Origin of the sequence: Duganella sp. Dugasp56 (assembly GCF_047304105.1) — a bacterium.
GTDB classification, from domain to species: domain Bacteria; phylum Pseudomonadota; class Gammaproteobacteria; order Burkholderiales; family Burkholderiaceae_D; genus Rugamonas; species Rugamonas hordei.
Genome location: NZ_JBGLYQ010000039.1, coordinates 1 through 56,555 on the forward strand (window position 1 = coordinate 1; position 56,555 = coordinate 56,555).

Annotated in this window: 51 protein-coding genes (1 of these 51 running past the window's edge); 20 read left to right on the forward strand and 31 right to left on the reverse strand. The window is 66.5% G+C overall.

The window, feature by feature from the left end:
• Positions 1-107: 107 nt before the first annotated feature.
• Complete coding sequence (locus ACCD07_RS24025; RefSeq protein ID WP_413448779.1) at positions 108-1,004, reverse strand: SDR family NAD(P)-dependent oxidoreductase; 897 nt, start codon at positions 1,002-1,004, stop codon at positions 108-110.
• A 170-nt stretch (positions 1,005-1,174) separates the two neighbouring features.
• Between ACCD07_RS24025 and ACCD07_RS24030 the strand changes: the two genes are divergently transcribed.
• The 3 genes from ACCD07_RS24030 to ACCD07_RS24040 all read left to right on the forward strand — a co-directional run bounded on the left by ACCD07_RS24030 (position 1,175) and on the right by ACCD07_RS24040 (position 4,861).
• The gene (locus ACCD07_RS24030) at positions 1,175-1,918 is read left to right on the forward strand and encodes a TetR/AcrR family transcriptional regulator (RefSeq protein ID WP_413448780.1); all 744 of its coding nucleotides are present in this window, start codon (positions 1,175-1,177) and stop codon (positions 1,916-1,918) included.
• A gap of 158 nt (positions 1,919-2,076) precedes the next feature.
• A complete protein-coding gene (locus tag ACCD07_RS24035) occupies positions 2,077-4,017 on the forward strand; it encodes an FAD-dependent oxidoreductase (protein ID WP_413448781.1) in 1,941 nt (646 codons plus the stop codon).
• 64 nt (positions 4,018-4,081) lie between these two features.
• Positions 4,082-4,861, forward strand: coding sequence for a glucose 1-dehydrogenase (locus tag ACCD07_RS24040; RefSeq protein WP_413448782.1), 780 nt, complete (start codon positions 4,082-4,084; stop codon positions 4,859-4,861).
• Between the two features lie 39 nt (positions 4,862-4,900).
• Here ACCD07_RS24040 and ACCD07_RS24045 read toward each other — a convergent pair whose 3' ends face one another.
• The 10 genes from ACCD07_RS24045 to ACCD07_RS24090 form a co-directional block, all read right to left on the reverse strand.
• Positions 4,901-5,716 carry an enoyl-CoA hydratase/isomerase family protein gene (locus ACCD07_RS24045; protein WP_413448783.1) on the reverse strand — a complete coding sequence of 272 codons (816 nt, stop codon included), beginning with the start codon at positions 5,714-5,716 and terminating at the stop codon, positions 4,901-4,903.
• Between the two features lie 14 nt (positions 5,717-5,730).
• Positions 5,731-6,915, reverse strand: coding sequence for an acetyl-CoA C-acyltransferase family protein (locus ACCD07_RS24050; protein WP_413448784.1), 1,185 nt, complete (start codon positions 6,913-6,915; stop codon positions 5,731-5,733).
• 11 nt (positions 6,916-6,926) lie between these two features.
• Positions 6,927-7,544: a TetR/AcrR family transcriptional regulator gene (locus ACCD07_RS24055; RefSeq protein ID WP_353403149.1), complete on the reverse strand. Its 618-nt coding sequence runs from the start codon at positions 7,542-7,544 to the stop codon at positions 6,927-6,929.
• Complete coding sequence (locus tag ACCD07_RS24060) at positions 7,541-9,076, reverse strand: class I adenylate-forming enzyme family protein (RefSeq protein ID WP_413448785.1); 1,536 nt, start codon at positions 9,074-9,076, stop codon at positions 7,541-7,543. Before ACCD07_RS24060 ends, ACCD07_RS24055 begins: the two co-directional genes overlap by 4 nt.
• Complete coding sequence (locus tag ACCD07_RS24065; protein ID WP_413448786.1) at positions 9,069-9,866, reverse strand: SDR family NAD(P)-dependent oxidoreductase; 798 nt, start codon at positions 9,864-9,866, stop codon at positions 9,069-9,071. The genes ACCD07_RS24060 and ACCD07_RS24065 overlap by 8 nt, the downstream gene beginning before the upstream one ends.
• A 25-nt stretch (positions 9,867-9,891) precedes the next feature.
• Positions 9,892-10,212, reverse strand: coding sequence for an EthD domain-containing protein (locus ACCD07_RS24070; protein WP_413448787.1), 321 nt, complete (start codon positions 10,210-10,212; stop codon positions 9,892-9,894).
• A gap of 38 nt (positions 10,213-10,250) precedes the next feature.
• On the reverse strand, positions 10,251-11,045 hold the full coding sequence (locus ACCD07_RS24075) for an enoyl-CoA hydratase/isomerase family protein (protein ID WP_353403153.1): 795 nt from the start codon (positions 11,043-11,045) through the stop codon (positions 10,251-10,253).
• 104 nt (positions 11,046-11,149) lie between these two features.
• Entirely contained in the window at positions 11,150-12,811 is a 1,662-nt protein-coding gene (locus ACCD07_RS24080) for an enoyl-CoA hydratase-related protein (RefSeq protein WP_413448788.1), read from the reverse strand.
• An 11-nt stretch (positions 12,812-12,822) separates the two neighbouring features.
• Entirely contained in the window at positions 12,823-13,857 is a 1,035-nt protein-coding gene (locus ACCD07_RS24085) for an NADP-dependent oxidoreductase (RefSeq protein WP_413448789.1), read from the reverse strand.
• Complete coding sequence (locus tag ACCD07_RS24090) at positions 13,858-14,547, reverse strand: carboxymuconolactone decarboxylase family protein (RefSeq protein ID WP_353403156.1); 690 nt, start codon at positions 14,545-14,547, stop codon at positions 13,858-13,860. It abuts the gene before it with no gap.
• A 188-nt stretch (positions 14,548-14,735) separates the two neighbouring features.
• Between ACCD07_RS24090 and ACCD07_RS24095 the strand changes: the two genes are divergently transcribed.
• Genes ACCD07_RS24095 through ACCD07_RS24110 form a run of 4 tightly spaced genes read left to right on the forward strand, consistent with a single transcriptional unit; the run spans position 14,736 to position 18,931 of the window.
• Positions 14,736-15,845, forward strand: a complete 1,110-nt coding sequence (locus ACCD07_RS24095; RefSeq protein ID WP_353403157.1) for a phosphotransferase family protein — start codon at positions 14,736-14,738, stop codon at positions 15,843-15,845.
• A 28-nt stretch (positions 15,846-15,873) separates the two neighbouring features.
• Positions 15,874-17,049 (forward strand): acyl-CoA dehydrogenase family protein, encoded by a 1,176-nt coding sequence (locus ACCD07_RS24100; RefSeq protein WP_413448790.1) that lies wholly within the window; start codon positions 15,874-15,876, stop codon positions 17,047-17,049.
• Positions 17,046-18,116 (forward strand): acyl-CoA dehydrogenase family protein, encoded by a 1,071-nt coding sequence (locus ACCD07_RS24105; protein ID WP_413448791.1) that lies wholly within the window; start codon positions 17,046-17,048, stop codon positions 18,114-18,116. The genes ACCD07_RS24100 and ACCD07_RS24105 overlap by 4 nt, the downstream gene beginning before the upstream one ends.
• A 23-nt stretch (positions 18,117-18,139) precedes the next feature.
• Entirely contained in the window at positions 18,140-18,931 is a 792-nt protein-coding gene (locus tag ACCD07_RS24110; RefSeq protein ID WP_413448792.1) for an SDR family NAD(P)-dependent oxidoreductase, read from the forward strand.
• Positions 18,932-18,938: 7 nt separating this feature from the next.
• Here ACCD07_RS24110 and ACCD07_RS24115 read toward each other — a convergent pair whose 3' ends face one another.
• Genes ACCD07_RS24115 through ACCD07_RS24150 form a run of 8 tightly spaced genes read right to left on the reverse strand, consistent with a single transcriptional unit; the run spans position 18,939 to position 26,012 of the window.
• A complete protein-coding gene (locus ACCD07_RS24115; protein ID WP_413448793.1) occupies positions 18,939-19,721 on the reverse strand; it encodes a DUF2889 domain-containing protein in 783 nt (260 codons plus the stop codon).
• Positions 19,722-19,723: 2 nt separating this feature from the next.
• Positions 19,724-20,878, reverse strand: a complete 1,155-nt coding sequence (locus ACCD07_RS24120; protein ID WP_413448794.1) for a thiolase family protein — start codon at positions 20,876-20,878, stop codon at positions 19,724-19,726.
• Positions 20,871-21,326, reverse strand: a complete 456-nt coding sequence (locus tag ACCD07_RS24125) for a Zn-ribbon domain-containing OB-fold protein (RefSeq protein WP_413448795.1) — start codon at positions 21,324-21,326, stop codon at positions 20,871-20,873. The genes ACCD07_RS24120 and ACCD07_RS24125 overlap by 8 nt, the downstream gene beginning before the upstream one ends.
• Positions 21,327-21,386: 60 nt before the next feature.
• Positions 21,387-21,779, reverse strand: a complete 393-nt coding sequence (locus tag ACCD07_RS24130; RefSeq protein WP_353403164.1) for a DUF6285 domain-containing protein — start codon at positions 21,777-21,779, stop codon at positions 21,387-21,389.
• Entirely contained in the window at positions 21,776-22,792 is a 1,017-nt protein-coding gene (locus ACCD07_RS24135) for a phosphotransferase family protein (protein WP_413448796.1), read from the reverse strand. The genes ACCD07_RS24130 and ACCD07_RS24135 overlap by 4 nt, the downstream gene beginning before the upstream one ends.
• 8 nt (positions 22,793-22,800) lie before the next feature.
• Positions 22,801-23,973, reverse strand: a complete 1,173-nt coding sequence (locus ACCD07_RS24140) for an acyl-CoA dehydrogenase family protein (protein ID WP_413448797.1) — start codon at positions 23,971-23,973, stop codon at positions 22,801-22,803.
• A 43-nt stretch (positions 23,974-24,016) separates the two neighbouring features.
• Positions 24,017-24,703 (reverse strand): carboxymuconolactone decarboxylase family protein, encoded by a 687-nt coding sequence (locus tag ACCD07_RS24145; RefSeq protein ID WP_353403167.1) that lies wholly within the window; start codon positions 24,701-24,703, stop codon positions 24,017-24,019.
• A gap of 46 nt (positions 24,704-24,749) precedes the next feature.
• Complete coding sequence (locus tag ACCD07_RS24150; protein ID WP_413448798.1) at positions 24,750-26,012, reverse strand: acyl-CoA dehydrogenase family protein; 1,263 nt, start codon at positions 26,010-26,012, stop codon at positions 24,750-24,752.
• Between the two features lie 173 nt (positions 26,013-26,185).
• Between ACCD07_RS24150 and ACCD07_RS24155 the strand changes: the two genes are divergently transcribed.
• The 4 genes from ACCD07_RS24155 to panD all read left to right on the forward strand — a co-directional run bounded on the left by ACCD07_RS24155 (position 26,186) and on the right by panD (position 29,992).
• Positions 26,186-26,944, forward strand: coding sequence for an SDR family NAD(P)-dependent oxidoreductase (locus tag ACCD07_RS24155; protein WP_413448799.1), 759 nt, complete (start codon positions 26,186-26,188; stop codon positions 26,942-26,944).
• A 52-nt stretch (positions 26,945-26,996) separates the two neighbouring features.
• On the forward strand, positions 26,997-28,175 hold the full coding sequence (locus ACCD07_RS24160; RefSeq protein ID WP_413448800.1) for an acetyl-CoA C-acyltransferase: 1,179 nt from the start codon (positions 26,997-26,999) through the stop codon (positions 28,173-28,175).
• A 114-nt stretch (positions 28,176-28,289) separates the two neighbouring features.
• Complete coding sequence (locus ACCD07_RS24165) at positions 28,290-29,627, forward strand: spinster family MFS transporter (RefSeq protein WP_413448801.1); 1,338 nt, start codon at positions 28,290-28,292, stop codon at positions 29,625-29,627.
• Positions 29,628-29,632: 5 nt separating this feature from the next.
• On the forward strand, positions 29,633-29,992 hold the full coding sequence (gene panD, locus ACCD07_RS24170; protein WP_353403212.1) for an aspartate 1-decarboxylase: 360 nt from the start codon (positions 29,633-29,635) through the stop codon (positions 29,990-29,992).
• A gap of 19 nt (positions 29,993-30,011) precedes the next feature.
• Here the strand turns inward: panD and ACCD07_RS24175 are convergent, their stop codons facing one another.
• The 4 genes from ACCD07_RS24175 to ACCD07_RS24190 form a co-directional block, all read right to left on the reverse strand.
• Positions 30,012-31,592: a DUF3300 domain-containing protein gene (locus tag ACCD07_RS24175; RefSeq protein WP_413448802.1), complete on the reverse strand. Its 1,581-nt coding sequence runs from the start codon at positions 31,590-31,592 to the stop codon at positions 30,012-30,014.
• Between the two features lie 165 nt (positions 31,593-31,757).
• Positions 31,758-35,222 carry an indolepyruvate ferredoxin oxidoreductase family protein gene (locus tag ACCD07_RS24180; RefSeq protein ID WP_413448803.1) on the reverse strand — a complete coding sequence of 1,155 codons (3,465 nt, stop codon included), beginning with the start codon at positions 35,220-35,222 and terminating at the stop codon, positions 31,758-31,760.
• 32 nt (positions 35,223-35,254) lie between these two features.
• On the reverse strand, positions 35,255-37,726 hold the full coding sequence (locus tag ACCD07_RS24185) for a TonB-dependent receptor plug domain-containing protein (RefSeq protein WP_413448804.1): 2,472 nt from the start codon (positions 37,724-37,726) through the stop codon (positions 35,255-35,257).
• Between the two features lie 209 nt (positions 37,727-37,935).
• Complete coding sequence (locus tag ACCD07_RS24190; protein ID WP_353403175.1) at positions 37,936-38,454, reverse strand: Lrp/AsnC family transcriptional regulator; 519 nt, start codon at positions 38,452-38,454, stop codon at positions 37,936-37,938.
• Positions 38,455-38,579: 125 nt separating this feature from the next.
• On the opposite strand from ACCD07_RS24190, the gene ACCD07_RS24195 reads away from it, so the two are divergent.
• Both ACCD07_RS24195 and ACCD07_RS24200 read left to right on the forward strand, forming a co-directional pair.
• Positions 38,580-39,800 (forward strand): aromatic amino acid transaminase, encoded by a 1,221-nt coding sequence (locus ACCD07_RS24195; protein ID WP_413448805.1) that lies wholly within the window; start codon positions 38,580-38,582, stop codon positions 39,798-39,800.
• Complete coding sequence (locus ACCD07_RS24200; RefSeq protein WP_413448806.1) at positions 39,794-40,351, forward strand: Rrf2 family transcriptional regulator; 558 nt, start codon at positions 39,794-39,796, stop codon at positions 40,349-40,351. Before ACCD07_RS24195 ends, ACCD07_RS24200 begins: the two co-directional genes overlap by 7 nt.
• Here ACCD07_RS24200 and ACCD07_RS24205 read toward each other — a convergent pair.
• Positions 40,335-41,774: an amino acid permease gene (locus ACCD07_RS24205; protein ID WP_413448807.1), complete on the reverse strand. Its 1,440-nt coding sequence runs from the start codon at positions 41,772-41,774 to the stop codon at positions 40,335-40,337. The genes ACCD07_RS24200 and ACCD07_RS24205 overlap by 17 nt on opposite strands.
• Positions 41,775-41,887: 113 nt before the next feature.
• The gene (locus ACCD07_RS24210; RefSeq protein WP_413448822.1) at positions 41,888-42,307 is read right to left on the reverse strand and encodes an SgcJ/EcaC family oxidoreductase; all 420 of its coding nucleotides are present in this window, start codon (positions 42,305-42,307) and stop codon (positions 41,888-41,890) included.
• A 183-nt stretch (positions 42,308-42,490) separates the two neighbouring features.
• On the opposite strand from ACCD07_RS24210, the gene ACCD07_RS24215 reads away from it, so the two are divergent.
• Genes ACCD07_RS24215 through ACCD07_RS24225 form a run of 3 tightly spaced genes read left to right on the forward strand, consistent with a single transcriptional unit; the run spans position 42,491 to position 45,602 of the window.
• Positions 42,491-43,267, forward strand: a complete 777-nt coding sequence (locus tag ACCD07_RS24215) for a response regulator transcription factor (protein WP_413448808.1) — start codon at positions 42,491-42,493, stop codon at positions 43,265-43,267.
• Positions 43,264-45,135: an ATP-binding protein gene (locus tag ACCD07_RS24220; RefSeq protein ID WP_413448809.1), complete on the forward strand. Its 1,872-nt coding sequence runs from the start codon at positions 43,264-43,266 to the stop codon at positions 45,133-45,135. The genes ACCD07_RS24215 and ACCD07_RS24220 overlap by 4 nt, the downstream gene beginning before the upstream one ends.
• Complete coding sequence (locus tag ACCD07_RS24225; RefSeq protein WP_176651562.1) at positions 45,132-45,602, forward strand: response regulator; 471 nt, start codon at positions 45,132-45,134, stop codon at positions 45,600-45,602. Before ACCD07_RS24220 ends, ACCD07_RS24225 begins: the two co-directional genes overlap by 4 nt.
• A gap of 20 nt (positions 45,603-45,622) precedes the next feature.
• Here ACCD07_RS24225 and ACCD07_RS24230 read toward each other — a convergent pair whose 3' ends face one another.
• From ACCD07_RS24230 to ACCD07_RS24245, 4 genes are read right to left on the reverse strand one after another with little or no spacing between them, the layout of a single operon-like run.
• Positions 45,623-47,053: an efflux transporter outer membrane subunit gene (locus ACCD07_RS24230; RefSeq protein WP_413448810.1), complete on the reverse strand. Its 1,431-nt coding sequence runs from the start codon at positions 47,051-47,053 to the stop codon at positions 45,623-45,625.
• Positions 47,050-50,157 (reverse strand): efflux RND transporter permease subunit, encoded by a 3,108-nt coding sequence (locus ACCD07_RS24235; protein ID WP_413448811.1) that lies wholly within the window; start codon positions 50,155-50,157, stop codon positions 47,050-47,052. The genes ACCD07_RS24230 and ACCD07_RS24235 overlap by 4 nt, the downstream gene beginning before the upstream one ends.
• Entirely contained in the window at positions 50,154-51,239 is a 1,086-nt protein-coding gene (locus ACCD07_RS24240; protein WP_218087775.1) for an efflux RND transporter periplasmic adaptor subunit, read from the reverse strand. Before ACCD07_RS24240 ends, ACCD07_RS24235 begins: the two co-directional genes overlap by 4 nt.
• Positions 51,236-52,117 carry an NAD(P)H-binding protein gene (locus ACCD07_RS24245; RefSeq protein ID WP_176651559.1) on the reverse strand — a complete coding sequence of 294 codons (882 nt, stop codon included), beginning with the start codon at positions 52,115-52,117 and terminating at the stop codon, positions 51,236-51,238. The genes ACCD07_RS24240 and ACCD07_RS24245 overlap by 4 nt, the downstream gene beginning before the upstream one ends.
• 165 nt (positions 52,118-52,282) lie before the next feature.
• Here ACCD07_RS24245 and ACCD07_RS24250 point away from each other — a divergent pair, with 165 nt between their 5' ends.
• The 3 genes from ACCD07_RS24250 (at position 52,283) to ACCD07_RS24260 (ending at position 54,400) form a co-directional block, all read left to right on the forward strand.
• Positions 52,283-52,897, forward strand: coding sequence for a TetR/AcrR family transcriptional regulator (locus ACCD07_RS24250; RefSeq protein ID WP_413448812.1), 615 nt, complete (start codon positions 52,283-52,285; stop codon positions 52,895-52,897).
• 62 nt (positions 52,898-52,959) lie between these two features.
• On the forward strand, positions 52,960-53,916 hold the full coding sequence (locus tag ACCD07_RS24255) for a GGDEF domain-containing protein (RefSeq protein WP_353403181.1): 957 nt from the start codon (positions 52,960-52,962) through the stop codon (positions 53,914-53,916).
• 37 nt (positions 53,917-53,953) lie between these two features.
• Positions 53,954-54,400 (forward strand): FKBP-type peptidyl-prolyl cis-trans isomerase, encoded by a 447-nt coding sequence (locus ACCD07_RS24260; protein WP_413448813.1) that lies wholly within the window; start codon positions 53,954-53,956, stop codon positions 54,398-54,400.
• A 5-nt stretch (positions 54,401-54,405) separates the two neighbouring features.
• Here the strand turns inward: ACCD07_RS24260 and ACCD07_RS24265 are convergent, their stop codons facing one another.
• Together ACCD07_RS24265 and ACCD07_RS24270 are read right to left on the reverse strand one after the other, a co-directional pair.
• Complete coding sequence (locus ACCD07_RS24265) at positions 54,406-55,575, reverse strand: ABC transporter substrate-binding protein (RefSeq protein WP_413448814.1); 1,170 nt, start codon at positions 55,573-55,575, stop codon at positions 54,406-54,408.
• Between the two features lie 205 nt (positions 55,576-55,780).
• Positions 55,781-55,936, reverse strand: coding sequence for a hypothetical protein (locus tag ACCD07_RS24270; RefSeq protein WP_413448815.1), 156 nt, complete (start codon positions 55,934-55,936; stop codon positions 55,781-55,783).
• A 547-nt stretch (positions 55,937-56,483) separates the two neighbouring features.
• On the opposite strand from ACCD07_RS24270, the gene ACCD07_RS24275 reads away from it, so the two are divergent.
• On the forward strand, positions 56,484-56,555 hold the 5' portion of the coding sequence (locus tag ACCD07_RS24275; RefSeq protein WP_413448816.1) for a GH39 family glycosyl hydrolase. The gene runs 1,515 nt beyond the window's last position; the window shows 72 of its 1,587 coding nt (coding positions 1-72); the start codon lies at positions 56,484-56,486; its stop codon lies off the right edge, out of view.

A 56,555-nucleotide genomic window follows, 5' to 3' on the forward strand; every position in this document is an offset into this window, starting at 1 on the left:
GGGCGGGCTAACGGGGCTTGGGGGTGGTGCTGGTCTAAGGCATGTTCTTGGCCTTGGGGTGACCAGGGGGCCCGACCGGGGCACGCGGGGCGGGACCCGCCGTCACGTCATCGCGGCGCGGAAGGCGTTTGCGCATCAGGCTTCCTGCTGAGATCCAGCAGCCTGGCGAAGACGGGATTGCGGCGCTCAAGGATCGCTTCGGTACGCTCGCGGATCGCGTCGTCGAAGTTGGCGCTGGTCAGCGCGTAGAGTTGCTTGTTCCTGACGGCGTCGAATACCTGTTCGGCCACCTGGTCCGGGGTGAGGGCGCCGGCGTACATGGCCGGCGCCATCGCGTGCAGCTCCGGGGTTTCCGCTGCCGCTCCGCCGCGCGGCTGCAATTGCTCAGGGCGATTGCGTTCCGAATGGTAGATCCGGGTGTTCACCAATCCCGGGCACAGCAAGGTCACGCCGATGGGCGCGTCGCGTTCGCGCAAGGCCGCGTACAGCGCCTCGGTGGCCAGCACGGCGCCATGCTTGGCCGCGGCATAGGGCACCGACGCCGAGCCGCTGATGAGCCCGGCGACGGAGGCGGTGGTGACGACGTGGCCCTCCGTACCCTGGGCCAGCATGCGCGGCACGAAGCTGCGTATGCCGTGCACCACGCCCATCAGATTGACATCGATCGACCATTGCCAATCCTCGGGCGGATATTCCCACACCGGGCGCAGGCGGCCTGCCGGCACGATGCCGGCATTGTTGAACAGCATATCCACGGCGCCGAACGCCTGGTAGGCCAGGGCGGCGAGCGCCTCCACCTGCAGCGCATCGGCGACGTCCGTGCGTGTCGCCAGCGCTGTATGGCCCGCCTCGGCCAGCGCCGCCGCTGTTGCGTTCGCGGCGGCTTCGTCGACGTCGCTGACGACGATCCTCATTCCCTCCCGGGCGAAACGCCAGGCCAGCGCGGCGCCGATGCCGCTCCCCGCGCCGGTGATCACGGCGACCTTGTTCTCGAAATTGCGCATCTGTTCTCCTGGTGGGCCGCGCTGTTTGCAGGCGTTTTTTCGATGATACCTACCGACCGGTCGGGTGTCAATTTGCGCGCCGCCGTGTGCCGGCCGGTGCTCCTACCGCTTAGACGGTCGGTGCAATTTAGGTTATGCTGTCGACGATTGATCTTCAGACAAGGATGGACATGAAACCGGCAACACTACCAGAGGCGGGCGTTGCGCTCGAGCGCGGCCCAACGCTTGCCGCTGAACAGAAAATTCGCCAGATCGTCAACGAGGCGGCGAAATTGTTCGACAAGGTCGGCTACCATACGGCGAATATGGACATGGTGGCCAAGGCCTGCGACTTGCGCAAGCCGACCCTTTACCACTACATCAAGAGCAAGGAGGAAATCCTCCTGCGCATCCACCAGACCCTCATTGACGATCTCGGCGCCAAGCACCAGGCGCGCACCGAGCTGGGACTGGGGCGGGAAGAGCTCTTGCTGGGCATGATCACGGACATCCTGCACGCCATCGCGGATCACCGCGGCTACGTGCGCGCCTTCCTCGAGCATTACCGGGAACTCGAACCGACCGTACGGCAGCAGATCAGCGAAAAGCGGCAGGATTATTTCCGTTGCATTACGGACTTGATCGCGGAAGGGGTAGCCGAGGGGGTGTATCACACGGACGACGTGACCTTGTCGGGACTGTTCCTGGTCGGCCAGGTGAACTGGGCTTACCAATGGTACGTGGCCGGTGTCAGCCCCGCGCCGGAACAGATCGCGCGCAAGCTGCTCGACACCTTCCTCTACGGTTTGACCGGGACGCCGCCGGCGGCGCAGACCGCCGTGAAAGCCGGCCCGCGCAAGACCCCGAGCGCCGCCAAAGCCACGGCGAAGACGGCTGCGCCATCGCCTGCCCGCAAGACCGCGTCGAAGAAATAGCGCGCGGTGTCGCCGGCGCCTTGCCGGCGGCGCTGCGGTATTCCACCATGGATTCCGACCGTCTGGTCGGTTGACAATCTCCGGCCCCACTGTTATGGTTTAGATCCCCGCGCGTCGGCCCGCTTGCGTCGGATGGCGCGATCTTTCCCGGAAAAACCATGGCCTATGAAAAGCTTTTTTCACCCTATCAACTCGGTACGCAAGTTCTGAAAAACCGGATCGTGGTGCTGCCTTACGGGACCAGCATGGTCCACGACGGCGCCGTCACGGACGAGGACATCGCGCACTTCGATACCATTGCGGCGTCGGGCGCCGGGCTCATCATTACTGGCGCCACCGTGGTGCACCCCGGCTCGGCGATGCGCTTGCGCAAGCTGGTGGAGGTCTATGACGAGCGCGTGCTCGACGGACTGAGGCGGCGCGCCGACGTGATCCACCGCCATGGCGCGAAGCTGTATGGGCAGCTGGTCCACCTGGGGCGCGAATGGATAGGCATGGAGTCCGATCTGGCGCCGTCCGCGCCATCGCCCATCCGCTCGCCGCGCGACCCATTTCCACCCCGCGAGCTGGAGGAGGGCGACATCGCGGCCATCGTCGAGGCGTTCGGCCGCTCGGCCGCCAATCTCAAGCGCTGCGGCTACGATGGCGCCGAAATTCACGGCGCCCACGGCTACCTGGTCGCGCAATTCCTCTCGCCCGCATGCAATCAGCGCGGCGATGCGTACGGCGGCTCGCCGGAGAAGCGCTTGCGCTTCCTGTTCGAGGTGATCGACGCCATCCGTGCACATTGCGGCGCCGGCTTCGGCCTCAGCCTGCGCCTGAGCGCCGACGAGGAACTGGTCGACGGCCTCGAAGTGGACGACACGGTGGCCATCGCCGTGGCCGTCGCCGCGCATGGCGGCGTGGACGTGCTGAACATCACCATGGGCACGCGCGGCGGCTATGTCAAGGATATGACGGGACCGGACGCGCCGGCCGCCAGCGCCGCCGCGCGCATCCGGCGCGCCTGCGGCTTGAGCGTCATCGTCGGCCAGCGCATCAACACACCGGAGCTGGCCGAGCGTCTGTTGCACGAGGGGGCGGCCGATCTGGTCGGCATGGCGCGGGCATTTCTGGCCGACCCGGAGTGGATCGACAAGGCCGCCGCCGGCGAATCCGGGCGCATCCGGCCTTGCCTGAATGTGAACCAGGACTGTCGCGCTTTTTCGCCGCACCTGCATTGCTCGGTCAACCCGCGCACCGGGCGCGAATTGTGGCCCGAGTTCCGTGACTGGTTGCCGGCGGCGCCGGTGAAGCGGATCGCCGTCATCGGCGCCGGCCCGGGCGGACTCGAGGCGGCGTTGACGGCGGCCCGCCGCGGCCACCGGGTGACGCTGTTCGAGGCGACCGACGGGGTCGGCGGACAGTTCCTGTACGCCGCCGCCGTGCCGCACCGCCAGGGCCTGCTGCGCCTGATCGACCATCAAGTCGGCGAGCTGCGCCGCCTTGGCGTGCCGATCCGGCTGGGCCGGCGCATCGATGGCGTCGAGGATCTGGGCCAGCCGTTCGACGCGGCGATCGTCGCCACCGGGGCGGTCGCGCGGGCGCTGGAGGTGGACGCGGGCGGCGCCGCGGTGCTCAGCTGGTTCGACGTCCTCAAGAATGGTGCGCCGGCGCCGGCGGGCTCGCACCGCGCGGTGTTCGTCGATGACGGCACCGGTTTTTGGTGGAACTATGGCGTGGCCGAAGCGATGGTCGACGCCGGCTGGCGCGTGACCATCGTGACTCCATCGGCGGCGGTCGCCCATCTGATCCCGGTCGAAAGCGTCGCCGCCCTGCTGGGGCGGCTCGCGATGGGCAAGACCGAGTTCCGTGTACTGTCGGGCATCGAGTCGATCGAGCCGGGCGCCGTGCACGTCATGCCGATGGTTTCCGGCCAGAGCGAACGGCTGGACTGCGACCTGTTGGTGATGCAGACCGGGCGCGTGCCGGTGTCCGGCCCGGCCAAGGCCTTGCTCGACGCCGGCATGCGCGAGGTGCACAGCATCGGTGATTGCATCACGCCGCGCCGCATGGCGCAGGCGGTGTTCGAGGCGCAGCGCATCGCGCGCGTCATCTAGGCCCGGCGGCACGCCGGCGCCGGGCTGTCCGGCCGCAACCGCAACATCATCACAGGAGAATCATATGGAATGGGAACAACAGTCGGCACAACCCATGCAGGGCAGGGTGGCGCTGGTGAGCGGCGGCGGTTCCGGCATCGGCCGGGCCTGCGCGGTGATGCTGGCGCAGGCCGGCGCGCGCGTGGTCGTGTCGGATCTGCTCGAACAGGGAGGGCGCGAGACGGTCGAGGCCATCCACGCCAGCGGCGGCGAGGCGGTATTCGTGCGTGCCGACGTCAGCGACGCGGCGCAAGTGGAGGCGCTGGTGCAGCGCGTGCTGACGCAGTATGGACAGCTCGATTGCGCGGTCAACAGCGCCGGCATTTTCGGCAGGATAGCGCCGCTGGTCGAGCAGGGCGGCGATGACTTCGAGCGCGTCATCGGCATCAATCTGAAGGGCGTGTTCCTGTGCATGAAGTACCAGATCGCCGCCATGCTGCCGCGCGGGGCGGGGGCGATCGTCAACATCGCCTCGGTGCAGGGACTGGTTTCCGGCCCCGGCGCGGCATTGTACAGCGCCAGCAAGCACGGCGTGATCGGGCTGTCCAAAGGGGCGGCGCTGGACAACGCGCGCACCGGCATCCGGGTCAACGTGGTGTGTCCGGGCACGATCGAGACGCCCATGGCGCGCAACTACTACGCCGAGCGCGGCTTGCCCTTGCCTAACGATGACGCGCGGATCCCGATGGGACGGGTGGGGCGCGCCGAGGAAGTCGCGGCCGTCGCGCTGTTCCTGTGTTCGGACGCGTCGTCCTACATGACGGGCGTGTCGCTGCCCGTTGACGGCGCCATCACGGCGCAATAGACGCAATACGGCGCGGGCGGCACGCCGTGCCGCCTGTCGTCATGCGCCGCTGAACGCCGCCTTGCGCTTGCCGAAAAAGGCGTTCACGCCCTCGGCGAAATCGTCGCTGCCGGCGCAGGCGCAAAACGCGGTCTGTTCCAGGTCGAGCTGGCGCGCGAGGTCGTTGCCGAAGGCGCCCCGCAGCAGCCGCTTGGTTTGTCCGTAGGCGAAGGTCGGGCCGGCCGCCAGGCGTTGCGCCAGCGCGGCCGTGGCCTCGTCCAGGCCGGCGCGCGCGACCACGCGGTTGACCAGGCCCAGGCGCAAAGCCTCGCCCGCGTCCACGCTGTCGCACAGCAGCATCAATTCCATCGCCTTGCGCAGGCCGACGGTGCGCGGCAACGACCAGCTGGCCGAGCCGTCCGGGCTGGCGCCGATGCGCGCATAGGCCAGGTTGAACTGGGCGTCGTCGGCGGCGATGCACAGGTCGCAGGCGAGCGCGATGCTGACGCCCGCTCCCGCCACCGCGCCGTGCACGCTGGCCAGCACCGGTTGCGGCAGCGCCGCCAGCAGGGTCAGCGCCGCGTGCAGCGGCGTGATGATGTCGGCCGCCAGTTGCGCCGCGTTGGGCAGGTCGGCATGGAAGCGCGCGATGTCGCCGCCCGCCATGAAGGCCTTGCCCTCGCCCCGCAGCACGATCACGCGCACCGAGGCGTCGTTCTCGATCTCGCGGCACGCCGCCAGCAAGGCCTCGGCCGTGGCGCGGTCGATGGCGTTCAGGGCGGCGGGGCGGTTGAAGCGTATCGTCGCCACCGCGCCCGCGCGCTCGAGCAGGACCGGCGCGGCGGCGGGGGAGGTGATGCCGGAGAGGTTAGTCATCGCGATGGTCCCGCTCACAGGCGCTCGAAGATGGCCGCGATGCCTTGGCCGCCGCCGATGCACATGGTGACCAGCGCATAGCGCCCGCCGGTGCGCCGCAGTTCGCTGATCGCCTTGACCGCGATGATGGCGCCGGTCGCGCCCACCGGATGGCCGAGGGCGATGCCCGAGCCGTTCGGATTGACGCGCGCTGGATCGAAGCCCAGCTCCATCGCGACGGCGCAGGCTTGCGCGGCGAACGCCTCGTTGGCCTCGATCACGTCGATGTCGCCGATGGTGAGTCCCACCTTCTTGAGCAGCAGGCGGGTCGCCGGCACCGGTCCGATGCCCATGTATTGCGGATCGACGCCGGCGTGCGCGTAGCCGACCAGGCGCGCCAGCGGGCGCAGGCCCAGCGCTTGCGCGTGCCGCGCTTCGACCAGCGTCAACGCCGCCGCGCCGTCGTTGATGCCCGAGGCGTTGCCGGCGGTGACCGTGCCATCCTTCTTGAACGCGGGCTTCATCGCGGCCAGGCCTTCCAGCGTGACGCCGGCGCGCACGTGTTCATCGGTGTCGAACATCAGCGTGCCCTTGCGGGTGGAAACGTCGACCGGCACGATCTGCTCCTTGAAGTAGCCGGCGGCGATGGCGTGCGCGGCGCGGCGCTGGCTCTCGAGGGCCAGCTCGTCCTGCATCGCGCGCGTGATGCCATAGCGTTCGGCCACGTTTTCGGCCGTCACGCCCATATGATTCTTCTGCCATGGATCGAGCAGGATCGTCGCCATGAAGTCCTGCACGGCGGTGTCGCCCATGCGCGCGCCCCAACGCGCCGCCGGCATCAGGTAGGCGCCGCGGCTCATCGACTCGGCCCCGCCGCCGATCGCGACGTCGGTGTCGCCGAGCAGGATCGCCTGCGCCGCCGAGACGATGGCCTGCAGTCCCGAGCCGCACAGGCGGCTCACGTTGAACGCCGGCGTCGCGTGAGGCATGCCGGCGTCGATCGTCGCGATCCGGCTCAGATAGGCGTCGCGCGGCTCGGTGGGTATCACATTGCCCATCACCACGTGCCCCACCTCGGCCGGCGCCACGCCGGAGCGCTCGAGCGACGCGCGCACGGCGGTGGTGGCCAGGCCGGCCAAGGTTACGTCCTTGAGACTGCCGCCGAAGCTGCCGATCGCTGTGCGGGCCATGCCCGTCACGACTACATCCCGTTGTGTCATTGCTTGATTCCTTAAATAGATGGAGACTGCGCGAGCAGTCCGCCGAGAAAAATACCGCAGAGCGAACGGGCCATCTGTTCCGGCGGCGTCTTGTCCGCCATCTTGGGATACCACTTGTAGGCCCAGTTGCACATGCCGACGAAGGCGAGGGTCGCCAGCTCGACGTCGACGTCGCGGAACTTGCCGGCGGCGATGCCGTTGCCGATGATGTCGGTGATGCGCGTGAAATACTCGTTGCGCCGCTTGCGCATCTCGGTGCGCTGCGCGCCCGCCAGTTCCGTGTAGTGGTCCATGAAGGCGCGGACATAGCCGGGATGCCGGGCGATTTCGCGCAGCGTTTGCGCGCACGCCTTTTCCAGCAGCTCGGCGGGCTTGGTGGCGGCGCTCTCCATATCGACCTGGAGGCTGTGGATCAGCGCATCGATATGCATCTGGTGCATCTCGTACAGAATATCGTTCTTGCTGGCGAAGTAGTGGTACAGCGTCGGCTTGCCCAGGCCCACTTCATCGGCCAGCATTTGCATCGACGTGCCATGGAATCCGACGCGGTCGAACAGCGTGGCGCAATGGGCGATGATTTCGAGGCGCTTCTCATCGTGCGCCGCCGTGGTTTTGCGTATCCGCGTCATTTCTGAGCGCCCAGACCAAGCTGCTCAATGGCGGCCTTGGCGATGTGTTTCTTGTCGATCTTGCCGGTGGCCGTGTAGAGCATGTCTTCGCGCACCAGCAGATATTCGGGCCATTTTTTCTTGGACAGCCCGATCTGCAAAAGGTGTTCCTTGATATCGTCCAGCGTCGGCTGCGCACTGCCCTCGCGTATGCAGCACACGGCGCAAGCTTGTTCGCCCAGGCGCTTTTCCGGAACCGCGACCACGATGGCGATGGCGATGGCGGGGTGGCGCAGCAGGGCCGCCTCGACCTCCGAGGCATCGATGTTGTAGCCGCCACGAATGATCTGGTCCTTGATCCGCCCGACGACCTTCAGGTAGCCATCCTCGCCGACGATGACCTCGTCGCCGGTGAGGAAGAAACCCTCGCTGGTGAGCCGGTGTTCCTGTTCGCCCAGGCCGATGCAATAGCCGAGGAACGACGACGGTCCGAGCACGCCCGCTTGCCCCCGCTGGCCGCGCGGCAACAATTCATTGTCGGCGCCGAAGGCTTCGTCGCGGGTGCCGGGAAAGGACTTGCCGTCGGAATGCATCTTGCGTTCGATGTCGTCGTCGAGGCCGACCGAGGCGTGCCCCATGCACTCGGACATGCCGAACATGCGCAGGGCGGTCATGCCGAGCATGCTTTTCGCATCCTGTATCAATTCCGGCGTCATCGCGCTGCCGCCCACGCCGAGCGCCTTGAGCGGGCTGCTGTTGTGCCAGCCCTTCAGGCGCGCCACCTCGATCAGCGTGGCCAGGTGGGTCGGCACGCAGATGCCCCAGCGGCAGCGGTAGACGTCGATGGCCTTGAGCGTCTTCACCGGATCCCATGGGTCGATCATGATCAGGGGATGGCCCATGGACAAGGCGAAATGCGCGGTGAAGGTGAAGCCGGGCGCGCTGCCCAGCGGCACGATGCCGAGGATGGCATCCCCCGGTTCCAGGCGCGCGACCTGGCTGCAGGCGCGCACCGTGTAGTTCAGCGCGGCCGGGCCATGCATGACTCCCTTGGGCACGCCGGTGGTGCCGGAGGTAAAGCCGATCAGCGCCGTTTGCGCGTCGCGCGCGTCCGCGGGACCGAGCAGCGAGCGTTCGCGCAGCTGTAATTTCAGCTGCGGCAAACCGTCGATCTCCACGCCCGCGTCGTCGCCGATGCTGGCGATGTGATTGAGGCGCTCGTCCAGCACAGCGCGCTCGGCGCCGCCCAGGTCCGGCGTGTACGGACAGGCAATCGCGCCGACGGCCGAAATCGCCAGCGCGGCGGCCAGGATGGGCGCCGATTTTTTCCCTTGCAGCATGATGCGATCATGCGGCCGCACGCCGCCGCGCGTCAGCGCCTCGCTCGCCAGCAAGGCCATTTTTCGCATGTCCTCACGCGTCCACAGCTGGCCGTCGGGGCCGACGACCGCCAGCGCATGCGGCGCGGCGGCGGCGAGTTCGGAGAATTGCTCCCACAAGGAGGCGTCGCTCCAGGCCAGGTCGCCGGCGGTGTAGTGTTTGGTATTAAGCAATTGTCTGGCCTCCATCAACAACATACGTTTGTCCGGTAATGAAGCTGCCGGCCGCCGACGCGAGCAAGGCCACCGTGCCGACAATTTCCCTCGGTTGCGCGAAGCGCCGCAGCAGGATGTTTTCGATGAGCTTGTTCTGGATGTCGTGGTCCAGGGTTTCGGTCATGCCGGTCTCGATAGAGCCGGGCGCGACCGCGTTGACGCGGATGCCGTGGTGCGCCCACTGCGCGGCCAGGTCGCGGGTGAGGTGGACCATGGCCGCCTTGGTGGTGGTGTAGGGGACGACCTGGCCGGCATCCGGCGTGTAGGACATGAAGGCGCCGGCCGAGGCGACATTGATCATGGCGCCGCCGCCATGGCCGATCATGTGCCGCGCCGCGTGACGGCACGCGAGAAAGGTGCCGGTCAGGTTGACGTCGACGACCTTGCGCCAGCCCGACAGCGGGATCTCTTCGGGCAAGCCCCACCACGAGGCGCCGGCATTGTTCACAAGGATGTCGAGGCCGCCTAGCTGGTCCACGGTCGCCTTGACCGCGGCCTCGACCTCGACTTCGTTCGAGACATCGCAGCGCAAGCCGATGGCCCTGGTGTCAAAGCGTTGCGCGATGTCGGCCGCCACGCCGGCGCACTCCTTTTCATGGCGCGAGGCCAGCGCGACGGCGCACCCGAGATCGGCCAGGCCCGCCGCGATGGCCTCGGCCAGCGCGCCGCGCCCGCCGGTGATCAGCGCCACCTTGCCGTCGAGCCTGAACTGCTGGGCGATGAAGCCCGGTATGAGGTTTTCTTTCACTATGTGCTTTCGCGTAATGAACTCTTCAAACGACCCGGCCCGCGGCCATCAGGTCGACGTCGTCGGTGATCAGGGCGATGCGCTTGCCCTTCATCTTGCCGACATGCGCGACCGCGGCCGCCCACTCGGGCGATTTCAGCGCGGCGTCGAGCGTCTCGCGCGAGGCAAACGTCAGCACGGCGTTGCCATCCCAGGCCGGCTGGTCCGGATGGTCGTAGTCGAACACGACCTCGCCGTGGCGGTAGGCCAGCAGGCCGGGCAGGCGACGCCCGAAATCGGCATGCTCGCCCCGCCACCACGTCGTGAACTGCTCGGGCGTCCAATCGGGCGGACGCGACGATAACACCACCAGGCTGACTGACATTTGCTACTCCTTTCGATAAATTAACGGCCGGTCCATACCGGAGTGCGCTTGTCGAGGAAGGCGCGCACGCCTTCCTTGGCATCTTCCGAATGGTGCACGACGTTGCAGGTCATCGTTTCCAGAGTGATCAGGGTGTTGGTGTCGGCGTCCAGGCCGCGATTGACCGCCATCTTCGTCATCCACATGCAGAACGGGCTCTTGTCGATCAGCGGGGCGCAGAAGTCCTGGATCAGCTGGTCGAATTGGGCGGCGGGCGCGGATTCGTTGACGAGTCCCCATTCTGCGCATTTGTCACCGGACAGCAATTTGCCCGTCAACATCAACTCCTTGGAGCGGCGCATGCCGATCATGCGCGGCAGGCGGTAGATCGGGCCGGCGCCGCCGAACAGTGCGCGACGGATGTGGAAGTCGCCGATCTTGGCTTCGGAAGCGGCCAGCGCGAAATCGCAGGAGATCATCAGCTCGAAGCCGCCGGCGACCGCATAGCCTTCCACCGCGGCGATGGTTGGTTTGCGCATGTTGAAGATCTTGTCGTAGGTGCGGGCCGAGTCGATGGCCAACTGCAGCGAGGTGCGGGTTTCCTGCAGCACGGGACCGACCAGCTGATCCAGGTCGGCGCCCGAGCAGAAGGTATTGCCGCGACCGCGGAAGACGACGGCCAGCGCCTTGTCATCCTCGGCCGCGCGATCGACGGCCACTTCCAGTTCCCGCAGCAGCTGGGGGCTGACGCAATTGCGCTTGTGCGGGCGGTTCAGCCAAATCGTCGCGATACCGTTGTCCGCAACCTCGTATTGAATGACGTCTTTCTCCAGCATGTGAAATCTCCTAGTTGAATGGCGGGAATCCCGCTCATCGCATTTAACGGCCGACCGGTCGGTCGGCTCATGGGCAAATATACCATGCGCAGTTTTTTTGTCAATCATAAACGCGCAAAACCTTGGGCCCAATGCATGGGGCCACCGTGATGGGCGGGGAAGCCGAGTCCATGAACGCCCGCCACGTCGATGTCGCCGGCGCGCAGGGCCAGCTGGTCCGCCATGCAGCGCGCGCCTTCGTCGGCCATGGCGTGCAGCAGGCGCGCCAGGATCGCCTCGCCGTGCATGACGGCGCGCGCGCCGGGCGGGGGCTGGCCCCCGGCGGGGCACAGCGCGCCGATGCTGTCCTGGCCGAACCCGAACGTGTGCAGGCTGTCCACGATCGCCGCGCGGGCGACGCCTTCGGCCATCAGGCCCGCCGCCGCCGCGCGGGTGGCCTCGCGCAGGCGTCGCGCGAGCGATCGCGCGCCCTGGCCGGTCAACACCATCGCCGCGCCCAGCTGGCGCGCGAGCCGCGCGGCGGTCGCGTGCACGATGGGATCGGTGCGGTCGCCGTGGCAGATCTCAAGCAGGCCGTCCGCGGTTCCGGGCAGGCAGGCTTGCAGGCCGATCACCCTGTCCGGCCGGCCGGTCAGCCCCGCCAGCGCATCGAGTGCGGGCGTACCGCCCATGACGGCGAGGATCGTGTCGGGGCCGGCGCTATGGTCGAGCCGGCGCAGCAGCGCCGCCGTCGCGTCCCCGTCGTCGCCGGCCGCCGCGATGATGAGGTCGCAGCGCGCCAGCGCTCCGGGGCCGTCGGCGTCGACGGCGACCGTGACCCCGGCATGCGCCAGGCGCCGGGCCAGCGCGGCGATGGCCGTGCCCGCGCCCACCAGCCCCACGGTTCGCAGGGGCGGTGCGGGCCGGGCAGGCTGCGCGCCCGGCCACCTGGCGGCGGCGCGTTCGGCGAAGAACAGGTGGATCATGGCCTGGCTCTGCGGACCGTGCTCGCACTCCTGGAAAGCCTTGCGTTCGAGCGCGTAGCCGTCGGCGAAGGACAGGCGGCAGGCCGCTTCGATGCAGTCGACGATCTTCCATGGCGCCAGCAAGCCGCGCCACTGTTCGCGGTGGCGCGCGCGGTAGCTGGAAAAGAGTTGCGGGTCGATGCCGCGTATCTTGTCCGACGCCTCGGCGAGGCGGCGGCGAGCCATTCTGCCGCTGACGATGTCGTCGGCGAACGCGAGCGCATCAGTCAGCAGTTCGCCCCCGGCGATGCGGTCGACGACGCCGCAGGCATGCGCCCGCAGCGCATCGAGCGGGGCGCCGCCGGTGCACACGTCCAGCGCGATTTCCGGCCCGGCCAGGCGGGGCCACCACTGGGTGCCGCCGCCCCCGGGCATCAGGCCCAGCTTGACCTCCGGCTGTCCCAGCATGGCGCCTGGCGCGGCGATGCGCCACTGGCAGCTCAGGGCCAGTTCCATGCCGCCGCCGAGGGCGTTGCCGTGGATGGCGGCCACCACCGGCTTGGCGTCCGCCGCGATGAGATCCATGATGGCGTACAGCGACGGCGGCGCGTAGGGCTTGCCGAAGTCGTTGATATCGGCGCCGGCCACGAAGGTGGCGCCGCCACCGATGATGATGATGGCGTCGACCGCGTTGTCATGCAGCGCGCGCTCGATGGCGGCCATCAAGCCCCGCCGCACGTCCAGGCTGAGGGTGTTGACGGGCGGGTGGTTGACGGTGAGCACGGCGATGCGGCCGTGCGGCTGATAGCTGACGGGATCCATGGCGGCCCCGCTCAATCGGGATCGTCGAGTTGCACCACCAGGCGCCCCGTGTGGCGGCCTGAAAAGAGGCAGTCGAAGCTGGCGGGGACCTGCTCAAAGCCATGCCGCACGTCGATGTCGTAGCGCAGCGCGCCGGACTTGATCCAGCCATCGATGCGCGCGAGCATGGCTCCGGTGCGGCTGTGGTCGTGGAGGATGTTGCTGACCAAGAAGCCTTCGATGCGGGCGCTGTTGACGACCAGGTTCCACAGCGCGTCCGAGCCCGGCGCCGCCGCGCCCTGACCATAGCGCGACATCATGCCGCACAGCGCGACGCGCGCGTGTTTGCGCAAGTGTCCGAGGGCGGCGTCGAGCAGGGTGCCGCCGATGTTTTCAAACACCACGTCGATGCCGTCCGGGAAGGCGGCGCCGATGGCGGCCGCCAGCTGCTCCGGCCGCCGGTAGTCGAGGCACAGGTCGTAGCCGTAGTCGCGCACGGCGCGCGCGCATTTGTCCGGACCGCCGGCGATCCCGACCACCCTGGCCGCGCCGCCGAGGCGCGCGAACTGGCCGGCAAGCGAACCGACAGCGCCGGCGGCGCCGCTGACCAGGACGTTGTCGCCGGGACGCAGGGCGGCGATGTCGAACATGCCGTGGCAGGCGGTCAGGCCGATCGTGCCCATCGCATGCGCATAGACGGGCAGGGCATAGCCGTAGTGGGCGGGCAGCGGGAAAAACCGGCTGGCCGGCCCCGTCACGTAGTCGCTCCAGGCGCCGAAACCCCATACCAGCGCGCCCTCGGCCAGCAGCGGCGACCTGGACCGCACGACTTCGCCGACGACCATGCCCCGGATCTGGCCGCCGATGGCGACCGGCAAGCCGTAACCCGGGTCTTCATCGAGAAAATTGCGGATCGTCGGGTCCATGCACAGCAGCTTGACCCGCACCAGCACCTCGCCTTCGCCGGGTTGCGGAACCGGCGCGCGCGCGGACACCAGGTCGGCCGCGATCGCCGGGCCGGCGGGGCGGCGGGCAAGCAGCCACTGGCGGTTGGATGGCGCCGCCATCTATTGCGCTTCCAGCAGCATGCCGGCGCTCATCCAGGCGGCGATGCCGGCCGACGGCACGGCGCACAAGATCGCTTCGGCCATCTCCGCGTCGCTCGCGCCGACCGCGCGGGCCGCCCGGATATGCGTCGCCGCCATCGGGCTGTAGTCCGAGGCCAGCACCGCGATGAGCATCAGCTCGGCGGATTTCCGGTCCAGCTGGTTGCAGTCGATGGTGCCCTTGCGCATCAGGTAGTAGCCGTCCGCGCCGCGCGGCACCAGGCGCAGCAGGATGGCCAGCGCCGGCGGCACGGTGCCGAAGTAGGCCTTGAAATTGGCCTCGGCCTCGCCCGGGCCGGCGCGCTCCAGCGCGGCGTCTTGCGGGGTTGTCGCGGCGTCGGGATACACGTGGCGGATGACGCCATCGAAGGCCTGCGCCGCGCCTTCGCCGCGCAGGCTGCTCAGCAAGATCAGGCCGCTGGCCGCTTCGTTCCGCGTCAAACCCAGCGCCGCCGCGCCGCCCAACTCGCTGCGGGCCAGGTCGGTATAGCCGCGGTTGACGGCGGCGACCGCCGCGCAGAGCCGCTTGAGCTTGGCCGGCATCGCGCCGTCGGTGTCGATCACCTCGCGGAACATGGCATAGCCGGAGCGGGTGAAAGGGGCCAGCTGTTTCAGCAGCTCTATTTGCAGCAAAGCGTTGGTGTCGGTCACGAGGTAACTCCCAGGGAAAAGGTGGAAAAGACGGGGCGGACGCACAGCCAGCATAGCCCATGCACGTCTGAATGTTATCAACCGTCCGGTCGGTTGTCAATTATCGACAGGGGCGCATCGTGTTGTTGACATCCGACTGGTCGGTCGATAGAATTCATTGCAAATTCCTTCAAGCCATGGGCATATCAATGACGAGCAGCAAATTGGAAACACCGGGCGCCGCGTCGGCCAGCGCACCGAAAACCTATATCGGGGAACTGGGCGACGTCCGGCTGGCGGCCGAGATCGACAGGAACCGCTTGCATGACTATCTGCGGCAACACCTGGCGGGCTACGCCGGGCCGCTGACGGTCCGGCAGTTCCAGGGCGGGCAATCGAACCTGACCTACCTGCTCGAGACGCCGCACGCCAGGTATGTCTTGCGGCGGCAGCCGGCGGGCGTGCTGTTGAAATCGGCGCATGCGGTGGACCGCGAGTTCCGCGTCATGACGGCGCTGTCCGGCCTGGGCGATTTTCCGGTGCCGCAGCCGCTGCTGCTGTGCACCGACCGGGACGTCCTGGGCAGCATGTTCTATGTCATGAGCCATGTCGAGGGACGCATCTTCTGGGACTGCCGGATGCCGGACTTGAACCCGGCGGAGCGGGCGGCGATCTTCGATTCGGCCAACGCGACCTTGGCGCGGCTGCACACGGTAGATTTCGCGGCGATCGGTCTGGCCGACTACGGCAAACCCGGCAACTATTTCGCGCGCCAGATTTCGCGCTGGTCGCGCCAGTTCGATGAGTCGCGCACCCAGGACGTGCCGGAGATGGACCAGCTGATGGCCTGGCTGCCCACCGCGCTGCCGGCGGACGACGGCCTGTCGTCCATCGTCCACGGCGACTACTCGTTCCACAATCTGCTGATCCACCCCACGGAGCCGCGCGTGGTCGGCGTGCTCGACTGGGAGTTGTCCACGCTCGGCCATCCGCTCGGCGACCTGATGTACCACATGATGGAGTGGTACCGCCCGCCCGGCGTCGATGCGCGCGGCACGCTCAGCGGCGCCGACCTGAAGGCGCTGGGCATTCCCAGCCAGGAAGAATACATCGCGCGCTACTGCGAACGCACCGGCTTCGCGTTGCAGGCGACGCTGCCGTTCTACCGCGCGTTCAATCTGTTCCGCACCGCCGCCATCCTGCAGGGCATCGCCCACCGCCTGCGGGACGGCAACGCCGCGTCGGCCAACGCGGCCGAAATCGCCGCCAATATCGGTCCCCTCGCCAAGGCGGCATGGAAGATCGCCAACGGCGATTGACGCCGACACCAAACTAACAGAGGCTCAGATGACTGATCCAGTAAGCACCGCCAGGGCGCGGGCGGAAGAGTTGAAGCGCGCTGTGCTGGCGTTCTACGAGCGCGACATGCCGGCCGCGTTGAAGAGCAAGTCGGCGCGCCACCAGGTGCTCGGCAAGGACGACTACGTGCAGTGGATGCGCCTGCTGAACGACAACGGCTGGGCCATCGGGCACTGGCCGAAGGAGCACGGCGGCCAGGCCTGGTCGCTGCTGGAACGCTTTGCCTTCGAAGACCAGCTGGCGCGCCTGGCGTGTCCTTGGGTGATACCGTTCGGCGTCAAGTATGTCGGTCCCGTCATCTACAGCTTCGGCACCGAGCAGCAGAAGGCGCGCTTCCTGCCGGGCATCAGGAACACCGGCGAATTCTGGGCGCAGGGTTATTCCGAGCCGGGCGCCGGTTCCGACCTGGCCAGCTTGCGCACCGAAGCCATCCGCGACGGCGACGCCTTCGTGGTGACCGGGCAGAAGGTCTGGACCACGTACGCGCAATGGGCCGACTGGATGTTCTGCCTGGTGAAGACGGCCGGCGCGGCCCAGGCGCAGAAGGCCATCTCGTTTCTGCTGATCGATATGCGCAGCCCCGGCGTGAGCGTCAAGGCGATTCCGACGATGGACGGCTATCACCATGTGAACGAAGTCTGGCTGGACAAGGTGCGCGTACCGGTGGAAAACCTGGTCGGCGAGGAGGGCGCGGGCTGGACCTACGCCAAGTTCCTGCTCAAGAACGAGCGCACCGCCGGCGCCATCATCGGCACGGCCTGGCATGCGCTGCGCCGCCTGAAGTCGCTCGCCGCGGAGACCGGAGGTGCGCAGGCGCGGCGCGTCGGCGAATTGGAACTGCGCTTCATGGCGCTGGAGCAGGCCGCCTACCAGGCGGTCGAGGCGATGATGCGCGGCACCGACCATGGCGCCGAAGCGTCCTTCATCAAATTGCGCGGCACCGAGCTGTATCAGGATATCGCCGAGGCCCTGATCGATGTCCTCGGCCCGGCCGGCATCGCCTACGACAAGGCCGCGCTGCACGCGGCCGGCGCGCCGCCGCTGGGGCCGGACGACGCCGGCGGCATCGTCAAGGACCACCTCTACAACCGCGCCGCCACCATTTTCGGCGGCGCCTCCGAGATCCAGCGCAATATCGTCGCGAAAGGCGTGCTTGGCTTATGAATATTGATTTTGAAACCGCCAATATGCTGGACGACAGCGTCCGGCGCTATGCGGAAGACAAGTACAGCTTTCTCGACCGGCACCGGGTCCTGACCCAGCCTGCCGGATACAGCGAGGCGGCCTGGCGCGACTACGCCGCGTTTGGCTGGCTTGCGCTGCGCTTGCCGGAAGACGCGGGCGGCCTGGACGCCGACGTGTTTGCCGTGGCGGCCCTGATGGAAACGGTCGGCGCGCGCCTGCTGATGGAGCCGGTGCTGGCCAGCGCCATCGTCGGCACCGAACTGTTGCGGCGGCTGGGCAGCGACGCGCAGCGCGCCGAACTGCTGCCGCGCCTGGCCGACGGCAGCCTGAAGCTGGCCTACGCGCACGGCGCGCCGCTCCGTGTCAGCGACGGCCGGGTCAGCGGCGCGGCGGAGGCTATCCTGCATGGCGATATCGCCGACCTGATCCTGGTGAGCGCCGTCGACGATGCGGCGGGCGCCGCGCCGCAAGTGTACCTGGTCGATCCGGCCGCCACGGGTGTGTCGAGGACGGCGTTCCGCCTGGTCGATGACCGGGGCGCCGCGAATATGCGTTTCGACCAGGCGCGCGCGCTGCGCCTCGCCGGCGGCGGCGAGGATGCCGCCGAGGTCATCGCCGACGCGCTCGACCTGGCCACCGTCGCCCAATGCGCGGAAGCGCTCGGCATCGTGCGCAAGCTGGTCGACACCACGGTCGACTACCTGAAGGTCCGCAGCCAGTTCGGCAAGCCCATCGGCACCAACCAGGCCTTGCAGCACCGCGCCGTCGACATGTTTTTCCTGTCCCAGGAAATCGCGGCGCTGACCGTCGATGCGAAACACGCGATGGCGCTGCCGGCCGCCGGGCGCGCCGGCAGAATCAGCGGCGCCAAGGCCTATATCGTCCAGGCGGCGCGCAAGGTCGCCAACGAGGCGGTCCAGATGCACGGCGGCCTGGGCCTGACCGAAGAGCTGGACGTCAGCCACTACTTCCGGCGGCTGATGGTCGGCGCCGCCCTGTTCGGCGACCGCGAGCAGCAGTTCGCGCGTTTCCTTTCCGTATCTTGAACACTTCTTCGGGTTCCCCCATCATGTCTGATTCATCCAGCGTACTTCCTGCCGACCTGTTTGACCTGAGCGGAAAAATCGCCCTGGTCACGGGCGCCTTCAGTGGCCTCGGCCGTGGCTTCGCGCAGGTGCTCGGTGAGGCGGGCGCGACGGTGATCGTGGCCGGCCGCCGGCTGGACCAGGGGCGGCGACTGGTACAGACGATGGAACAAGCCGGCATCCGCGCCCACGCCATCCTGATGGACGTGGCCGATCCGGCCAGCGTCGACGCGGCCATGGACGAGCTGGCCGAACAGGTGGGCGTGCCGGACATCCTGGTCAACAACGCGGGCATCACCCAGACCAAGCCTTTTCTGGAACTTAGCGAGCAGGACTGGACGCAGATCATCGACGTCAACCTGAACGGCGCGTGGCGGGTGGCGCAGCGCAGCGCGCGCCTGATGCAGCAGGCCGGCAAGGCGGGCAGCATCATCAATGTGGCCTCGATACTGGGGCTGCGCGTGGCGCAGCAATTGCCGGCGTACGCCACCTCCAAGGCGGCGCTGCTGCAGCTGACGCGCGCGATGGCGCTCGAGCTGGCGCGCCACGGGATCCGCGTCAACGCGCTTGCGCCCGGCTATGTGGAAACACCGCTGAACGAGGAGTTCTTCGCCGGCGAGGCGGGCCGCGCGCTCGTCAAGCGCATCCCGCAGCGCCGCCTGGGACTGGGGCGCGAGCTTAGCGGCCCCTTGTTGCTGCTGGCCAGCGAAGCATCCTCGTACATGACCGGGGCGGTGCTGGTGGTCGACGGCGGCCACAGCATCAACGGGCTGTGAGGCCTCGTCAGGGTTGCCTGTCGATATGCTCAAGCATGGCGTCGGCCGCCGCATCGTAGCGGCGCGGGGGAGTGGGCATGCGCAAGGCGATGGCGCTCCACTCGGGCTGGAACGTGTGGCACACCGGACCTTGCCCCAGCTCGGCCGCGACCGCAAACCGCTCGATATCGACGCGCCGGCCGAACGACACAAAAGCCACCCTGCGCAGGACCAGCTCATCTTCCGCATCGGCGGCATCGAGGCCGTCGGTCCATTCGCGAAAGCCGTGCAGGATGCTGCGGCCGGCCATCGCCTCGGGCGCCGTGATCGCGTAGCCGAGCAGGTCCCAGCTGAGAACTTCGCGACCGTCGCGCCGCAGGGTGGCGCGCAGCGCGCCGCGCGCGGCGCCGTCCACCACATCCGATAAGGCTTGCACCGTGCCGTGATAGCGGCGCTGTATGCGCCCCGACCAGGCGTGCGCCACCGCCAGGCTGGCCAGGTCGAGCAGGTGGGTGCAGTTGCACCGCATGTCGACCAGGGCCCCGGCTGCGGCGCAGCGGCCGGTCAGGGGCTGTCCGATGAGGGCGCGCAGCGGCACGCCGGCGCCGGCGCAGGTGCTCCACGGGTGGCGCGGCGTGGCCACGCGCAGGTCGCGGATGCGGCCGCCGTCATGGGTGAGCGTCACGCCGAAGTGGTGGAATTCGTCCTCCAGCCAGCCCACCACGGTGTGCTCGTCCCATGCGCGCAAATCGATCTGGCGGCGGAATATGCCGTCGAGCGGGATGTCGGCCAGTTGCTTCTCCCAGGGCATGCCTAGCTCCGGCGCTCAAGGATGGTCACGCCGCTCACGCCGGGCGCGCCGTACACGTGGGTGTAGCCCAGCCGGGGCGTGCCCGCAACCTGACGCTGGCCGGCCTCCTGGCGCAGCTGGGTGCAGATCTCGATCACCTGGCGCAAGCCGGAGGCGCCTATCGGTTCGCCGTTGGCCATGCAGCCGCCGTCGGTATTGATCGGCAGGCGGCCGTGGATGTCCGTTTGGCCGGTGCGCAGCAGGAGGTCCTGCTCGCCGTGTTCGCAAAAGCCGTTCTCCGCCATGTGGATGATTTCGCTGCCGGCATCGGTGTCCTGCAGCTGGATGACGTCGATGTCGCGCGGACCGACGCCGGCCAGTTCGAAGGCGGCCTTCGACGCGGTCACCGTGGGCGCCGGCGCCTGCTGCGCCGCCAGCGCCGGGCTGAACACCTCGAACGATCCGTGGTGGCGGGTGCGCACCACGGCCGCCCTGACGACGATGGGCTTGGCCTGGAAGCGCTTGGCGGCCTGCGCGCTGCACAGCACGAGGGCCGCGCCGCCTTCGGCCGGGCTGCAAAACATGTACTGGCGCAGCGGCAGGTTCACCGGCATGGAGGCGGCGATTTCCTCGAACGACAGGGCGCGCCGCCGCCACGCATGGGGATTGAGCGCGCCGTTGCGGAAGGCGCGCTGCGCGACGCGCGCCAGCGCCGCTTCCTCGATGCCGTGTTCGTGCAGATAGCGGCGCGTCTTGAGCGCGAAGAACTGGGTGGTGAGCATCAGCCCGGTTTCGCCATACCAGTCGGGCAGGCCCCAGTCGCGCGGATGGGGATTGAAGGCGCCGCGCGGATGCTTGTCGAAGCCGACCGCGACGGCGATCTCGGCCATGCCCGAACGGATCGCCGCGACGGCGCTGGCCAGCGCGCTGCCGCCGGTCGCGCAGCCGTTGGCGACGTTGATGAAGGGCAGGCCGGTCAGGCCCAGGTCGTTGCACAGGGCGTCGGCGTTGCCGGCGTCATGGCTGCCGCCGTAGGCCACGCCCACCTGGTCCCAGGACACGCCGGCGTCCTGCAGCGCGGCGCGCAGCGCCAGCGCGCCTTGCGCCCGGCCGCTGAGCGCGTCGTGGCGCCCGAACGGGTGCATGCCGATACCGATGATGGCGACGTCGTCATGCATGTCGGGCTCCTTGATGGTTGTCGGGCGCGCTCTGGAACGCGAAGGTATGGATGGATTCGCCTTGCGCGTTGACGCGGTAGGGCAACAGCACCAGCGCCATCGGCATGCCGATGGCGAGCCGGGCCGGGTCGGCCTCGGTCAGGCGCGCCTCGACCTTGATCCCGCTGGCCATCTGCACGTAGCCGACGCCGTAGGGGCGGAACGTCTCGGCGGTCTCGCCGCTGTTGTAGGGCGCCTTGGGCAGAAAGTCCTGGACGGTCCAGGACCAGAGCACCCCGGTGCGGCCGAGATCGCAGGCTTGCATGCGCGCGCACCGGCAGCGGGTGCAGCTGTCCGCGGCGGGGAAATAGGTTTCGCCGCAATCGGCGCATTGGCTGCCCAGCAGATGCGGCTGGCCGTCTTGAAAGCCGATCAGCGCGTCGGAGACGAGCAGGGGCGGGGTAGACATGGAATGGTCCTCTCAGGGAAGGGGGTACGGGGCGGCGGACGACAGGCGTGCTCGCCGCCGCTATTTCAGGTACTTGGGGCTGCTCTCGAGCAGCGTGAGCCGGGCGCAGTGCAGGAGGTGGGCGTGCACGCCCGGCGCCAGCGGCGGCGTGCCCGGGGGGGCATGGCGGATTTGTTGGCCCAAAGCCCGATTGAGCGCCTGCAGGCGCGCGCGCACGTCGTCGCTCGCGGCGGCCACGGTGGACGGAGCGCCGGCCAGCAGGCTGGCCAGCGCGGCCAGCTCCTGGCGCTCGCGCCCCTGGCCGCCGCGCGCCTGGCGCATGGCGATGGCCATGGCGCTGGCCACCATCAGGGCCGCATGGCGCCGGTCGGCGGGCAGGGCGGGGATCAGCTCGTCCTTGAGTACTTGATGGGCGGCTTCCAGCAATGCGTCGCCTAGCGGTTCTTCCCTCATTGCATCTCCTTGGTCATGGTCAGGATTTCGTATTCGAGTTCCGGCACGATGTGGCCGGTCAGCGCGAGGAACAAGGACCGCTCGTTGCCGGACATATGGCGTTGCGCCTGCTGCAGGGCGATCAGCGCCCAGTTCATGTGCGCCATCACTTCCCAGTAAGGAACGGCGTCGCGTGCCAGCGGCGCGCCGGCCACCCTTTCGTAGCCGCGATAGAAGTCCTCGCGCTGGCCGATGCCGCCGGCCTCCTTGTCGGCGGCGCCGAAGCGCCAGCATTTGGCGCAGAACCAGCCGATGTCCTCGAGCGGATTGCCCCAGCCTGCGAACTCCCAATCGAGGATGCCGGTCAGGCCGTGCTCGTCGACCATGTAGTTGCCGGTCCGGTAGTCGCGATGGCAAAGCACGACATCTTCGGCGGCCGGGGCATGGAGCTCCAGCCACCGCAAGCCCCATTCCAGCGCGGGCCGCGCCAGCTGCATCTCGTCGAGGAACTGGCGCACGCGCGCGATCAGCAGCGCCGATGGCGCCGCCGTCGGCACGGGCAGAAAGGCCAACGATTCGTGGGGCGGCCTGATGGCATGGATGAGCGCCAGTTCCTCGCCGAGGCGCTCGGCCAGCGCGCCGCGGTCGCCGCCGTAGCCGAGGTCCTTGACCAGCACCCTGCCGGCTGCCGTCCCGGCCACGCGCCGCATGACGAAAAACGGGCGCCCGATCAGTTCCGGGTTCTCGCACAGCCACAGCGGCTCGGGCACGGTCACGCCGGCCCGGTATGCCGCCCGCAGCAAGGCAAATTCCTCGACCCGGCTATGGCTTTGCGTCACACCGGATGGCGAATCGGTGCGCACGACCAGGTCCAGCGTGCCGGCCATCGGGCCGTCGGCCAGTTCCGCCCGGACCAGCCAGTTCTCCTGGATGGCGCCGCCCGACAGCTGCGACATCTGTACGATGTCGGCCTGGCTGGCGTCGGCGTGCGTGGCGATGAAGGCGGCCAGCGCGGCGCGTGAAGTGTCGTTCATGGCTGTACTCATCGGTTTCGATCGATGCCGTTGACCACCCGCTTGCCGATGCTCCAGCGGTGCACTTCCGACGGGCCGTCGTAGATGCGGAAGGCGCGCATGTCCGAAAAGATGCGCGCGACCTCGGACTCGTCGGTCACGCCCTGTCCACCCAGTATCTGCACGCAGCGGTCGGCGACGCGCCACTGCGCTTCCGACGCCAGCACTTTCGTGACGCTCGATTCGTGGATGCCGAGGCGGCCCTGGTCGAGCACCCAGGCGGTATGCCAGATCGACAGGCGCGCCGCGTGCAGATCGATTTCGTTATCGGCGAGCATGAAACTGACGCCTTCGTGGCTGCCCAGCGGCTTGCCGAAGGCGCTGCGCCGGCGTGCGTAGTCGGTGGCGATGTCGTGCGCGCGCCGCGCCGCGCCGAGCCAGCGCATGCAATGCGTCAGCCGCGCCGGCGAGAGCCGCACCTGCGCGTACTTGAAGCCTTCGCCCGGCTCGCCGAGGATGTCGCGCGCCGGGATGCGCAAGTTCTCCAGCCGCACCACGGCGTGGCCGCCGGGAAAGCAACGGTCCATGGAGTTCATCAGGCGTTCGACGATGAAGCCGGGGCGGTCGGTGTCGGTCAGGAACATGGTGGCGCGGCCGTCCTCGAGCTTGGCCATGATGATCGCCATCGACGCGCCCTGCGCGCCAGTGGTGAACCATTTGCTGCCGTTGAGGACGAAATCGTCGCCGTCCCGCACCGCCGTCGTGAGCAGCATCGACGGATCCGAGCCGGCTCCCGGCGGCGGTTCCGTCATGCAAAAGCAGGAACGGATCTGGCCGGCGGCGAGCGGCTTGAGCCAGCGCTGCTTGTGCTCCTCGCCGGCGACCGCTTCGAGCAAATGCATATTGCCTTCGTCTGGCGCGGCGATATTCAGCGCGATCGGGCCGAGCAGGGAGTAGCCGGCCTCCTCGAAGACGATGGCCTTGCTGCGGTGATCCAGGCCGAGACCGCCAAACGCGGCCGACACATGGGACGAGAGCAGTCCCGCCGCGCGGCCCAGCGCGACCAGTTCGTGCCGCAGCTCCTCGGTGGGGCCGTGCGCGGTCAGGCGCTCATCGCGCTCGAACGGGATGATTTTCTCGCGAATGAAGACGCGCACGCGCTCCTGCAGTTCGGCGAGTTGCGGGGAAAGCGAAAAATCCATAAAGTGTTTCCTGAATATGCGGGTAAGTGGTTGAGCGGCCGCTTCACGCGTCCATGGCGTTGGCGCCGTTGACCCAGGCCGACAGGCCGCTGGTGATCACGGCGCACACGATCGCCTCGGCGATTTCGGCTTCGCTGGCGCCCGCCGTGCGGGCCCCTTTGATATGCACCGACACCAGGGGGCTGTAGTCGGCCGCCAGAACCGTCACCAGCAGCAGCTCCGAAAATTTCTTGCCGAGCGGCGTGCCGTTGATGGTTCCTTCGCGCATCAGGTAGTAGGCGTCGGCGCCAAGCGGCAGCACGTCGAAGAATTTTCCCAGCGAAGGGGGCATGGAGCCGAAGTAGGCGAGGAAGTTTTTTTCGGCCTCGCCGGGAGCGACCTCGATTTCCTGGAGTGCCGCCGCGTCCTGCTGCTGGCCTGGATAGGCGGCCTCGAGCTGCTCGAGGAATTTCAACGCGGCGGCCTCGCCGCGCACGCTGCTGAGGACGATGGCCGCGGAGGCGGCTTCGTCGAAGCGCAGCCCCAGGTCCCGCGCGCGCCGCAGTTCGCGGCTGGCCATGTCGTGGTAGCCTTTGCTGGTCGCGGCGGCGGCGACGCAAAGGGCCTTGACCTTCGCCGGCAGCGCGCCGTCCTCGTTGACGATGTGGCGGAAACGCCCGTAGCCGCCCAGTGTCAGGGGGGCGATGCGGCGCAATAAATTGGAATCGAGCAGTGGGCTATTCGGGTTCACGGGCTGTCCTTTATGTGATCAACGTTGGATGCATTGTACGAGCGTCCTAGGACTTCATATACGCCTTGATGCTGGCGTAGTCGCGGCCCTCGTATTTCTTGCACTCCAGCTGGGCGACCGTGCGGCAGTGGACTTCATCCGGCCCGTCGGTGAGGCGGACGATGCGCGTGTTGGCATACATCTCGGCCAGGCCGAAGTCCTGGGCCACGCCGCCGCCGCCGTGCGCCTGGATCGCCATGTCGACGATCTTCTGAGTCACGCGCGGCGCGATGACCTTGATCATGGCGATTTCATTGCGCGCGACTTTGTTGCCCACGGTATCCATCATATGGGCCGCTTTCAGGCATAGCAGGCGGACCATCTCGATGTCGATGCGTGCGTGGGCGATGCGTTCCTCCCACAGCGAATGCTCATGGATGCGCTTGCCGAAGGCCTCGCGCGACATCAGGCGGACGCACATCTTCTCGAGCGCCACTTCGGCCGTGGCGATATTGCGCATGCAGTGGTGGATGCGGCCCGGTCCGAGGCGGCCCTGGGCGATCTCGAAACCGCGGCCCTCGCCGTAGATGATGTTCTCGGCCGGCACGCGGACGTTCTCCAGGATGATCTCGAAGTGGCCGTGCGGCGCGTGGTCGAAACCGAACACCTCCAGGTGGCGGACGATCTTGATGCCGGGTGTGTCGGCCGGCACCAGTATCATCGATTGCTGGCGGTAGGTTTCGGCATCCGGATCGGTCTTGCCCATGACGATGAAGAACGCGCAGTGCGGATGGCCGGCGCCGGACGACCACCATTTGTGGCCGTTGATGACGTATTCGTCGCCGTCGCGGCGGATCTCGGTGCGGATATTCCTGGCATCCGACGAGGCCACGGCCGGTTCCGTCATGAGGAAGGCGGAGCGGGTGTCGCCGTTGGCCAGGGGCAGCATGAAGCGGCGCTTCTGGTCCGGCGTGCCGTAGCGGTGCAGGACTTCGAAATTGCCCGTGTCCGGCGCCATGCAGTTGAACACTTCGGACGCGAAGTACACGCGTCCCATCAGTTCGGCGATCCGGGCGTACTCCAGATTGGTCAGGCCGACGCTGGTGAAAAATTCGTCGTCGTGCTCCGACGGCGGCATGAACAGGTTCCACAGCCCGGCGGCGCGCGCCTTGGCCTTGAGCTCCTCAAAAATCGGCGTCGTTTCCTTCCACCGGTCGATGGTCTTCTTTTGCTCCTCGTAGATCGGGATGGCCGGATAGATATGTTCGTCCATGAAGGCGCGAACCTTTTCCATCCATTCGACTGATTTTTTTGACTGTTCGAAATCCATGGGGAAGGCTTTCTCAAGAGATGTGAATGCATTCAGAATAATCGACCGTCCGGTCGGTTGTCAAGCGGCGACTGTGTTGCGACATGCGGGCTTGACAATTTTGCGCCGCCGACGATACACTCCATGAGTGCGACCGTCCGGTCGGTCGATATTTGTTCAACAAGGAGCTGGCAATGAGCGCAATGAAAGGCAGGGTGGTGCTGGTCACCGGCGGTGCGTCGGGGATCGGCTTTGCGACGGCACGACGCTTCGCCGAGGCGCAAGCGACGGTCATCATCGCCGATCTGGACAAAGCCACCGTGACCGGGGCCGCCGGCGAACTGGCGCGGCAGAAGCTCGATGTGCACGGCATGGTGCTGGACGTGACGCGCGAGGCGCATTGGGTACGGATCATGCGCCAGATCGAGCGGCGCTTTTCGCGCCTTGGCGTGGTCGTCAATAACGCCGGTGTCGGCCGGCCCGGGGCGATCGTCGATACCAGCCTGGCCGATTGGCGCTTTGTCACGTCGGTCAATCTGGACGGCGTGTTCCTGGGGGTGAAGTACGGCATCGAAGCGCTGACACGCCATGGCGGCGGCGCGATCGTGAATGTATCCTCCATCATCGGCACGGTGGGCACGGCTAACAATGCCGCCTACGCCGCATCCAAAGGCGGTGTGCGCCAGCTCAGCAAGGTGGCCGCGCTCGAATGCGCGGCGGCGGGCAATGGCATACGGGTCAACAGCGTCTTGCCCGGCTACGTGGAAATGCAGCGCAAAGGCGCCAAGAAAATGAGCGGGGAAAAACGCCGGGCCCTGATCGATGCGACCCCGATGGCGCGCTTCGCCACGCCCGCCGAAATCGCTGACGCAATTTATTACCTCGCTTCGGCCGAGTCCAGCTATGTGACCGGTACGGACTTGATCGTCGACGGCGGGTTCACGGCGCAGTAGACGCGACCGTGTCTTGCATTCCCCATTCAACCGTTTTATCTAAAGGAATATCATGACCCAAGCAGTGATAGTATCGACCGCGCGCACCCCGATTTGCAAGAGCTGGCGCGGTGCGCTGAATATGACCCATGGCGCGGATCTGGGTGGACATGTGGTGCGGGCCGCGCTGGCGCGCGCCGGCATCGACCCGGGCGAAGTGGAGGACGTCATCATGGGTTGCGCCACGCCGGAAGGCGCCACGGGCTACGATATCGCGCGGCAAATCGCGCTGCGCGCCGGTTTTCCCGTCAGCGTGCCGGGGGTGACGGTCAACCGTTTCTGTTCGTCCGGACTGCAGGCGATCGCCGACGCCGCCTATCGCGTGCGCGCCGGCGAGGGCGAGGTGTTCGTCGCCGGCGGGGTCGAGTCGATTTCGATGGTGGCGAATGACTTTAACAAGCTGAACCTCGAAAACGAATGGCTGCTGCGCCACCAGCCGGACGTGTATTGGCCGATGTTGCAGACGGCGGAGTTCGTGGCGAAGAAGTACGGGATTTCGCGCGAAGCCCAGGATCACTATGGCGCGCAAAGCCAGCAGCGCGCGTTCCAGGCCAAGCTGGACGGCAGGTTCGCGCAGGAGATCGAAGCCATCGCGGTCAAGACCAGGCTGGTCGACAAGAACACCAAGGTCGAGACGATCACGGAGGTCGTCGCCGGCGAAGACGAGGGCATACGCGCCGGCACCACCTACGAGGCGGTGGCGCAGCTCAAGCCGGTGATCGAGGGCGGGGTCGTCACCGCCGGCAACGCCAGCCAGTTGTCGGACGGCGCGTCGGCTTGCGTGGTGATGAGCGATCGCGCGGCGGCCAGCAAGGGACTGCAGCCGATGGGCGTATTCCGGGGCTTTGCCGTCGCCGGTTGCGAGCCTGCGGAAATGGGGATAGGTCCCTTGTTCGCGGTACCCAAGCTGTTGAAAAGGGCGGGGCTGACGGTGGACGATATCGGGCTGTGGGAGCTCAATGAAGCCTTTGCCGTGCAGGCGATTTACTGCCGCGACCAGCTCGGCATATCGAACGACATTTTCAATGTCAACGGAGGGGCGATCGCCATGGGCCATCCGTACGGCATGTCCGGCAGCCGCCTCGTTGGCCATGCGCTCATCGAAGGCAAGCGCCGCGGCGTCAAATATGTCGTCGTCACCATGTGCGTCGGGGCGGGCATGGGGGCCGCGGGCCTGTTCGAAGTGTTGTAAGGAAAAGATTGACACCCGACCAGTCGGTCGATATGCTTGTTTTTATCGCCGGACCCGCGCCCCCGGACGGGGCGCGGCGTCAGGGCGCCGTCCATTACTGCCACAAGGGTCACCATGCTCGTCACGCACACACGCCAACAAATCCGGGAGCGCCGCTATGTGCTGTTCCTGCTGTTCCTGGTGTCGGTATTGAGTTATATCGATCGCACCATCCTGTCTATTCTGCAGGTGCCGATCAAGAGCGACCTTGGCCTGTCCGACGCCCAGCTCGGCGCGCTGACCGGCCTGTCCTTCGCCCTGTTCTATGCCACGCTGGCCCTGCCGATCGCCCGCCTGGCCGACCGCGCCAACCGCTCGCGGCTGGTGGCCGGTTCGCTGGCCATCTGGAGCGGCATGACGGCGCTCACCGGCCTGGCCAGCAGCTTCGCCGGGCTGGTGCTGTTCCGCATCGGCGTGGCGGTCGGCGAGGCAGGTAGCATTCCCGCCACCCATTCGATCATCGCCGACATCTATCCGCCCAAGACGCGCGCCACGGCGCTGGCGTTCTGGGGGCTGTCGCTGCCGGCCGGCCTGATGCTGGGATTTTCCTGCGCCGGGGCGCTTGAGCAGGCGGTCGGCTGGCGGGCCGCCTTCGCCATCATCGGTGGGGCGGGGCTGCTGCTGGCGCCGCTGGTACTGTTGACCATGCGCGAACCGCAGCGCGGCCGTTACGATCCGCCCAAGCTGGCGGATGCGGTGGCGCCGACGGTGGCGCAAGCCTTGCGCCACCTGTGGCAGCTGCGCGCGTTCCGCTATCTCACGGCGGCCGGCGCCTTTCATGCCTTCGCCTGGTACTCGGTCAATGCCTGGAGCGCGCCGTTCTACGTCCGCGTGCACGGCCTGACGCTGTCGCAGGTATCGTTTTACCTGGCCGTGCTCAATGGTGTCGGCAGCGCGGTCGGCATGTATCTGGGCGGCCGCCTGTCCGACTATTTCGGCCAGCGCGACCCGCGCGGCCGCCTGCGCGTGGTGGCGGTGGCGCTGCTGATCATGGTGCCGGCGGCGCTGGCCCAATACCTGGCGGAGTCGCTCACGCTGTCGCTGGCGATGGCCGCCATCTCGCTGACGATGATGCTGGTGTATTACGGGCCGGTCATCGCGGTGGCGCAGCTGCTGGTGCCGGCCAGTATGCGCGCCTTCACCTCGGCCGTGCTGATGCTGGTGCTCAATCTGTTCGGCCTGGGTCTCGGTCCTTTGGCGACCGGCATGGTCAGCGACTTTTTCGTGACCCACTTCGGCATGGCGAACGATTCCTTGCGCTACGCACTCAGTATCGCCGTGCTGTTTTCGCTGGTGGCGGCCGGCTTGTTCTGGCGCGCCGCCAGCCTGCTGCCGCGCGAGATGCTGCCGGTCGAGGGAAATGACAGCGTCCGCGCGGACGCTGCCGAACTGGCCACGTTGGGGAAATCATGATGTCCATGCAACGCATTATGCTGCGCTCGAAGCTTCATCGCGTCACGGTCACCCAGGCCGACCTGCACTACGAAGGCTCCTGCGGGATCGATGTCGATTTGCTGGAAGCGGCCGATATCCGGGTCAATGAGAAAATCGAGCTCTACAACGTGAACAACGGCGAACGTTTCTCGACGTACGCGATTCCCGGGATGCGAGGCAGCGGGGAAATTTCCCTGAATGGCGCCGCCGCCCGCCGTGCCCATTTGGGCGACTTGCTGATTATTTGTACCTACGCACCGATGACGGAAGACCAGATCGGCAGCTACCTCCCCAAAGTCGTTTTCGTTGACCAGCGCAACAGGATTACTGGAATGAAAAAATAAAGTGCGATGGAAGAGGGCGCTAGCTGTGGTGCTCCTGAACGTCGTGCTTGTCGTGGTGATTTTTTTCGTCGTGCTTCTCCGCAGGATGTTTGGCTGCCGCCGGCTGCGTGGCGACATGGGGATGCTCGTTGTGCATGGCCAGCATATCCTGGTGCGCGACATGAGCCTGCGGCCGATCGGGACTGTTGATTTCCCGGGGCGGCGGTGGGGCGTGGTGCGGCATGCCCGCGTCGGCGTGCTGGACCGGCGGCATACGCGTGGCATCCGGATGCGCGCGATCCGCCATCGCCTGCGCGGGCACCCGGTCGATCCTGCTTTCCTCATGCGCGGGCTCTTTCGCGGCAGGTGGAGCCATTTTCGCGGCCGGTATTTCCTGCGCCACGTGCGGCTGCTGATGCTGATCATGCTGAACCATAGGTGGAGTGGGTGCGCTGTGGGGAGCAACCGCGGCGTGCATTGCCGGTGCCGCCGGAGACGGATGCGGGCCGGGCACGGCATCGTGGGACGTGAAGTGCGGCATACTCATCACCCCACTCGGCTGCTGCGAAGTGCTGTTGATGGCGACGTTCTGAGTACGGTTGACTACATTGTTGGTCGTTCGGTAGTTATTATTGGTGACGTTGATATTATTGATATTGTTGACATGGTTCACGACGGTCACTGATTTCGATACATACGTCGAGTTGTTGTACACCACTGCTGGACGGTGCCAGCCACCGTCATAGCTGGGGCTGGGTGCGCCCCAGTTGACGCCCCACGAATTCCAGCCCCAGTCGTGGTGGCTGATGGCCGCGCCCACCAACACGCCCACGCCGAACGAGATCACGCCGGTGGTGACCACGTTCTCGCTGGTATAGGCCGGCTGTTGGGAAACCCAGCCCGGGTACACCCGCACCGGCTCGCCATACACGACCGCAGGGTTGTAGTGCGGAACATGGACGACATCCCGCTCAGCCGGCTCGATGACGATGGTTTGCGGCGGCGGCGGTATCACCGCCGGCCCTGAATAGACCATCGGTTCCGAAGGGGATTGCGTGACATAAGCCGGCGGCGCCGATGCGCGGGCGGTCGCCGATACCCGCAGGTGCTGCGAGGTTTTCAGGTTGCCCGCCTGCTGGGCGCGCAAACGCAAGGCCTGGATGGCGTTCATCACGTCGCTCGGGTCGTTCACATAGGCTTCGCCCAGCTCCTTGGTCCACTGGACGTTGCCCGCCATCTGGTTCAGAACGCTGGGGAAGGTGGTCAGCGATTTGACACTGACGTCCCACGGCTGACTGGCTTCCGCGGCTTGCAGCGCATCGCCCTTCAAGGAGGGATTCTGTGCCAGCCATTGGTTGGCCGCAACAATTTGCTCCGGATAAGTGGCTCCCGCCAGCACCTGGCCGACCAGCTTGTCCGGAAACAGGGCGATCGGCGCGACCATCTGCGACAGCTGCTCCGCAGTCGGGGGCGTGTACGGCGCAGCTTGAGCAGTAGTCGATGCAGGCGCGCTGTTTTGCTGTGGCGCGTCGGCGGGCTTGTTGCATCCGGCAAGAGTAAGCAGGCTCAGAATCAGTGTCGAGGACACTGCGGTTTTAAAATTTTTCGCTTGAACGCCCATGATTGACTATCCTTCCTCAAGAAAATATGAAACAAGATTAACAATCATCTGTAGAGAAAGCTGTAAGCTGTTGTAACGTGCGCGGGGCTGTACTGATCGATCTCGCAAGGCGCCGCGCCGTCAGGGCAGCCGGGAGACGCAAGCGCCCCCCGGGTTGACTGACCGCTAACGGGCCTGCGCCATGCTGGCCAGCTTGACGTGGCCGAAGCCGCGTATCCGTTCCGGTACACGGGCCAGACGTAGCAGCTCGGCGTGGTTGTCCGCGCTCAGTTCGCCCGCGATGCGCGCCGTCAGCTGGAAGTAGTCCTCGCGCAGCGCGCGCTCGCGCCGCCGCTCCCCGGTATAGCCGAAGAGATCGAACGGCGTGCCGCGCAAGACCTTGAGCGGCGCCAGCAGCTGAAACGCCGTCAACATCCAGCTGCCGAAACGCATCTTGGCCGGCACCGTGGAGCCCGCGCGCTTGCGGGCCAGCAGCGGCGGCGCCAGATGGAATTCGAGCTTGTACTCACCTTCGAACTGCGCTGCGATCTGTTCCCGGAACGCCGGGTCAGCATGTAGCCGCGCGGCCTCGTACTCGTCCTTGTAGGCCATGACCTTGTACAGATTGCGGGCCACCGCCTTGGCCAGCGGCGTGTTGCGGTTGAGCGACTGCTCGCGCAACCGCACCCTGCCGACCGCCTCCACGTAGCGGTGGGCATAGCGGGCGTCCTGGTACTTTTCCAGCAAACCGGAGCACAGCGCGATGGTCTCGTCCAGCGACGCCGGCGGCGCGAACTGGATCACCCTGGACCCGGCGCCGCCCAGCGCGGCCAGTCCCGCGCGGTCGGTGGCGGCCAGCCGGCCTACCGCGAACGCGCGCTTGTTCATGTCCACCGCGACGTTATTGAGTTCGATCGCGCGCATCAGCGCCGCCAGGCCGACCGGCACCAGGCCCCGTTGCCACGCATAGCCCAGCATCAGGATGTTGGCGGCGATCGGATCGCCCAGCAGGCGCGCCGCCAGCCGGTGGGTGTTGAGCGTGTCGACGCGTTCGGCGCCGGCCGCGTGGGCGATCTTTTCCAGCAGCGCCGGCAGCTGCACGCTGGCATCGGGATTGCGGGTGAATTCGGCGGTCGGGATCTCCTGCTCGTTGCCGACCACCCGGGTATGGCCGTGGCGCATGACGGACAGGGCGTCCGGCATCGCCGCCACCACCAGGTCGCAGGCCAGTACGGCGTCGGCCTGCTGCAGGTCGATGCGCACCTGGTGCAGCTCGGACGTCGAGCGCGCCACCCGCAGATGCGACATCACCGCGCCGCCTTTCTGGGCGAACCCCATGAAGTCCAGCGTGGACGCGCCTTTGCCTTCCAGGTGGGCCGCCATGGCGATCAGCGCGCCGATGGTGACCACGCCGGTGCCGCCGACGCCGGCCACCAGCATTTCGAACGGCCGCTCCAGCGCGCACGGCGCGGGCAGCGGCGTGGCCGCCAGCAGGCGCTCCAACTGTTCCAGGCTGATGGTGGCGGCCGGCTTTTTCAGACTGCCGCCCACCACCGACACGAAACTGGGGCAGAAGCCTTCGACGCAGGAATAGTCCTTGTTGCAGGACGATTGCTCGATCTGGCGCTTGCGGCCCAGCGGCGTCTCCAGCGGCAGGATCGACAGGCAGTTCGACTGCACGCCGCAGTCGCCGCAGCCTTCGCACACGGCCGGGTTGATGACCATGCGGCGCGGCGGATCGGGGAACATCGTCAGGTCCGGGCGGTTCTTCTTGCGGCGGCGGCGTTTCTCGGCGGCGCAGGTCTGGTCGTACACCAGCACGGTGACGCCGGCGATCTCGCGCAGCAGGCGCTGCATGGCATCGAGTTCGCGGCGGTGATGCACGGTGACGCCGGCCTCCAGATCAACGCCGGCATAGCGTTCCGGCTCGTCGGTCACCACCACCACCTTGGCCGCGCCCTCGCTGCTGACCTGCTGGACGATCTGCGGCACGGTCAATTTGCCGTCCACCGGCTGGCCGCCGGTCATGGCCACCGCATCGTTGTACAGGATCTTGTAGGTGATGTTGGTGCGCGCCGCGATGGCCTGGCGGATCGCCAGGTAGCCGGAGTGGTAATAGGTGCCGTCGCCCAGATTCTGGAACACGTGCGGCTCCCTGGTGAAGCGCGAGGCCCCCACCCACGGCGCCCCTTCGCCGCCCATCTGGGTCAGGTTGACGGTGTCGCGGTCCATCCAGGTGGCCATGAAGTGGCAGCCGATGCCCGCCAGCGCGCGGCTGCCTTCCGGCACCCTGGTGGAGGTGTTGTGCGGACAGCCGGAGCAGAAGTAGGGCGTGCGCTTGACCGCGTCGCCGGCGTTGGACAGCAGGTCGGCGGCGCAGAAGCGCGGCAGGTGCTGTTCCAGCCCCAGCGCCGGCAGCTGCGGCGCCAGCCAGCGGATCAGCGCCGGCGCGATGCGCGAAGGGCGCAGCTCGCCCAGCGCGGACAGCAGCGGCTGCCCTTGCAGGTCGGTCTTGCCCAGCACCTGCGGACGGCTGGCCGGCGGCTGGTTGTACAGCAGGGTCTTGAGCTGATCCTCGATCACCGCGCCTTTTTCCTCGACCACCAGCAACTGCCGCAGGCCGTCGGCGAACGCGGCGAGCCGGCTCCGTTCCAGCGGGTAGGTCAGGCCCGGCTTGTACAGCCGTATGCCCAGCTGTGCCAGCCGCTCCGGCCCCAGGTCCATGCGCCGCAGCGCCTCCAGCAGATCCAGGTAGGCCTTGCCGGCGCTGATGATGCCCAGCGTGGCACCGGGCGCGGCCACCACCATCCGGTCGATCGCATGGGTGCGGGCAAAGGCTTGCACCGCTTCCAGCTTGTCGGCCATGCGCTGTTCGATGCCCAGGCCCGGCAGGTCCGGCCAACGCACATGCAGGCCGCCTGGCGGCGGAGCATAGTCCAGCGGATCGGCATAGCTGCGCGGCGCCGGAATCTGCACCACGGCGCCGCCTTCGACTGTCTCGGAGATCGCCTTGAACCCGACCCAGGCGCCGCTGAAGCGCGACAGCGCCCAGCCGTAGGGACCGAATTCCAGGTACTCCTCGATATTGGCCGGATTGAGCACCGGCATACCCCAGGCCATCATCGCCTGCTCGCTCTGGTGCGGCATGGACGACGACACGCAACCGTGGTCGTCGCCCAGCACCACCAGCACGCCGCCATGCGGCGAGCTGCCGTAGGCGTTGCCGTGCTTGAGCGCGTCGCCGGAGCGGTCGACGCCGGGACCCTTGCCGTACCACATGGCAAACACGCCGTCGACCGTGCGTGCGGGATCGTTCTCCACCTGCTGCGTGCCGAGGACCGCGCTGGCCGCCAGGTCTTCATTGATGGCGGGCAGGAACTCGATCTGGTGTTCCTGCAGCTGCCGCCTGGCGCGCCACATCTCCTGGTCCACCGCCCCCAGCGGCGAGCCGCGGTAGCCGCTGACGAAGCCCGCGCTGCGCAGGCCGCGGGCGGCGTCGGCCTGCCGCTGGCTGATCATCAAGCGCACCAGTGCTTGCGTGCCGGTGATGAAAATGCGGCCGCTCTGGCGTCGCAGCTTGTCTTCCAGGCGGTAGTCCGCATCGGCCAGCACTTCGTCTCCCGGCGGCGGCAGTTGTTCTCTCGATCCCATCTAAGCTCCTTTGCTTCCTTGTGCTGCGCTAATCAGAATGCCACGTCGACGCGCGCATACATTTGTCGGCCGTTGATGCCGATCGGGCAGGTCTCCCAGCAGTAGGTGAAGCCCAGCTGCGGGAACGGGAAGGCCTTGGTCTTGTCCCATTCGGTCGGATAGGTGTTGAACAGATTGGTGGCGCCGGCCGTCAGGCTGATACGCTTGGTGAAGTTGTAGCGCACCGACGCGTCCACCAGCCACTTGGCATCCCAGGTCTGGATGTAGGGCGCGGTAAAGCCCTGGCCCTGCACCGAGCCGTAATAGCTGGCGCGGGTGTTCAGGTTCCACGGGCCGGTGCTGTAGTCGGCCGCCACCGCGTGGTGCACGCGCGGCTGGCCATGCTCGATCAGGGTGACCTGCGCGTCGTCGAACAGCTGGGTTCCGCTCAGCAGGCTCGATTGCGAATGGCGCTTGGTGACTTCGGTCTTGTTGAAGCCCAGCTGGCCGGACAGCACCAGCTTGCCGCCGGCGACGCTGCTGGTGTGCTCGGCCACCACATCGAGGCCGGTGGTGCGGGTGTCGATGGCGTTGGTGAAGAACTGGGCCTGGCCGGCCTTGAGCGGATCGAGGATGGCCTTGACCGGGCAGTCGGCGGCGGTGGCGCAAGGGCCGGACTCCGGCGCGATATTGCTGGAGAAGACGATGCGGTCCTTGATATCGGTGCGATACAGGTCGGCCGTCACCGACATGTTGGCGGCCGGGCGCAGCACCAGGCCGATGCTGCCGCTGCGCGAGGTCTCCTGCTTCAGCGGCGGGATGCCGAGCGCGGTGGTCACGGCGCTGCCTTCACGCGCCGTCAGGGTCTCGGTCAGCACGCCGGCCGCGTTCAGGTTGGTCGACACCGAACTGTAGAACTTCTGCTGCACGCTCGGCGCGCGGAAGCCGGTCGATACGCTGCCGCGCAGGCCGAGCACGCGCGACGGGTCGTAGCGCAGGCTCAGTTTCCCGGTGGTGGTGTTGCCGAAGTCCGAGTACTTCTCGTGGCGCACGGCGGCGGCGGCCAGCAGCTGCTCGGTCAACTGGCTCTCGCCATCCAGATACAGCGCGATGTTATGGCGGCTGTCGTCCACCGCGGTGGATGGCGTATAGCCGGGAAAGCCCTGGGTGCCCGAGGCCGCGATGCCGCCGGTCTGGTCGACGATCTTGATGGCGGGGTTGTTGCTGCGGCCGTACTGGTAGGACACCGGGTCGCCGGCCTCGATCGCGTAGCCGTCCTTGCGGTATTCGAAACCGGTGGCCAGGAAGATCTTCTGGCCGCCCAGCACCAGCGGCCCTTTCAGGTCGGCGTTGAAGGTGGTCTGGCGGAACTTCAGGCGTCCGGTATCGGCTTCCAGCGGCGATTCGGCGTAGATGCCGCCATCGGCCTTGGGCTCATACCAGTAGCTGACGTTGAGTGTATTGCGTTCATGGAAATCGAGTTCGCTGCGGCCGTGGTTCACGCTGAGGTCGAACTTCCACTCGCCGGGCAGGTCGCGGCGGTAGCCGAAGGCGAAGGAGGCGTCCTTCACCGTGGTCATGATGTTCGGCAGGAAGCCGTTCGGATAGACCGCCGGCACGTTGCGGCCGTCGCCGCCGGGGCGGAAGAAGCCGGCCGAATCGCCGGTGCGCCTGGACACGCCGCCGAAGGCGTACAACTCGCCGTCCTTGTCCACCGGCAGCGCCGCGTTCCACCACAGGTAGCTGTCCTTGGCCAGGCTGTCGCCGATGCGCTGGGTGACGCGGGGCGGGTCGACCCGCAGCGAGTCGACGCCGGCGCGGTTGGTTTCGCCGCGGCGGCGCGCCTCCAGCGACAGGTTGAGGAAGCCGCCATCCTCGCCCAGCGTGAAACCGCGATTGACGCTGCCCGACACCAGGTTGCCGTCATGTTCGGCGGTGGTGCCGATTTCGCTGCTGATCTGGGTTTCGCTGGTCTGCGACTTGAGCACGATGTTGATCACGCCGGCGATGGCGTCGGAACCGTATTGGGCGGCGGCGCCGTCGCGCAGCACCTCGATGTGGTGGATGGCCGACAGCGGGATGGCGTTGATGTCGGTGCCGGCCGAGCCGCGGCCGACCGTCTGCTGCACGTTGACCAGCGCCTGCTGGTGGCGGCGCTTGCCGTTGACCAGCACCAGCAGCTGGTCGGGGCCCAGGCCGCGCAGGGTGGCCGGACGGATGATGTCGGTGCCGTCGCTGATGAAGGTCGAGGAGAAGTTGAACGACGGATCGAGCGTCTGCAGCAGCTTGCCCAGCTCCAGCGGCCCGGCGCTCTGCATGTCCTTGATGTTGATCAGGTCGACCGGCGAGGCGGTATCCAGCGCCGTCTTGGCGACCGAGCGTGAGCCCAGCACCACCACCGAGGTGGGGGTGTCCGCCTGTTGCGCCTGAACTGGATGTAACGCCATCAACAAGGCGCTGGCCATCAGGCCCAGACGCAGTTTGCCGGTGTCGGAGGAAAGGGGATTGCATGGACGACGATTCATGTGCGGTTCTCTCGATTAGAAATAGTTGTGGCGGCGGCGCTGTCGCACCACCGTTGGGACTGCGCTACTGATGCATCGCATGGCGTTCAAGGCTCGCCAGCTGATGAAAAGTTTATCGCGCGGTCCGTGCACAATGTGACGGTTCTTATCGAGAAATACCGTGTTTCATGCACGGTTTGTGCATGATTTCAACAAAAGTCCGGAGCCGCTCAGGGCGCGAACTTGATGCGCTTCTTGCTTTCGACCGGCTGCATCACATGGTCGAGCGGCAGCACGTGGGTCTGCTTGACCTTGTCCAGCGTGACGTTGGAATGCACGTTGGTGATGCCGGGCAGGCGCAGCAGGTGCTTGGACACAAACTCGGAAAACGCGGCCAGGTCCGGCGCCACGATGCGCAGCAGGTAGTCCGCCTCGCCGGTCAGCGAGAAGCACTCCAGTATCTGCGGCAGCTTGCGCACCTCGCGCTCGAACTTGGCGATGGCCGCGTCGTTGTGGCGGTCCATGGTGACCTGGGTGAACACCATCACGTCCAGGCCCACCGCCACCGGGTCGAGGATGGCGGCATAGTGATCGACCACGCGCGCTTCCTCCAGCCGCTGCACCCTGCGGCTGATCTGCGACGCCGACAGGTGCACTTTTTCACCCAGGCCGCTGTTGGTGGCGTGGCCATCGCGCTGCAGTTCGGTCAGCAGCTGGATGTCGTATCGGTCTACGGAAATGGCGGTCATGGGATCCTCACAGGATGGTTATGCACAAAACGTGCGTGAAGCCACGAGTATTGCACACAAAACCGTCACATATTGCATAAACCACGCGATAGACTGGGCCGCACACACTGTCAAAGGAGAATCCGATGTTCCAGCATATCGAAGGCTATCCCGGCGATCCGGTCCTGACCCTGAACGAAGATTTCCACCGCGACCAGCGCGGCGCCAAGGTCAATCTTGGCATCGGCGTCTACACCGACGGCAGCGGCGTGCTGCCTGTGATGAGTGCCGTCGCCAGGGCCGAGGCAACGCTGCTGGCACGCTCCCCGGCGCGACCCTACCTGCCGATGGAAGGCGCGCCGGCGTACCGCCGGCTGATCCAGCAATTGCTGTTCGGCGCCGGGCATGAGGCGGTGACCGGCGGGCGCATCGCCACCGTGCAGACATTGGGCGGCTCCGGTGCGCTCCGGCTGGGCGCCGATTTCCTGCAGCAGTTTTTCGGCCAGGCCAGGGTCTGGGTCAGCGACCCGAGCTGGGACAACCACCGCGCCATCTTTGCCGGCGCCGGCTGCGGCATCGGCAGCTATCGCTATTACCGGCGCGAGCAGCGCGATGTCGATTTTGCCGCCATGCTGGCGGCATGCGACACGATGCAGGAAGGCGACGTGATGCTGCTGCACGCCTGCTGCCACAATCCGACCGGCGCCGACCTCAGTCACGAACAATGGCGGCAGCTGGCGGCCGCGCTGCGCAAGCGCAAGCTGGTGCCCTTTTTCGACATCGCCTACCAGGGCTTCGGCGCCGGCCTGGAGGACGACAGCTACGCGCTGCGCCATTTCGCCGAGCAAGGGATGACGTTCTTCGTCGCCAGCTCCTGCTCGAAGAATTTTTCACTGTATGGGGAACGGGTCGGGTCGCTGAGCGTGGTCTGTCCGGACGCGCGCCAGGCCGACACGGTGCTGGGCCAGTTGAAGGCCGCCGTGCGCCGCAGCTATTCCAGTCCGCCGGGACATGGCGCCGCGGTGGTGGCGTTGGTGCTGGGCAGCGCGCCGCTGCGCGCCGAATGGGCGGCCGAACTGGAAGCCATGCGGCTGCGCATCGCCGCCATGCGCGCCGGCCTGTGCACGCTGCTGGCCGGGCAAGCGCCGGGTCACGACTTTGATTACCTGCTTGGCCAGCGCGGCATGTTCGGCTATACGGGATTGTCGCTGTCGCAGGTGGCGGCGCTGCGCGATGCCCATGGCGTCTACCTGGTGGGGAGCGGCCGCCTGTGCATGGCGGCGCTGACGCCGGCCAACCTGGAATACGTGGCCGCCGCCCTGGCCGAGGTGCTGCGGCGCGGCGGCGCGGGAGGCCGGCCATGCTGAACCGCTATCTGCTGGGCGACGCGCGCCTGCACCGCCGGGTCCAGGCGGCAACCAGGGTGCTGGCCTACCTGATCCGGCGCGCGCCGCGCCCGGCCAGCCTGGAGCAGCTGGTGCGCGATACCGGGCTGGCCGAGCGCGCGGCCGCCGCGACCTGCGAGGCGCTGCGCTGCGCGGGCTTGATCGGCAATGAATTCCAGGCCGAGATCGCGCAGCACATGCCGGCGGGGCAGCGGGGTGGCTGGACGCTGCGTTGCGATCCCGCGATGGTGACGCTGGAGACGGTATTCATCGCGCTGGCCGGACCGCTGGTCCAGCTGCGGGATGCGCGCGTGCCGGCCGAGGCGGACCTGTTTTGCCGTTCGGCCGACCTGTTCATCAGCCAGGCCACGCTGAACATCAACGTCGCATTGCTGGCGCACCTGCGGCAATTCACGCTCAGCCAGATCGGCCTGACTTCGGCCGCCCGCTGGCAGCCGCTGCCCATGCCGCGCAAACGCCGCCTGAACCCGATCGCGGCACCGGCCGCGGACGCGTTCACGGCGTTCCAGTGACCGCGGCGTCGCTACGCCAGGCCTTCGCGCCGGAAGCCTGCAGCACCGAATTCCTGCGCGCATAGCCGAAATAGACCATCAGCCCGGCGGACAGCCAGACCAGGAAGGCGATCCAGGTCAGCGCGCTCAGATAAGTCATCAGCGTCACGCAAAACAGCACGGCCAATGCCGGAATCACCGGCACGCCGGGACAGCGGAACGCGCGGTGCAGGTCCGGGCGCTTCTTGCGCAGGATGACCACCGCCACCGAGACCAGGCAGAACGCGGCCAGGGTGCCGATGTTGATCAACTCGGCCAGCACGTGCAGCGGCACCACGGCGGCGATCAGGCCGAACACGATGCCCACCAGCCAGGTGGCGAAGAACGGCGTGTGGAAGCGCGGATGCACTTTCGACAGGCGCTTCGGTAGCAGGCCGTCGCGCGACATGGCGAAGATGACACGGGTCTGGCCGTAGGCCATCACCAGGATCACGGTGGTCATGCCCAGGATCGCGCCCAGGTCGACGAAGCCGGCCACCCAGTTTTCGCCCGCGTATTTGAGCGCCAGCGAGACCGGATGGTCGACGCCGAGGAATTGCTGGTACGGCACGATGCCGGTCATGATGGCCGACACCACGACATACAGCAGCGTGCACACGGCCAGCGAGCCGATGATGCCGATCGGCAGATCGCGCTCGGGGCGTTTGACTTCCTCGGCGGCCGAGGTCACGGCGTCGAAGCCGATGAAGGCGAAGAACACCAGCGCGGAGGCGCTCAGCATGCCGTTGTAGCCAAACGGCATGAACGGACGCCAGTTGGCCGGCTGCACGTGGCGCGCGCCGACGGCGATAAACAGCAGCACCACGCCGACCTTGATCGCCACCATGACGTTGTTCAGGCGGGCCGACTCGCGCACGCCCCAGCTCAGCATCGCTGTCAGCACCAGCATGATGCACAGCGCCGGCAGGTTGATCCACGTGGTGACGCCGGGCAGCGCGCCGGGGGCGGCCGTCAGGGCGAGCGGAAGATGGATGCCGAAGCCGGCGATCAGCGACTGGAAGTAGCCGGACCAGCCGACCGATACCGCCGACGTGGCCAGGCCGTATTCGAGCAGCAGGTCCCAGCCTATCATCCAGGCGGCCAGTTCGCCCAGCGTGGCGTAGGTGTAGGTGTAGATCGAGCCCGCGACCGGCACGGCGGAGGCGAATTCCGCGTAGCACAGCGCGGCGAAGCAGCAGGCGATGGCGGCCACCACGAACGACAGCGCCAACGCCGGTCCGGCGGTGACGGCGCCGGTGCCGGTCAGCACGAAAATGCCGGTGCCGACAATGGCGCCTATGCCCATCAGCAGCAGGTCGAACGGCCCCAGCACTTTGGCCAGGCCGCCCGGTTTGCGGCTGGCCGCGATCATGTCGTCGAGATTCTTGGTTCTGAAAATACTCACGCTGCTTCTCCAGGTTAGATGCGGTGGTCGAACGGAGAAGATTATCTGCGTAGCCTTTCAGAATTATGTTTGGAAATATGGGCGAGACGCCGAAGCAATAGACTAAGCGGCGGTCAGTTTTTTTCCGGCATGGCGGACGAGTGATGGCTGGTGATCAGCCATTGTTTGCCATCCCATTTGTACGTATAGGTATAGCGGGCCTTGACTTGTTTGCCGTCGGCGAACTTGAAGGTGTACAGGCCCGCGTCGACCGCGCTGTTGCAGTCGATCTCGATGCTGCGGCTGTCGATGCTGCCGACCGGTTTGCCTTGCAGGAAGTGCTCGAAGTAGTCCTTCTTTTCCTCCGGCGTCAGGCGCGGCTTGTTCGACAAGGTTGCCAGCAACACGGATTTCCTGGCGTAGTTGGCCGCGACCTTGTCCGGATCGCCGGTCTGCAGCGAGGCGTTCCAGCGGTCGAACAGGCCGGCGATCTCTTTTTCCGACGACGGATGGCAGACCTCGGTGTTGGCTGCGTGGACATTTGCCGCCAGCATGAGGCAGGCGTATGGAAGGAGGTTCAGGTAGCGCATGTTATTCCTTGATGATGGATTGATGGAAATCGGATGTCGGTGGCGATGGACAAAGTATCCACGCCATGGCCTGAGCGGGAATCGGCCGACCGGCGGATTTTTTCTATGCTGATTGGCATATAATTGAGCGTACTTAAAAAGAGCGCCATGACCATCTCCCATACTCCCGCCGATACGCCCGCCAATGCCCGCAGCGCCCGCAGCCGCTATCGCCATAGCGAAGGCAGCGCCGCCCGTCTGCGCCTGCTGACCGATGCCGGCATCGCTTTTGCCGACGACGGCAATAGCGCCGCGGCGCTGAACATGATTCTTGCCAAGACGCTGGCCTTCCTGTCGATGGAGGAGGGCGTGCTGCTTTACCGGCATGACGACGGCTTGCATGTGCATGCGGCCCAGGGGCCGGTAGCGCCAGTCGGGGCCCGCCTGCCCATCACCGGCGCCTTGCATGCGGCATTGCTGGAAAACGCGCTGCCACTGGTCCAGCAGGATATCCAGAGCAGGCTGCGGATCGGCCGCGACAAGGCGATCGGCCTCGAGGTGCTGGTGCCCTTGCGCTTCCATGGCAGGAGCGCGGGCATACTGGCGCTGATGAGCGCGCGCCCGGTGTCGCCGCCGAACGCCGACGACCTGAGCGCGTTGCAGATCTTGGGCACCATGTTTGCGGCGGCCTATCTGGCGGACAGCAAGCCGGCCTCGCGCGCCGCCGCCAACGAATCGGCGGCCAAGCTGAAACAGCTGACCTCGCGCGAGCTTCAGGTGTTCGCCATGATGCCGCGTGGCCTGACCAACGCGGCGATGGCGCAGGAACTCGGCATTGCGGCAGGCACCGTCAAGGTGCACATCGAACGCATCCTGCACAAGCTGGACCTGCGTGACCGCACGCAGGCGGCGGTGTACGCGGTGGACTGTGGGTTCGGTGGATGAAGCGGCCTGGCCTGGATTGGAGAAACTGGCCGCTGACGCTCAAGGGCGGCGCGATCATCGTGGCCTCGCTGGCCATGCTGCTGGGTTCCGTGGCAACCAGCTACAAGCTTGAACGGCAGACCGCGGACGCCACCGCCGAAATGCTGCGCACCTTGAAAGTGCAGCGGGATATCCAGCTGCTGCATACGCTGATCGCGGAAGCGGCAACCGGCGTCAGGGGATATCTGTTGACGGGAGTGGACGACTTCCTGAACCCCTACCGGGCCGCCGAGATTCAGCTGCCGGGCGCGATGGCCAGCCTGCAGCAAAACATTCGCGATCCGGAACAGCTTGAGCGGTTGCGCGTGCTGTTGCCGCTGGTGCGGCAGAAGCTGGCGGGCCTGGATGCGCTGCGCCGCCAATATCATGCGGAAGGCGGCGATCTGCGCGCCGGCCTGCTGTCCGGACGGCGGATTCTCAATCAGCTGCGCGACGGAATCGGCGCCATGAATGCGCGCGAGGCACTGCTGGTCGAGCAGCGCACCAGCGCCGTGCAGGAAGCGCTGCGCCGCAATGTGCTGATGAATGCGGCCACGATCATGGTCGGCCTGGCCGGCGCGTTTGCCATGCTCATGTTCACCATCCGTGTCGTGCGGCGGGTCAGGCTGGCGGCGGACAACGCCGAACGCCTGGTGAACGACCAGCCGCTGATCGCCACCGGCGGCGCCAGCGACGAGTTGGGCCAGCTAGCCGAGCGTCTGCACAGGACCAGTCTGCTGCTGGCCAACCGCGCCACGGCGGCCCAGGCGGCCAGCCTGGCCAAGACTGAATTCCTGTCGCGCACCAGCCATGAACTGCGCACGCCGCTGAACGCCATTCTGGGTTTCGCGCAATTGCTGGAGACGGAGGTGGCCGGCAAGCAGGACCGGCAGCATGTGGCGCACATCATTCGCGCAGGCAAACATCTGCTGTCGCTGATCGACGACGTGCTGGATGTCGCCCGTATCGAGGCGGGGCAGCTGGCCATCGCCTCGTCGCCGCTGCCGGTGGCGCCGGTGCTGGCGGAAGCGCTGGCCTTGTTGCAACCTCTGGCGACGCAATACAAGGTGCGCTTGCAGCCGCCTGGCGATTGCGGCGGCCTCGCCGTGCTGGCCGACCGTCAGCGCTTTGCGCAGATCGCGCTGAACCTGCTGTCCAACGCCATCAAGTACAACAGCGCGGGCGGACAGGTGCGCATCGCGGCGGGGGTGGAGGGCGACGTGGTCGCCATCGTCATCGAAGACGACGGCGCCGGCATCGCCGCCGACATGCAACACCGATTGTTCACGCCATTCGACCGTTTGGGCGCCGAGCGCGGAAAGATCGATGGCGTCGGCCTGGGCCTGGCCGTTTCCCGTTCGCTGGCCGAGGCGATGGGCGGGAGCATAGCCGCCGGCAGCCTGCCGGGCAAGGGCGGTGTGTTCACGCTTCGCCTTCCGCTCTCGACGCAGTCCGGGCAGCAGCCCGCGCCATTGGCCTCGGATGCAATCGTGGGGCCCGACGAGCGGGCCGACCCTGCGCGCGCCGTGCTGTGCGTGGACAACGACGCATCCAGCCTGGCGTTGGTTGAAACACTGATGATGAGGCGATCCAACTGGCGCCTCGCCACCGCGCGTACCACCGCCGAGGGATTGAAACTGGCCCGGCACGACACGCCCGATGTCCTGCTGCTGGATGTGCACATGGCCGACCAGCCGATGCTGGAACAGCTGCGCAATGACGCCACGCTGGCGCGGATACCGCTGGTCATACTGGGCACGGATGGAACTCCGCGGCCGGCGGCCGGCCACCTGAAAAAGCCGCTGGACCTGCCGGAATTTTTTGGACTACTGGATAGGATCATTCAATGAACGAAGATGATTTGCTTTCTTCCCGCGTGTTGATCATCGACGACCAGCCCGCCAATCTGCGGCTGCTGGAAGACCTGCTGACGCGTGAAGGGCTGACCCATGTGGTGGGCACCACCGACGCGCAAAAGGCGCTGGACTTGTACAAGGCTTTCGATCCCGACCTGATCGTGCTGGACCTGATGATGCCTGAGCTCGACGGCTATGCCGTGCTGGAGCACCTGAAGCGGCGCGGCGATCCGTACGACTACCGCCCGGTGCTGGTGGTGACCGCCGATGCCACCAGCGAGGCCAAGCGCCGAGCGCTGTCGCTGGGGGCAAAGGATTTCCTGACCAAGCCCTTCGACACGATCGAAGCCATGCTGCGCGTGTGGAACCTGCTCGAGACCCGCGCGCTCTACAAACGCCTGCAGGCGCTGTCGCCGAGCGAGCCTCCGATCGTCATGCCCTACGGTAAAGCCCCGGCTTGACCGGCCGGCGCGCATTTCAGTCAACCCTTGGCGGGGCCGTTGGTCCAGCCGCCTCCCAGTGCCTTGTACAGGCCTATCCGGTTTTGCAATTCGGCCAAACTGGTACGGATGGTCTGTTGCTGTGCGCTGAACAGTGAACGCTGCGCGTCCAGGTATTCCAGGTAACTGGCTTCCCCGCCTTCGTAGCGCAGCCTGGCCAGGTCGTAGCGGACTTGCTCGGCATTTTCCTGCGCCTTGACCGCGCGCAGTTCGTCGCCCAGGGTGGCGCGTCCGGCCAGCGCGTCCGCCACTTCGCGGAAGGCGACCTGGATGGTCTTGTCATACTGGGCGATGGCGATGTCCTTGTCGGTCTTGGCCACGTTCAGCCTGGCCCGGTTGCGGCCGCCGTCGAAGATGGGCAGCGTGACCTGCGGCAGGAAGCTCCATGAACGGCTGCCGGAGTCGAACAGGCCGGACAGCTCGCTGCTGGAGGAACCGAAGGCGCCGGTCAGCGTGATGCGCGGGAAGAAGGCGGCGCGCGCCACGCCTATGTTGGCGTTGGATGCGCGCAGCAATGCCTCCTGGCCGCGGATGTCGGGGCGCGCCGTCAGCAGTTCGGACGGCAGCCCGGCTGGCAGCTCGGCCATGACGTTGCTGTCCCAGCTGGCGCCATGGGCCGGCAGCAGCGCCGGCGGCACGCTGCGGCCGGCCAGCACCGTCAGCGCGTTCTCGTCCAGCGCCCGCTGCCGCGTGGCCTGGGCCAGCGCGACCTTGGCCGCCTGCAGCAGCGATTCCGATTGGCGCAGGTCGTATTCGGAGCTGGCGCCTTGCTCGCGCAACTGAATCTGGCGCTGGTGCGATTCGGTGCGGCTGGACAGCGTTTGCCGGTTCAGGGCCAGCAAGCGCTCGTCGGCCAGCACCGCCTCGTAGACGGAGGCGACTTCCGCCACCAGGCTGATTTGTGCGGCGCGCTGGGCCTGCTCGGTGGCGGCATAGCGCTCCAGCGCCGCCTGGCTCATATTGCGGACGCTGCCGAACAGATCCAGTTCGAATGCGGTCACGCCCAGGCCGGCCGTGTAAACGCTGGCGGTGCCACCCTGGCCGCCGGGCGCCACCTGGTCGGGGACGCGCTGGCGGGCGCCGGACAGGCCGGCATTGACGGCCGGCAGCCGGTCGGCCGACTGGATCTGGTACAGCGCGCGGGCCCGTTCGATGTTCAGCGTCGCCACGCGCAGGTCGCGGTTGTGGTCCAGCGCGATGGCGATCACCTGCTTGAGCTGCGGGTCCTGGAAGAAGTCCTGCCAGGGAATGTCGTGGGCCGCCTGGCCGCCGGCATCGGCCGCCGCCGGCGTTGGCCAGCTGCCGGCGACCGGCAGCGCGGGGCGTTCGTAAACCGGCGCCAGCGAGCAGGCCGACAGGATCAGGCCGGCCAGGATGACGGGCACGGTCTTGAATGGATGGACGGTTTTCATGCTATCTCCCTTTCAACGAGGTGAAGGACCTCGGTGTGCACCTCAGGCGCTTGTTGATGTTTGCTGACTTTGAACCACAGCGAATACAGGGCCGGCAGGAACAGCAGGGTCAGCACGGTGCCGACGCCGACGCCGCCGATCAGCACGTAGGCTAGGGGGCCCCAGAAGCTCGAATGGGTCAGCGGGATGAAGGCCAGCATGGCCGCCACCGCGGTCAGTATCACGGGACGCGCACGGCGTACCGTCGACTCCACCACGGCCTCGTACTTGCTGGCGCCGTGGGCGATGTCGTGCTGGATCTGGTCGACCAGGATCAGCGTGTTGCGCATCAGGATGCCGGCCAGGCCGATCAGGCCGAGAATCGCGTTGAAGCCGAACGGTTTGTCGAACAGCAGCAGCGTCGGCACGGCGCCCACCAGGCCCAGCGGAGCGGTGGCGAACACCATCCACATGGTGGCGAAGGAGCGCACCTGCAGCATGATCACCAGCAGCATCAGGATGATCATCAGCGGGAACAGCTTGGCCAGCGCGGCATCGGCCTTGGCGCTTTCTTCCACCGAGCCGCCGGTGTCGATGTGGTAGCCGGCCGGCAGGCTGGTTTTCAGGCTGGCCAGCTGCGGCAGGATGGCGTTGGTGACGTCGGGCGGCTGGCTGCCGTCACGCACGTCGGCCTGGACCGCGATGAACGGCTCGCGGTTGTAGCGCTTCAGGACGGCGTCCTCCATGCGCGTTTCGATGCGGGCCACCTGCGACAGCGGAATGGCGGCGCCGCCGGCGGTGGTCAGCGTCAGGTTGGCGATGTCCTTCAAGCCCTTGCCTTCATTGCGCGGGCTGCGGATCAGCACTTCCACCGAACGCAGGCCTTCGCGGATCTGGGTCGAAGGAAGGCCGTTCAGCAGGGCCTGCAGCTGCGTCGCCGCATCGCGCGGATTCAGGCCGACCTGGCGCAGGCGCTCCTGATCCAGCACCAGGTGCTCGGTCGGGGTGAGATTGCCCCAGTCCAGGTGCGCGCCGCGCGTGTCCGGGTTTTTCTCCATGATGGCACGGACTTGTTCGGCGATGGTGCGCACCTGGCCGAGGTCCGGACCGGCGACGCGGAACAGCACTGGATAGGTCACGGGCGGGCCGAACACGAACTGCGCCGCCCGCACGCGGGCTTGCGGGAAGCGGCCGTCCGCGATCATCTTTTGCACTTTCACCTTGAGCTCATTGCGGTCATGCGCATTTTCAGTCAGCACGATCATTTGTGCGTAGGCCGGGTTGGGCAGCTCGGGATTGATCCCCAGGAAGAAGCGTGGCGTACCCTGGCCGACATAGCTCGACACGATCTTGACCTCCGGTTCCTTCTTCAATGCCTCTTCGATGTCATGCACGACCGCGTCGGTCGCGCCGAAGGCGCTGCCAGGCGGCAGATTGACTTCGATGGTCAGTTCCGGACGTTCGGAATCCGGGAAGAACTGCTTCTGCACCGCGCCCATGCCCACGCCCGCCAGCAGGAACAACGCCGCCGTCACGCCGGCGGTCAGCCATTTGTGGTCCACGCACCAGCGCACCAGGGAGCGCATGCGCTGGTAGTTCGGGGTGTTGTAGATGGCGTCGTGGCCACCTCCCTTGGCTGGAATATCAGGCAACAGTTTGACGCCCATGTAGGGGATGAAGTACACGGCGACCACCCACGAGGTCAACAGCGAAAACGCCACCACCCAGAAGATGTTGCCCGCATACTCGCCGGCGGTCGAACGGGCAAAGCCCACCGGCAGGAAGCCGATGATGGTCAACAGGGTGCCGGACAGCATCGGCGCCGCGGTCGAGCTCCAGGCGTGCGTGGCGGCGGCGATGCGGTCCAGGCCTTCTTCCATTTTCACCACCATCATCTCGATGGCGATGATGGCGTCGTCCACCAGCAGGCCCAGCGAGAGGATCAATGCGCCCAGCGTGATGCGGTCGAAGTCGCGGCCGGTCATCATCATGATGACGAATACCGCGCCCAGGGTCAGCGGCACGGCGGCGGCCACCACGATGCCGACGCGGAAGCCCAGCGTCACCAGGCTCACCACGATCACCACCGCCAGCGCGACCACGAACTTGATCATGAATTCGTCGATGGCATCGGTGATGGCGCGGGACTGGTCCGCCACCAGCTTGAACTCGATGCCGGTCGGCAGCGAGGCGGCGATGGACTTCTGTTCCGCGACCAGCGCCTTGCCCAGCTCCAGGCCGTTGTAGCGCTTCTTCATCACCACCGCCAGGTCGAGCGAGGCCTCGCCCTGGTTGCGGATGACGAAGCTGGCCGGGTCTTCGTAGCCGCGCTTGACGTCGGCGATATCGCCCAGCTTCAGCGTGCGCTCGCCCGCGGCAATCGGAATGTCCCTGATGGCGTCGACGCTGTTGATGGCGCCGTCCAGGCGCAGCTGGACGCGCGGGCCCTTGGTGTCGACGAAGCCGGCGGAGGCCACGTCGTTTTGCTTGCCCAGCGCATCGATGACTGCCTGAGCCTTGATGCCCAGCGTGGCCAGGCGCTGATGCGAGATTTCAACGTAGATTTTTTGCTGCTGCTCGCCCAGGATGTTGACCTTCTGTACGCCGGGCACGCGCAGCAGGCGCTGGCGGATTTCTTCCGACTGCTGCACCAGCTGGCGATGCGGCAGCTGCTTGCCGGTCAGGGAGAACAGCGCGAAGTACACGTCGGAATATTCGTCGTTGACGATGGGGCCGACGACGCCGCGCGGCAGGTTGAGGGCTTCGTCGCCCAGCTTCTTGCGCACCTGGTAGAAGCTGTCCTCGACCGCCTTGGCCTCGGTATCGTCTTTCAGGTACAGCTTCATGATGACGATGCCGGGGCGCGAGGTGGATTCCACGCGGTCGTAGCTGTCGAGTTCCTGCAGGCGCTTCTCCAGGCGGTCGGCCACCTGGCGCTGCATTTCCTCGGCCGTGGCGCCGGGCCAGGCGGCGGTGATCGTCATCACCTTCACCACGTAGGTCGGATCTTCCGCGCGGCCCAGGCGCAGGAAGGCGAAAGCGCCGGCCGCCACGATGGCGATGATCAGGAACAGCGTGATGGCGCGTTCGCGGACGCCAAAGGCGGAGAGATTGAAGCCGCTCATGATCCGCTCCCGCTTTGGGCCGGCAGCGGGGAGACCTTCTGGCCGGCTTTGAGCAGATGGCCGCCGAAGGCGACTGCGCGTTCACCCGGCGCCAGGCCTTGCGACAACAGCGCCTGTTCTTCACCCAGGCGCGCGACCTTGACAGCACGCAGGCTGACGGTCGAGCTCTTGCTGTCGATCACCCACACTCCCGTGCCCTTGCCTTGATCCACCAGGGCGCTGACCGGCACGCTGATTTGCGGCGTTGCGCCTCCGTCCATTTGCACTGTCACGGTGGCGCCCAGCGGCGCGCGGCCGGCTTCGCCGCCCAGCGTATAGCGGGCCAGGTAGGTGCGGGTTTGCGGATCGGCCACCGAAGCCAGTTCGCGCAGCGTGGCGGGGGAGGACTGGTCCGGTTCGCTGTACAGGACGGCGGAGGCGGGGCGCCTGGCCAGGGGCAGCGCATTTTCCGGCAGGTAGACCAGTGCCTCGCGCGCGCCTTCGCGCGCCAGCTTGACGACGGTCTGGCCGGCGCCTATCACCTGGCCGACATCGGCCGGCACTTCCATGACCACGCCGTCCATGTCGGCCAGCAGTACCGCGTAGTCGCGTTGGTGGTCGGTCTGGCGGGCGCGGGCGGCTTCGGCGTTGGCTTGGGCGATCGCGGTGCCGGCGGCGGCCTTGGCCTGTTCATATGCCTGGGTGGAGACGGCGCCGGAGGCCAGCAGCTTGCGCAGGCGGGCTTCCTCGGCGACGGCTTGCGCCTGGCGCGCTTGCGCGGCTTCGACGGCGGCGTGTGCGGCGGCTGCGGCCAGCTCGTAGTCGACCGGGTCGATGCGCATCAGCGGCTGGCCTTTGCGCACCGCCTGGCCAGGATCGACCAGGCGTTCGACTATCTTGCCGGCCACGCGGAACCCGAGGTTGCTTTCGGTACGCGCATGGACCACGCCGGTGAAGGTGGCGCTGCCCCCGCTCGCGGATGCGGCCGTGAACCAGGCGACCTTGGCTGGGGAGTCGGGTTGGGATGCCGGATGGCTGCAGGCCGCAAGGCCCAGCAGCAACGTTGCGCCGACGATGCCGCGGATGGCGATGGGGGTGTTCATGGTTTGAAGGCTCCGATGTTGGTTTTGACGAATTGCTCGACGGTTTGTGGCGCCTGGCCGGTGATCTCGCCGATGACGCCGTCGACGCCGGCAAAGATGCCGTTCTGGTAGTCGACCGCTATCGCCAGGAAGTGCTGGATCAGGAATTCGGGCAGGTGGTATTTCTTCAGGTGGCGCTCGTATTCTTCGAGGGTGCCCGGGCTGTACACGATGCGGCGGTCGAGAATGCGGCTCAGTTCTTCCGCCAGTTCTTTTTGGCTGTATTCAACGGGGCCATGCAGCGGATAGGTTTTACCGGTATGCGCGGCGGGATTGGTCAGGATGGTCGCGATCAGGCGCGCCTGGTCTTCGGCAGCGACAGGCGCGTGACGGCCGCCGCCCAGCGGCATGGCGATCCTGCCTTCTTCGACCAGCAGGTCGCGCACCCACGGGAAGGTCAGCCATTCCGAGAACAGGGTGGGGCGCAGGTGAACCGCGGGCACGCCCGACCAGTCCAGCACGCGCTCGGCGATCCAGTGGTCGCGCGCCGCGTGGCTTTCGGAATCGTCGCGGGCGGAGATCTGCGACATGCTGACCACGACGTCCAGGCCTGCGCGTTGGGCGGCGTCGGCGAAATAAGCGGTCGCCTGGATGAAGCCGGGGCGCACCGGGTAGCACAGGTAGGCCGCGTTGACGCCGTCTACGGCGCGCAGCACGTCGTCGTGTTCCAGCAGGTCTCCAACCACGATTTCGGCGCCCATTTTCCGTAACGCTTCGCTGCGCTCGTCTTCGCTGTGCACCATGGCGCGCACGGCGCGGCCTTTGCTCAGCAGGTATCGGATGGTGTGCACACCGGTCTTGCCGGTGGCGGCGGTGATGAGGTATTTACGTCGTTCCATGACGCTCTCCAGATTGAGTGAGGCTGTGTTGAATTTATTTGGATTATAGACGACATCTAAATTGAGTCAAGAAAAATATCCTTCTTGCTTTTTATGGCGTGTCAGCCTATTTTTAAGATTGTTGGTATAATCTTAGTGAGAATAATGTGTCACAGGAGAAACGGAATGCGTAAATCGAAAGTGGAAGCGGCGGAGTCGAGGAAGCGGATCGTGGCGACTGCCAAGGGCATTTTTCTGCGCGAGGGCATCGCTGCCACGGCGATCTCCGACCTCATGGTTGCGGCGGGCCTGACCCAGGGTGGGTTCTACCGGCATTTCGAGTCGAAAGAGCATTTGGTGGCGGAAGCAAATGCCCTGGCTTTTGCGGATACTTTGGCAAGTTTCGAAGCGGCTGTCGCGGGCAAATCGCCCCGTGATGCCGTCGATGCGATCGTTCACCGGTATCTGCAGCAGCTTCAAGGTACGGAACTCGACGATCTCTGCCCGCTCTCCAACCTGTCAAGCGAGCTTCGCCATGCGGATGACCAGTTGAAGGCCGTGGTATTCGAAGGATACTCACACTTCGTGAAGTTCATTGCCGCGTATTTGATGCGGCTGGACTACCAGGATTATGTCGGACTGGCCGAGGGCATAGTGTCCGTCCTTGTCGGCGCGGTGTCTCTTGCCGGGGTGATGTCCGGGCAGGCTGCGTCGGAGGCGATCCTGGTCAACGCCCGGGATACGGTGAAGCTGCTGCTGCAGAATGCCGCGACCAGTTCGACCCTCGCCAGGGGCGCTTAGCAAGCAGCGGCGTCTGCGTTTCTAGTGCACAATGACGCCGTCTCCGCTTATTCGACTGATTCATGACCTCTCCGCACCTCGACTCCGCACCCGCCGCCCACAGCGATCCCAGCGTTTATCGCACCCTGCTTGAATCCACCCGCGCGATCCCCTGGCGCATCGACTGGGCCACCATGAGTTTCAGCTATATCGGTCCGCAGATCGAGGAGCTGCTGGGCTGGAAACAGTCCAGCTGGCTGTCCGTGAACGACTGGGTGGAGCGCATCCACGAGGAAGACCGCCAGAAGACGGTCGATTTCTGCGTGGCGCAATCGCAAAAGGGCGTGGACCACGAAGCCGACTACCGCGCACTCACGCGCGATGGCGACTATGTCTGGATCCGCGACGTAGTGCATGTGGTGCGGCGCGAGGACGGCAGCGTCGATTCGCTGGTGGGATTCATGTTCGACATCACCGAGCGCAAGCAGTCCGAAGACAAGATCCTGCAACTCCAGCGCGAACTGGAAGTCCTGTCCTACCGCGACAGCCTGACCGGCGTAGCCAACCGCCGCATGTTCGATACCCTTTATCCGGTCGAATGGGCCAAGGCACGCGCCACCGGCGAGCCGCTGTCGCTGGTGGTGATCGACATCGATTACTTCAAGCAGTACAACGACCACTACGGCCATGTGCAGGGCGACGAGTGCCTGCGCCGCGTGGCCCGGGCGTTGGACACGTGCGCGTCCCGTTCGCGTGACCTGTGCGCGCGCTTCGGCGGCGAGGAATTCATACTGCTGCTGCCCGCCACGGACGAGGGCGCCGCTCGCAACGTGGCCGACCGCTGCCGCAAGCTGCTGGCGCACAAGGAAATCCCGCACGCCCGTTCCGGCGCCGGCCGCACGGTCACCGTCAGCATGGGCGTCGGCACCATCGTGCCCGGTGCGCAGGACGACCCGAACGTGTTCCTGGACCGGGTCGACCGCCGCCTCTACCAGGCCAAGTCCGCAGGGCGCGACCGCGTCTGCGACACCGAGGCTTGATCAACCGCCCTTTTTGCATTCCACACGAAAGAACAAGATGAAACAACTGCTTACCTCCTGCGCCATCGGCCTCACCCTGGCATTGGCCATGGCCGGCTGCGAGCGCGCCAAGGCGCCGCAAGCGGCTGCGGCCGCGGCCGACACTGTGCCCATGCAAAAGATCGATACCCAGGCCGGCACCGGCAAGGAAGCGGTGGCCGGCGCGACCGCCGTCGTCAACTATACCGGCTGGCTGTACGAGCCGGCTGCGCAGGCGCAGCACGGCGCGCAGTTCGATTCCTCGGTCGGGCGCGCTCCGTTCAGCTTCCAGCTCGGCGCCGGACAAGTCATCCCCGGCTGGGACGAAGGCGTGAAGGGCATGAAGGTTGGCGGCAAGCGCACGCTGATCGTGCCGGCCAGCATGGGCTACGGCGCCGGCGGAGCAGGTCCGATCCCGCCGAACGCCAACCTGATCTTCGAGGTCGAGCTGCTGGACGTACGCTGAGCGGCTCACTCGGCAATGTCGGGCGACCTGGCTTTCTGACGCGCTTTCTCGATATGGCGGACCGCCTGGTCCGTGTCGTAGGGCGGCTTGAGGAATAGGCGCAGGCCGTCGAAGGCCGGCCCGACCAGCTCCACCTTGGCATCCCGGTCGAAGAAGTAGGTCAGTCCCGCCGCGCCCGCCAGTATGGTGTTGCTGGCTTCGCCCAGCAAAGGCAGCGGCGCGGAAGGGTCCGCCTGCGCCGACAAGGTCTCGTCGGCTTCGGCGATCTGGCGCAGGGCGCCGCTGTCGGCCAGGAAGGCGAGGAATCGGTTGCGGGCACGGGGATTGCGTCCCACCGCAGGCTGGACCAGCACGTCGAGAGGCGCTTCTTCGTAGTTCGGAATGTCCGGAGAGTAGCTTGGAAAGGCGAAGAATCCGATATCGGCGGCGACCGCGGCGGGAAACCGGGCAGCGAAAAAACTGCCGGCCAACACCATGCCCGCGCGACCACGGTACAGGTAGGGCAGCACGCGATCGGTTTCCTGATCCAGCGTTGCTTCAAGAAAGTAACCTTTGCGCAGCAGGTCGCCCCAGACATCGAACACCTGGCGCACCCGCGCGTCGGTGAAGGGGACTTCACTACGCAACAGTTTGCGGTGGAAGTCGATGCCGTTGATGCGCAAGTCGAGATAGTCGAACCAGCCGGCAGCCGGCCAGCCATCCTTGGCCGCCAGCGCCAGCGGCGCCACGCCGGCCGCCTTCAGGCGCTCGCAGGCCTGCAGGAACTCGCTCCAGGTCTTCGGCGGCCGCAGGCCGAGGCGATTGAACAAGGATTTGCTATAAACCAGCCCCCAAACATAGTGATACATCGGAAAACCGTAGACCTCGCCGTCGACGCGGGTGCCTTCGATGGTGGCCGGGGCGAACTTCTTTTTCTTCAGCAGCGCGATCAGGTCGGCGTCGAGCGGGGACAACAGCTTGTTCCTGGCGGCGTCCCGCAAGCGTTCGCCCGCGTACCAGAATGCCAGGTCGGCGTGTCCGGTCCGCAAGCGGGGGAGGAAATCGCGCTTGTATTGTTCCTGCGGATAGCCATGGTGTTCGACCTGGACGTCGGGGTTGGCTGCGGAAAACTGGTTGATGACGCTGATCCACGCGGTGCGCTGGCGGGTGTTGGAGACGATATAGTCGATCGCCAACTGCTCGGCGGCGCAAACGGACGGCAGTCCCAGCGCCGCACAGATCAGTCCGCATGCCAGCCAGCATGGGAGTAGTGGGCCTGGCCGGTAAGGGAGTGTTGCGAGGGTTGTAAGCATCCGCAAAGTTTGTTCGCGATGCCGCAGTATGTCAACTTCGGCGAGAGCGAGCTGGTTTTCCCCTACGTGGCTGCGAGCCTCACGGTCATCAATCCTTGGGACGCGTGACTGGATCCACCGGCGCCGCGTAATTCACCACATAGGTTCTTCCGCTTTCCAGCTTCATCTCGTAGCCGCCGGCGCCGTCTGCGCGGATCTCGCCGTCCGCGCTGCGTGGGGGCTGGCGGCTCTTGAATCGCAGCACGCCGTTGCCGCCGGCTGCCGTCGCCCGGCAAGCCGGCCAGCATGCCTTGCTTGTTGCGGCGGCCCAGAACGATCTCCATCAACGACACCATGCGCGGATAGACGCTTTGCACGAACGCCTGGTCCCCCGTGTACTGGTAATACTGCTGGATGCTGATAAACCAGTACAGCGAGTAGTCCATGATCGTGTTGATATGCCTGTCCACCGGATCGGCGCCGCGCAAGGCCCAGGTGGTTCGCTTGACGGCGTCGCGGCGCGAATGAAATTGCCGAATGCGATCACTACTGATTTTCCGCCAGCCGGGCGGCTGGGTCGTTTGCGAGAAAACGTACGCGTTGACGGTATTTTTTGTAATTGCCGTCCCCGGCGCCAGCCCGCAGAATTCACCCGGTTGGCGGAACCGTCAGCAGGGAGGCGATCGGCGTAACGAAAATCACTAAACGACTCACAATATAACGCAACGCTCCCCTTTCGCTATGTCGGCCGCGCAGCGCGGATGCTAGCATCCCGCCAATAATCAGCAAAAATAAACAAGGAGAGCAACTCAATGCAGCATTTCCGCCGTACCTGTCTGGCAGCACTCGCCTCGATCTGCCTTCCGCTGTCGGCCGCGCCGGTG

Excerpts from the sequence above, each read along its gene's own strand:
- ACCD07_RS24025 (WP_413448779.1), bottom strand. The coding sequence starts at position 1,004 with ATGCGCAATTTCGAGAACAAGGTCGCCGTGATCACCGGCGCGGGGAGC.
- ACCD07_RS24030 (WP_413448780.1), top strand. The coding sequence starts at position 1,175 with ATGAAACCGGCAACACTACCAGAGGCGGGCGTTGCGCTCGAGCGCGGC.
- ACCD07_RS24035 (WP_413448781.1), top strand. The coding sequence starts at position 2,077 with ATGGCCTATGAAAAGCTTTTTTCACCCTATCAACTCGGTACGCAAGTT.
- ACCD07_RS24040 (WP_413448782.1), top strand. The coding sequence starts at position 4,082 with ATGGAATGGGAACAACAGTCGGCACAACCCATGCAGGGCAGGGTGGCG.
- ACCD07_RS24045 (WP_413448783.1), bottom strand. The coding sequence starts at position 5,716 with ATGACTAACCTCTCCGGCATCACCTCCCCCGCCGCCGCGCCGGTCCTG.
- ACCD07_RS24050 (WP_413448784.1), bottom strand. The coding sequence starts at position 6,915 with ATGACACAACGGGATGTAGTCGTGACGGGCATGGCCCGCACAGCGATC.
- ACCD07_RS24055 (WP_353403149.1), bottom strand. The coding sequence starts at position 7,544 with ATGACGCGGATACGCAAAACCACGGCGGCGCACGATGAGAAGCGCCTC.
- ACCD07_RS24075 (WP_353403153.1), bottom strand. The coding sequence starts at position 11,045 with ATGCTGGAGAAAGACGTCATTCAATACGAGGTTGCGGACAACGGTATC.
- ACCD07_RS24080 (WP_413448788.1), bottom strand. The coding sequence starts at position 12,811 with ATGGATCCCGTCAGCTATCAGCCGCACGGCCGCATCGCCGTGCTCACC.
- ACCD07_RS24085 (WP_413448789.1), bottom strand. The coding sequence starts at position 13,857 with ATGGCGGCGCCATCCAACCGCCAGTGGCTGCTTGCCCGCCGCCCCGCC.
- ACCD07_RS24095 (WP_353403157.1), top strand. The coding sequence starts at position 14,736 with ATGACGAGCAGCAAATTGGAAACACCGGGCGCCGCGTCGGCCAGCGCA.
- ACCD07_RS24100 (WP_413448790.1), top strand. The coding sequence starts at position 15,874 with ATGACTGATCCAGTAAGCACCGCCAGGGCGCGGGCGGAAGAGTTGAAG.
- ACCD07_RS24105 (WP_413448791.1), top strand. The coding sequence starts at position 17,046 with ATGAATATTGATTTTGAAACCGCCAATATGCTGGACGACAGCGTCCGG.
- ACCD07_RS24110 (WP_413448792.1), top strand. The coding sequence starts at position 18,140 with ATGTCTGATTCATCCAGCGTACTTCCTGCCGACCTGTTTGACCTGAGC.
- ACCD07_RS24115 (WP_413448793.1), bottom strand. The coding sequence starts at position 19,721 with ATGCCCTGGGAGAAGCAACTGGCCGACATCCCGCTCGACGGCATATTC.
- ACCD07_RS24120 (WP_413448794.1), bottom strand. The coding sequence starts at position 20,878 with ATGCATGACGACGTCGCCATCATCGGTATCGGCATGCACCCGTTCGGG.
- ACCD07_RS24125 (WP_413448795.1), bottom strand. The coding sequence starts at position 21,326 with ATGTCTACCCCGCCCCTGCTCGTCTCCGACGCGCTGATCGGCTTTCAA.
- ACCD07_RS24130 (WP_353403164.1), bottom strand. The coding sequence starts at position 21,779 with ATGAGGGAAGAACCGCTAGGCGACGCATTGCTGGAAGCCGCCCATCAA.
- ACCD07_RS24135 (WP_413448796.1), bottom strand. The coding sequence starts at position 22,792 with ATGAACGACACTTCACGCGCCGCGCTGGCCGCCTTCATCGCCACGCAC.
- ACCD07_RS24140 (WP_413448797.1), bottom strand. The coding sequence starts at position 23,973 with ATGGATTTTTCGCTTTCCCCGCAACTCGCCGAACTGCAGGAGCGCGTG.
- ACCD07_RS24150 (WP_413448798.1), bottom strand. The coding sequence starts at position 26,012 with ATGGATTTCGAACAGTCAAAAAAATCAGTCGAATGGATGGAAAAGGTT.
- ACCD07_RS24155 (WP_413448799.1), top strand. The coding sequence starts at position 26,186 with ATGAGCGCAATGAAAGGCAGGGTGGTGCTGGTCACCGGCGGTGCGTCG.
- ACCD07_RS24160 (WP_413448800.1), top strand. The coding sequence starts at position 26,997 with ATGACCCAAGCAGTGATAGTATCGACCGCGCGCACCCCGATTTGCAAG.
- ACCD07_RS24165 (WP_413448801.1), top strand. The coding sequence starts at position 28,290 with ATGCTCGTCACGCACACACGCCAACAAATCCGGGAGCGCCGCTATGTG.
- panD (WP_353403212.1), top strand. The coding sequence starts at position 29,633 with ATGCAACGCATTATGCTGCGCTCGAAGCTTCATCGCGTCACGGTCACC.
- ACCD07_RS24175 (WP_413448802.1), bottom strand. The coding sequence starts at position 31,592 with ATGGGCGTTCAAGCGAAAAATTTTAAAACCGCAGTGTCCTCGACACTG.
- ACCD07_RS24180 (WP_413448803.1), bottom strand. The coding sequence starts at position 35,222 with ATGGGATCGAGAGAACAACTGCCGCCGCCGGGAGACGAAGTGCTGGCC.
- ACCD07_RS24185 (WP_413448804.1), bottom strand. The coding sequence starts at position 37,726 with ATGAATCGTCGTCCATGCAATCCCCTTTCCTCCGACACCGGCAAACTG.
- ACCD07_RS24190 (WP_353403175.1), bottom strand. The coding sequence starts at position 38,454 with ATGACCGCCATTTCCGTAGACCGATACGACATCCAGCTGCTGACCGAA.
- ACCD07_RS24195 (WP_413448805.1), top strand. The coding sequence starts at position 38,580 with ATGTTCCAGCATATCGAAGGCTATCCCGGCGATCCGGTCCTGACCCTG.
- ACCD07_RS24200 (WP_413448806.1), top strand. The coding sequence starts at position 39,794 with ATGCTGAACCGCTATCTGCTGGGCGACGCGCGCCTGCACCGCCGGGTC.
- ACCD07_RS24210 (WP_413448822.1), bottom strand. The coding sequence starts at position 42,307 with ATGCTGGCGGCAAATGTCCACGCAGCCAACACCGAGGTCTGCCATCCG.
- ACCD07_RS24215 (WP_413448808.1), top strand. The coding sequence starts at position 42,491 with ATGACCATCTCCCATACTCCCGCCGATACGCCCGCCAATGCCCGCAGC.
- ACCD07_RS24220 (WP_413448809.1), top strand. The coding sequence starts at position 43,264 with ATGAAGCGGCCTGGCCTGGATTGGAGAAACTGGCCGCTGACGCTCAAG.
- ACCD07_RS24225 (WP_176651562.1), top strand. The coding sequence starts at position 45,132 with ATGAACGAAGATGATTTGCTTTCTTCCCGCGTGTTGATCATCGACGAC.
- ACCD07_RS24230 (WP_413448810.1), bottom strand. The coding sequence starts at position 47,053 with ATGAAAACCGTCCATCCATTCAAGACCGTGCCCGTCATCCTGGCCGGC.
- ACCD07_RS24235 (WP_413448811.1), bottom strand. The coding sequence starts at position 50,157 with ATGAGCGGCTTCAATCTCTCCGCCTTTGGCGTCCGCGAACGCGCCATC.
- ACCD07_RS24240 (WP_218087775.1), bottom strand. The coding sequence starts at position 51,239 with ATGAACACCCCCATCGCCATCCGCGGCATCGTCGGCGCAACGTTGCTG.
- ACCD07_RS24245 (WP_176651559.1), bottom strand. The coding sequence starts at position 52,117 with ATGGAACGACGTAAATACCTCATCACCGCCGCCACCGGCAAGACCGGT.
- ACCD07_RS24250 (WP_413448812.1), top strand. The coding sequence starts at position 52,283 with ATGCGTAAATCGAAAGTGGAAGCGGCGGAGTCGAGGAAGCGGATCGTG.
- ACCD07_RS24255 (WP_353403181.1), top strand. The coding sequence starts at position 52,960 with ATGACCTCTCCGCACCTCGACTCCGCACCCGCCGCCCACAGCGATCCC.
- ACCD07_RS24260 (WP_413448813.1), top strand. The coding sequence starts at position 53,954 with ATGAAACAACTGCTTACCTCCTGCGCCATCGGCCTCACCCTGGCATTG.